At 68.9% G+C, this 56,563-nt stretch carries 52 protein-coding genes (1 of these 52 only partly in view); 24 read left to right on the forward strand and 28 right to left on the reverse strand.

Features of this window, described 5'->3' with window-relative positions; translation table 11 throughout:
- Positions 1–814: the 5' portion of a glucosylglycerate hydrolase gene (gene ggh, locus NAM01S_RS18425; protein ID WP_067786879.1), read on the reverse strand. It extends 524 nt beyond the left edge of the window; the window shows 814 of its 1,338 coding nt (coding positions 1–814); it begins with the start codon at positions 812–814; its stop codon lies off the left edge, out of view.
- Between the two features lie 207 nt (positions 815–1,021).
- On the opposite strand from ggh, the gene NAM01S_RS18430 reads away from it, so the two are divergent.
- Positions 1,022–1,723, forward strand: a complete 702-nt coding sequence (locus NAM01S_RS18430) for an SDR family oxidoreductase (RefSeq protein ID WP_067786998.1) — start codon at positions 1,022–1,024, stop codon at positions 1,721–1,723.
- Between the two features lie 137 nt (positions 1,724–1,860).
- Here the strand turns inward: NAM01S_RS18430 and leuS are convergent, their stop codons facing one another.
- Positions 1,861–4,707 carry a leucine--tRNA ligase gene (leuS, locus tag NAM01S_RS18435; RefSeq protein ID WP_067786881.1) on the reverse strand — a complete coding sequence of 949 codons (2,847 nt, stop codon included), beginning with the start codon at positions 4,705–4,707 and terminating at the stop codon, positions 1,861–1,863.
- Positions 4,708–4,821: 114 nt separating this feature from the next.
- On the opposite strand from leuS, the gene NAM01S_RS18440 reads away from it, so the two are divergent.
- The 3 genes from NAM01S_RS18440 to NAM01S_RS18450 all read left to right on the forward strand — a co-directional run bounded on the left by NAM01S_RS18440 (position 4,822) and on the right by NAM01S_RS18450 (position 5,896).
- Entirely contained in the window at positions 4,822–5,229 is a 408-nt protein-coding gene (locus NAM01S_RS18440) for an SdpI family protein (protein ID WP_067786883.1), read from the forward strand.
- A 70-nt stretch (positions 5,230–5,299) separates the two neighbouring features.
- Entirely contained in the window at positions 5,300–5,509 is a 210-nt protein-coding gene (locus NAM01S_RS18445; protein ID WP_067786884.1) for a hypothetical protein, read from the forward strand.
- A 48-nt stretch (positions 5,510–5,557) separates the two neighbouring features.
- Positions 5,558–5,896 carry a hypothetical protein gene (locus NAM01S_RS18450; RefSeq protein WP_176579726.1) on the forward strand — a complete coding sequence of 113 codons (339 nt, stop codon included), beginning with the start codon at positions 5,558–5,560 and terminating at the stop codon, positions 5,894–5,896.
- Positions 5,897–5,913: 17 nt separating this feature from the next.
- Here the strand turns inward: NAM01S_RS18450 and NAM01S_RS18455 are convergent, their stop codons facing one another.
- The 5 genes from NAM01S_RS18455 to NAM01S_RS18475 form a co-directional block, all read right to left on the reverse strand.
- Complete coding sequence (locus tag NAM01S_RS18455) at positions 5,914–6,300, reverse strand: cupin domain-containing protein (RefSeq protein WP_067786886.1); 387 nt, start codon at positions 6,298–6,300, stop codon at positions 5,914–5,916.
- Between the two features lie 446 nt (positions 6,301–6,746).
- Positions 6,747–7,784, reverse strand: coding sequence for an aminotransferase class I/II-fold pyridoxal phosphate-dependent enzyme (locus NAM01S_RS18460; protein ID WP_067786888.1), 1,038 nt, complete (start codon positions 7,782–7,784; stop codon positions 6,747–6,749).
- A complete protein-coding gene (locus tag NAM01S_RS18465) occupies positions 7,781–8,824 on the reverse strand; it encodes a 3-oxoacyl-ACP synthase III family protein (RefSeq protein WP_174554826.1) in 1,044 nt (347 codons plus the stop codon). Before NAM01S_RS18465 ends, NAM01S_RS18460 begins: the two co-directional genes overlap by 4 nt.
- An 8-nt stretch (positions 8,825–8,832) precedes the next feature.
- Complete coding sequence (locus NAM01S_RS18470; RefSeq protein ID WP_067786890.1) at positions 8,833–9,492, reverse strand: DUF8713 domain-containing protein; 660 nt, start codon at positions 9,490–9,492, stop codon at positions 8,833–8,835.
- Entirely contained in the window at positions 9,489–11,156 is a 1,668-nt protein-coding gene (locus NAM01S_RS18475) for a thiamine pyrophosphate-binding protein (RefSeq protein ID WP_067786891.1), read from the reverse strand. The genes NAM01S_RS18470 and NAM01S_RS18475 overlap by 4 nt, the downstream gene beginning before the upstream one ends.
- 152 nt (positions 11,157–11,308) lie before the next feature.
- Here NAM01S_RS18475 and NAM01S_RS18480 point away from each other — a divergent pair, with 152 nt between their 5' ends.
- The 3 genes from NAM01S_RS18480 (at position 11,309) to NAM01S_RS18490 (ending at position 13,702) form a co-directional block, all read left to right on the forward strand.
- Positions 11,309–11,824: an EXLDI protein gene (locus NAM01S_RS18480; protein ID WP_067786893.1), complete on the forward strand. Its 516-nt coding sequence runs from the start codon at positions 11,309–11,311 to the stop codon at positions 11,822–11,824.
- A 133-nt stretch (positions 11,825–11,957) separates the two neighbouring features.
- Positions 11,958–12,935 carry an ATP-binding cassette domain-containing protein gene (locus NAM01S_RS18485; RefSeq protein ID WP_067786894.1) on the forward strand — a complete coding sequence of 326 codons (978 nt, stop codon included), beginning with the start codon at positions 11,958–11,960 and terminating at the stop codon, positions 12,933–12,935.
- Positions 12,932–13,702: an ABC transporter permease gene (locus NAM01S_RS18490; RefSeq protein ID WP_067786896.1), complete on the forward strand. Its 771-nt coding sequence runs from the start codon at positions 12,932–12,934 to the stop codon at positions 13,700–13,702. Before NAM01S_RS18485 ends, NAM01S_RS18490 begins: the two co-directional genes overlap by 4 nt.
- 104 nt (positions 13,703–13,806) lie before the next feature.
- Here NAM01S_RS18490 and NAM01S_RS18495 read toward each other — a convergent pair whose 3' ends face one another.
- The 3 genes from NAM01S_RS18495 to NAM01S_RS18505 all read right to left on the reverse strand — a co-directional run bounded on the left by NAM01S_RS18495 (position 13,807) and on the right by NAM01S_RS18505 (position 15,803).
- Positions 13,807–14,511 (reverse strand): zf-HC2 domain-containing protein, encoded by a 705-nt coding sequence (locus tag NAM01S_RS18495; RefSeq protein ID WP_067786898.1) that lies wholly within the window; start codon positions 14,509–14,511, stop codon positions 13,807–13,809.
- A complete protein-coding gene (locus tag NAM01S_RS18500; RefSeq protein ID WP_084483049.1) occupies positions 14,508–15,092 on the reverse strand; it encodes a sigma-70 family RNA polymerase sigma factor in 585 nt (194 codons plus the stop codon). The genes NAM01S_RS18495 and NAM01S_RS18500 overlap by 4 nt, the downstream gene beginning before the upstream one ends.
- Positions 15,093–15,158: 66 nt before the next feature.
- On the reverse strand, positions 15,159–15,803 hold the full coding sequence (locus NAM01S_RS18505) for a YqgE/AlgH family protein (RefSeq protein WP_097246463.1): 645 nt from the start codon (positions 15,801–15,803) through the stop codon (positions 15,159–15,161).
- Between the two features lie 174 nt (positions 15,804–15,977).
- Here NAM01S_RS18505 and NAM01S_RS18510 point away from each other — a divergent pair, with 174 nt between their 5' ends.
- Entirely contained in the window at positions 15,978–16,739 is a 762-nt protein-coding gene (locus NAM01S_RS18510) for a lysophospholipid acyltransferase family protein (RefSeq protein WP_067786901.1), read from the forward strand.
- 70 nt (positions 16,740–16,809) lie between these two features.
- Here NAM01S_RS18510 and NAM01S_RS18515 read toward each other — a convergent pair whose 3' ends face one another.
- The gene (locus NAM01S_RS18515) at positions 16,810–17,121 is read right to left on the reverse strand and encodes a GNAT family N-acetyltransferase (protein ID WP_067786903.1); all 312 of its coding nucleotides are present in this window, start codon (positions 17,119–17,121) and stop codon (positions 16,810–16,812) included.
- Positions 17,122–17,281: 160 nt separating this feature from the next.
- Between NAM01S_RS18515 and NAM01S_RS18520 the strand changes: the two genes are divergently transcribed.
- Positions 17,282–18,868: an alpha/beta hydrolase gene (locus NAM01S_RS18520; RefSeq protein ID WP_067786906.1), complete on the forward strand. Its 1,587-nt coding sequence runs from the start codon at positions 17,282–17,284 to the stop codon at positions 18,866–18,868.
- Between the two features lie 105 nt (positions 18,869–18,973).
- Here NAM01S_RS18520 and NAM01S_RS18525 read toward each other — a convergent pair whose 3' ends face one another.
- Positions 18,974–20,113, reverse strand: a complete 1,140-nt coding sequence (locus tag NAM01S_RS18525; protein WP_253799099.1) for a glycerate kinase — start codon at positions 20,111–20,113, stop codon at positions 18,974–18,976.
- 24 nt (positions 20,114–20,137) lie between these two features.
- On the reverse strand, positions 20,138–20,491 hold the full coding sequence (locus NAM01S_RS18530) for a winged helix-turn-helix transcriptional regulator (RefSeq protein ID WP_067786908.1): 354 nt from the start codon (positions 20,489–20,491) through the stop codon (positions 20,138–20,140).
- A 138-nt stretch (positions 20,492–20,629) separates the two neighbouring features.
- On the opposite strand from NAM01S_RS18530, the gene NAM01S_RS18535 reads away from it, so the two are divergent.
- On the forward strand, positions 20,630–21,511 hold the full coding sequence (locus tag NAM01S_RS18535; protein ID WP_067786910.1) for an NAD(P)-dependent oxidoreductase: 882 nt from the start codon (positions 20,630–20,632) through the stop codon (positions 21,509–21,511).
- Positions 21,512–21,615: 104 nt separating this feature from the next.
- On the opposite strand, the gene NAM01S_RS18540 is transcribed toward NAM01S_RS18535, so the two are convergent.
- Genes NAM01S_RS18540 through NAM01S_RS18550 form a run of 3 tightly spaced genes read right to left on the reverse strand, consistent with a single transcriptional unit; the run spans position 21,616 to position 23,625 of the window.
- Complete coding sequence (locus NAM01S_RS18540) at positions 21,616–21,858, reverse strand: helix-turn-helix transcriptional regulator (RefSeq protein ID WP_218018417.1); 243 nt, start codon at positions 21,856–21,858, stop codon at positions 21,616–21,618.
- Entirely contained in the window at positions 21,848–22,699 is an 852-nt protein-coding gene (locus NAM01S_RS18545; RefSeq protein ID WP_067786914.1) for an ABC transporter permease, read from the reverse strand. Before NAM01S_RS18545 ends, NAM01S_RS18540 begins: the two co-directional genes overlap by 11 nt.
- Positions 22,696–23,625, reverse strand: coding sequence for an ABC transporter ATP-binding protein (locus tag NAM01S_RS18550; RefSeq protein WP_067786915.1), 930 nt, complete (start codon positions 23,623–23,625; stop codon positions 22,696–22,698). The genes NAM01S_RS18545 and NAM01S_RS18550 overlap by 4 nt, the downstream gene beginning before the upstream one ends.
- Before the next feature lie 720 nt (positions 23,626–24,345).
- On the opposite strand from NAM01S_RS18550, the gene NAM01S_RS18555 reads away from it, so the two are divergent.
- Positions 24,346–24,792: a nitroreductase/quinone reductase family protein gene (locus NAM01S_RS18555; protein ID WP_067786917.1), complete on the forward strand. Its 447-nt coding sequence runs from the start codon at positions 24,346–24,348 to the stop codon at positions 24,790–24,792.
- A 279-nt stretch (positions 24,793–25,071) separates the two neighbouring features.
- Here the strand turns inward: NAM01S_RS18555 and aroQ are convergent, their stop codons facing one another.
- Positions 25,072–25,509, reverse strand: a complete 438-nt coding sequence (gene aroQ / locus NAM01S_RS18560; protein ID WP_067786919.1) for a type II 3-dehydroquinate dehydratase — start codon at positions 25,507–25,509, stop codon at positions 25,072–25,074.
- Between the two features lie 14 nt (positions 25,510–25,523).
- Positions 25,524–26,120: an ATP-binding transcription factor AbmR gene (gene abmR / locus NAM01S_RS18565; RefSeq protein WP_067786920.1), complete on the reverse strand. Its 597-nt coding sequence runs from the start codon at positions 26,118–26,120 to the stop codon at positions 25,524–25,526.
- Between the two features lie 453 nt (positions 26,121–26,573).
- Between abmR and NAM01S_RS18570 the strand changes: the two genes are divergently transcribed.
- A complete protein-coding gene (locus NAM01S_RS18570; protein WP_253799102.1) occupies positions 26,574–28,184 on the forward strand; it encodes an NTF2-like N-terminal transpeptidase domain-containing protein in 1,611 nt (536 codons plus the stop codon).
- A 62-nt stretch (positions 28,185–28,246) separates the two neighbouring features.
- Here NAM01S_RS18570 and NAM01S_RS18575 read toward each other — a convergent pair whose 3' ends face one another.
- The 3 genes from NAM01S_RS18575 to NAM01S_RS18585 form a co-directional block, all read right to left on the reverse strand.
- Positions 28,247–28,606 carry a DUF3054 domain-containing protein gene (locus NAM01S_RS18575; RefSeq protein WP_067786923.1) on the reverse strand — a complete coding sequence of 120 codons (360 nt, stop codon included), beginning with the start codon at positions 28,604–28,606 and terminating at the stop codon, positions 28,247–28,249.
- 117 nt (positions 28,607–28,723) lie between these two features.
- Entirely contained in the window at positions 28,724–29,818 is a 1,095-nt protein-coding gene (locus NAM01S_RS18580; protein ID WP_067786925.1) for a lysylphosphatidylglycerol synthase transmembrane domain-containing protein, read from the reverse strand.
- 5 nt (positions 29,819–29,823) lie between these two features.
- Positions 29,824–31,344 (reverse strand): adenylate/guanylate cyclase domain-containing protein, encoded by a 1,521-nt coding sequence (locus NAM01S_RS18585; protein WP_174554829.1) that lies wholly within the window; start codon positions 31,342–31,344, stop codon positions 29,824–29,826.
- 169 nt (positions 31,345–31,513) lie between these two features.
- Between NAM01S_RS18585 and NAM01S_RS18590 the strand changes: the two genes are divergently transcribed.
- The 4 genes from NAM01S_RS18590 to NAM01S_RS18605 all read left to right on the forward strand — a co-directional run bounded on the left by NAM01S_RS18590 (position 31,514) and on the right by NAM01S_RS18605 (position 35,322).
- Positions 31,514–32,704 (forward strand): AI-2E family transporter, encoded by a 1,191-nt coding sequence (locus NAM01S_RS18590; protein ID WP_372511712.1) that lies wholly within the window; start codon positions 31,514–31,516, stop codon positions 32,702–32,704.
- The gene (gene macS, locus NAM01S_RS18595; RefSeq protein ID WP_067786927.1) at positions 32,682–33,860 is read left to right on the forward strand and encodes a MacS family sensor histidine kinase; all 1,179 of its coding nucleotides are present in this window, start codon (positions 32,682–32,684) and stop codon (positions 33,858–33,860) included. Before NAM01S_RS18590 ends, macS begins: the two co-directional genes overlap by 23 nt.
- Positions 33,861–33,928: 68 nt before the next feature.
- On the forward strand, positions 33,929–34,561 hold the full coding sequence (locus NAM01S_RS18600; protein ID WP_067787012.1) for a response regulator: 633 nt from the start codon (positions 33,929–33,931) through the stop codon (positions 34,559–34,561).
- Positions 34,562–34,644: 83 nt separating this feature from the next.
- Positions 34,645–35,322, forward strand: a complete 678-nt coding sequence (locus NAM01S_RS18605) for a DUF1707 domain-containing protein (RefSeq protein ID WP_067786929.1) — start codon at positions 34,645–34,647, stop codon at positions 35,320–35,322.
- Positions 35,323–35,639: 317 nt separating this feature from the next.
- On the opposite strand, the gene NAM01S_RS36985 is transcribed toward NAM01S_RS18605, so the two are convergent.
- Complete coding sequence (locus NAM01S_RS36985) at positions 35,640–36,830, reverse strand: helix-turn-helix domain-containing protein (RefSeq protein ID WP_067786931.1); 1,191 nt, start codon at positions 36,828–36,830, stop codon at positions 35,640–35,642.
- A 325-nt stretch (positions 36,831–37,155) separates the two neighbouring features.
- Here NAM01S_RS36985 and NAM01S_RS18615 point away from each other — a divergent pair, with 325 nt between their 5' ends.
- Both NAM01S_RS18615 and NAM01S_RS18620 read left to right on the forward strand, forming a co-directional pair.
- On the forward strand, positions 37,156–37,617 hold the full coding sequence (locus NAM01S_RS18615; protein WP_067786933.1) for a hypothetical protein: 462 nt from the start codon (positions 37,156–37,158) through the stop codon (positions 37,615–37,617).
- A gap of 730 nt (positions 37,618–38,347) precedes the next feature.
- A complete protein-coding gene (locus NAM01S_RS18620) occupies positions 38,348–40,126 on the forward strand; it encodes a DUF2339 domain-containing protein (RefSeq protein ID WP_169810871.1) in 1,779 nt (592 codons plus the stop codon).
- 141 nt (positions 40,127–40,267) lie between these two features.
- Here the strand turns inward: NAM01S_RS18620 and NAM01S_RS18625 are convergent, their stop codons facing one another.
- From NAM01S_RS18625 to NAM01S_RS18645, 5 genes are all read right to left on the reverse strand, one after another.
- The gene (locus NAM01S_RS18625) at positions 40,268–41,386 is read right to left on the reverse strand and encodes a serine hydrolase domain-containing protein (protein ID WP_253799107.1); all 1,119 of its coding nucleotides are present in this window, start codon (positions 41,384–41,386) and stop codon (positions 40,268–40,270) included.
- A 149-nt stretch (positions 41,387–41,535) separates the two neighbouring features.
- The gene (locus NAM01S_RS18630) at positions 41,536–45,045 is read right to left on the reverse strand and encodes an MMPL family transporter (RefSeq protein WP_067786935.1); all 3,510 of its coding nucleotides are present in this window, start codon (positions 45,043–45,045) and stop codon (positions 41,536–41,538) included.
- On the reverse strand, positions 45,045–45,773 hold the full coding sequence (locus tag NAM01S_RS18635) for an NYN domain-containing protein (protein WP_067786938.1): 729 nt from the start codon (positions 45,771–45,773) through the stop codon (positions 45,045–45,047). Before NAM01S_RS18635 ends, NAM01S_RS18630 begins: the two co-directional genes overlap by 1 nt.
- A gap of 174 nt (positions 45,774–45,947) precedes the next feature.
- The gene (trmB, locus tag NAM01S_RS18640; RefSeq protein ID WP_067786941.1) at positions 45,948–46,757 is read right to left on the reverse strand and encodes a tRNA (guanosine(46)-N7)-methyltransferase TrmB; all 810 of its coding nucleotides are present in this window, start codon (positions 46,755–46,757) and stop codon (positions 45,948–45,950) included.
- Positions 46,758–46,816: 59 nt separating this feature from the next.
- Positions 46,817–48,199: a lipase family protein gene (locus NAM01S_RS18645; protein WP_084483055.1), complete on the reverse strand. Its 1,383-nt coding sequence runs from the start codon at positions 48,197–48,199 to the stop codon at positions 46,817–46,819.
- Between the two features lie 147 nt (positions 48,200–48,346).
- Between NAM01S_RS18645 and NAM01S_RS18650 the strand changes: the two genes are divergently transcribed.
- The 4 genes from NAM01S_RS18650 to NAM01S_RS18665 all read left to right on the forward strand — a co-directional run bounded on the left by NAM01S_RS18650 (position 48,347) and on the right by NAM01S_RS18665 (position 53,944).
- Complete coding sequence (locus tag NAM01S_RS18650) at positions 48,347–49,129, forward strand: SDR family oxidoreductase (protein ID WP_067786942.1); 783 nt, start codon at positions 48,347–48,349, stop codon at positions 49,127–49,129.
- A 66-nt stretch (positions 49,130–49,195) separates the two neighbouring features.
- On the forward strand, positions 49,196–50,335 hold the full coding sequence (locus NAM01S_RS18655; protein WP_067786944.1) for a hypothetical protein: 1,140 nt from the start codon (positions 49,196–49,198) through the stop codon (positions 50,333–50,335).
- Positions 50,322–51,866 (forward strand): coiled-coil domain-containing protein, encoded by a 1,545-nt coding sequence (locus NAM01S_RS18660; RefSeq protein ID WP_067786946.1) that lies wholly within the window; start codon positions 50,322–50,324, stop codon positions 51,864–51,866. Before NAM01S_RS18655 ends, NAM01S_RS18660 begins: the two co-directional genes overlap by 14 nt.
- Positions 51,867–52,111: 245 nt before the next feature.
- The gene (locus NAM01S_RS18665; protein ID WP_067786948.1) at positions 52,112–53,944 is read left to right on the forward strand and encodes a phosphoenolpyruvate carboxykinase (GTP); all 1,833 of its coding nucleotides are present in this window, start codon (positions 52,112–52,114) and stop codon (positions 53,942–53,944) included.
- Between the two features lie 66 nt (positions 53,945–54,010).
- On the opposite strand, the gene NAM01S_RS18670 is transcribed toward NAM01S_RS18665, so the two are convergent.
- Positions 54,011–54,745: an HD domain-containing protein gene (locus NAM01S_RS18670; protein ID WP_067786950.1), complete on the reverse strand. Its 735-nt coding sequence runs from the start codon at positions 54,743–54,745 to the stop codon at positions 54,011–54,013.
- Between the two features lie 390 nt (positions 54,746–55,135).
- Here NAM01S_RS18670 and NAM01S_RS18675 point away from each other — a divergent pair, with 390 nt between their 5' ends.
- Positions 55,136–56,089, forward strand: coding sequence for a GlxA family transcriptional regulator (locus NAM01S_RS18675; RefSeq protein WP_084483056.1), 954 nt, complete (start codon positions 55,136–55,138; stop codon positions 56,087–56,089).
- A 185-nt stretch (positions 56,090–56,274) separates the two neighbouring features.
- Complete coding sequence (locus NAM01S_RS18680; protein WP_067786952.1) at positions 56,275–56,478, forward strand: hypothetical protein; 204 nt, start codon at positions 56,275–56,277, stop codon at positions 56,476–56,478.
- Positions 56,479–56,563 lie beyond the last annotated feature (85 nt).

The following is a 56,563-nucleotide window of genomic DNA, read 5'->3' on the forward strand; positions in this document are numbered from 1 at the left end:
ACTCCTCGCCGATGTTGGCGAGCACCTCGCAGGCCAGGGCGAAGACCGCGGTGACGAACACGTCCTGCACGGCAAAGCTCATGGTGGAGGCGAGTTGGTAGTCGTCGTATCCGGCCCGCCGCATCTGCTCGACCAGCCAGAGGTACCTGTCGTACTCGCGGTCGGTGGGGCGCTGCGTCGGATCGTCGATGATCAGCACGTCCTCGCGGCGGTACGGAGGCAGATCGCCTGGGATCACGTGCTCGTAGGCGCGGTCCCAGCGCGGCGAGTTGTCCATGCCGGATTCCCAGCCGTGGTAGAGCGTGATCCGGCCGTTCTCCTTCGGATCCCGCGCGTGCGCGAGCCAGCGATGCCAGCGCACCAGGTCCGGCCAGCGGCGATTCAGGAACTCCTCGGCGACGGCCCTGGTGCTGCGCCCGTGGCGGCGGGAGTGATCGAGAATGCGCTGCACGGCGATGGCGTGCACCGGCGGCTGGGTGATGCCCGAGGTGTCCGGACCGTCGGGCGCGTTGGCGGCCAGCTTGCGGCACTCCCAGCGGGCCGGGCCGGGGAAGTAGCCGTCCACGCCGTTGGCGAACACGATGTGCGGGATCATCCCGTTCTTCCACTGCGCCGAGAGCAGCGTGTCCAACTCGACGACGGCGCGCTCCACGCTGAGCGGTGCGAGACCGACGGCCACGAACGCCGCGTCCCAGCTCCACATGTGCGGATACAGCCGAGGCGCTGCGCTGGTCATGGTGCCCAGGTCGTTGCCCCGCAGCAGGTAGGCGGCGCGCGCCGCGAGCTGAGTTGGGGTGAAACCCGGATGTGCCATCCCCCTATTCTGCGATCCGACGCGCAAATATGCCCGATCAGCGGCGGTGGGTTGCGTCGCAGCGCGGCGCACCAGGTGTTCGGCGGATCTCACTCTCGCATGCCCCGTCCGTGGAGATTGGTTACCGACGTATGCGTGCATCGCTACGAGTCGGCGCAGTGCTACGGATTCGAGGTCGCTTCCGGCGTGCCGACTACGGTGGGGCGCATGAACACCGCCGTCACCAGCACACCGAAGCCGACCGCGTTGATCACCGGAGCCAGCCGCGGGCTCGGCGCGGCCATCGCCCGCGAACTCGCGCCGGGACACGAGCTGCTGCTCGGCGCGCGCTCGAAAGACGCGCTGCGCGACATCCGCGCCGAGCTGCCGGAGGCGACGCCGTGGCCGGTGGAGCTCACCGATTACGCGGGAGTCGCCGCGGCGGTCGGCGCGGTCGAGCGGCTGGACGTGCTCGTGCACAACGCCGGGATCGCCGATCTCGGCACCATCGCGGAGTCGTCGGTGGACCAGTGGCGAAACACGTTGGAGGCCAACCTCATCGCCGTCGCCGAACTGACCAGGCTGCTGCTGCCCGCGTTGCGCGCGTCGAACGGCCATGTGGTGCTGATCAATTCGGGCGCCGGGCTGCGGGCCAACGCGGGCTGGGCCTCCTACGCGGCGAGCAAGTTCGGGTTGCGCGCCTTCGCCGACGCGCTGCGGCTCGAGGAACCCGCGCTGCGCGTGACCTCGATCTTCCCCGGCCGTATCGATACCGACATGCAGCGGGAGATCACCACCAACGAGGGTCGCGAGTACCGGCCGGAGGAGTTCCTGACCCCCGAGACGGTCGCGGCGGCGGTGCGGCACGCCATCGAGACGCCGCGCGACGCGCACCCGACGGAGATCGTGCTGCGGCCCCTCGCCCGCTGACGACCGAGGGTGACCGTCAGCAGTCCATCCCGACCGGATGTCACCTTCGGTCGGGTACCGAGCGCTCGACTGAAGGTGACATCCGGCCTATTCGAGGGGCTGGAGGTCACCTTCGGTCGAGAGGTTCGGTCGGGAGGTCAGGCGACGATGTTGATCAGGCGGCCCGGCACGACGATCAGCTTGCGTGGTGCGGCGCCGTTCAGGAGTGCGGCGATCTTCTCGTCGGCCAGCGCGGCCGCCTCGATGGCGGCGTTGTCGGCGTCGGCGGGGACCTGAATCCGGCTGCGCACCTTGCCGTTCACCTGGATCGGGTACTCCACCGTGTCCTCGACGAGCAGCGCGGGATCCGCGACCGGGAACGGTCCGTGCGCCAGGGAAACGCTGTGGCCCAACCGTTCCCACAGTTCCTCGGCGATGTGCGGGGCGAGCGGGGCCAGCATCAGCACCAGCGGTTCCACCACCGAGCGCGGTGCGCCGTTCGGGTAGTTCTTGGTCAGGTGGTTGGTCAGCTCGATGAGCTTCGCGCCCGCCGTATTGTCACGCAGTGCGGCGAAATCCTCGTCGACGCCCGCGATCGTCTTGTGCGTCAGGCGCAGGGTCTCCTCCGACGGCGCGTCCTCGGTGACGCGCAGCGCGCCCGTCTCCTCGTCGACCACCAGACGCCAGACCCGCTGCAGGAACCGGTGCGCGCCGACGACGTCCTTGGTCGCCCACGGCCGCGAGGTGTCCAGCGGACCCATCGACATCTCGTAGAAGCGGAAGGTGTCTGCGCCGTACAGATCGCACATCTCGTCCGGAGAGATGGCGTTCTTCAACGACTTTCCGATCTTGCCGTACTCCTGGAACACCTCGATCTCGACGCCGGTCGCGTCCGTCCAGAAGAACTTGCCCGCCCGCTCGACGATCTCGGCCGCGGGCACGTACGCGCCGCGCTCGTCGGTGTAGGCGTGCGCCTGGATGTAGCCCTGGTTGAACAGCCGCCGGTACGGCTCGCTGCTGCTCACGTCGCCCAGGTCGAAGAGCACCTTCTGCCAGAAGCGCGCGTACAGCAGGTGCAGCACGGCGTGCTCCACGCCGCCGACGTACAGATCGACGCCGCCCGGATCGTTCGGGCCGTGCTCCGCGGTGCGCGGACCCAGCCAGTACTGCTCGTTCTCCTTGGCGCAGAACGCCTCCGGGTTGGTCGGGTCGGCGTAGCGCAGCTGGTACCAGGAGCTGCCCGCCCAGTTCGGCATGACGTTGGTGTCGCGCCGGTACTTCTTCGGCCCGTCGCCGAGATCCAGCTCGACGTGCACCCAGTCGGTGGCCTTGGCCAGCGGCGGGGAGGGCTCGGAGTTCGCGTCGTCCGGGTCGAAGGTGACCGGCGCGAAGTCGTCCAGCTCGGGAAGCCGCACGGGCAGCATGGATTCCGGCAGCGCGTGCGGTGCGCCATGCTCGTCGTAGACGATCGGGAACGGCTCGCCCCAGTAGCGCTGGCGGGCGAACAGCCAGTCGCGCAGCTTGTACTGGATGGTTCCGGTGCCGTGCCCGTCGGCCTCCAGCCTGCCGATGACGGTCGCCTTGGCCTCCTCGACCGAAAGACCGTTCAGGTAATCGGAATTCACCAGTTCGCCCTCGCCCGAATGGGCGCCGTTGGCGACGTCGCCGCCGGAGATGACCTCCACGATCGGCAGTCCGAACGCGGTGGCGAATTCGTGGTCGCGGTGATCGTGGCCGGGCACCGCCATGATCGCGCCGGTGCCGTAGCCGATCAGCACGTAGTCGGCGACGAAGATCGGAATCCGTTGTCCGTTCACCGGATTCGTGGCGTACGCGCCGAGGAAGACGCCGGTCTTCTCCTTGTTCTCCTGGCGCTCCAGATCCGACTTGGCCGCGATGGCCTTGCGGTAGGCGGCGACGGCGTCGGCGGGCGAGGCCGAACCCTCGTAGGTCCAGCGGGAATCGGTGCCTTCCGGCCACTGCGCCGCGGCCAGCCGGTCGACCAGCTCGTGTTCGGGGGCCAGCACCATGTAGGTCGCGCCGAACAGGGTGTCGGGACGGGTGGTGAACACCTCGATCTGGCCCGCGTCCGAATCGAACTTCACCTGCGCGCCGCGCGAACGCCCGATCCAGTTGCGCTGCATGGCCTTCACGTTCTCCGGCCAGTCCAGCAGATCCAGGTCGTCGACCAGGCGGTCCGAGTAGGCGGTGATGCGCATCATCCACTGCCACAGGCGCTTACGGAAGACCGGGAAGTTGCCGCGCTCGCTGCGGCCCTCTGCGGTGACCTCCTCGTTGGACAGCACGGTGCCCAGACCGGGGCACCAGTTGACCATCGAATCGGTCTGGTACACCAGGCGATACGAGTCGATCACCGCGGCGCGCTCGTCGGCGGACATGGTGTTCCAGTCCTTGCCCTCGGGCGCGGGACGCGCGCCGGAGGCGAACTGCTCCTCCAGATCGGCGATCGGCCGGGCGCGACCGGTCTCCAGGTCGTACCAGGCGTTGTAGATGCGCAGGAAGATCCACTGCGTCCAGCGGTAGTACTCCGGGTCGGTGGTCGCGAACGAGCGACGACGGTCGTGGCCGAGACCCAGCCGGTCCAGCTGGCGCTGCATGGTGGCGATGTTGGACTCGGTGGTGTCGCGCGGGTGCGCTCCGGTCTGCACCGCGTACTGCTCGGCGGGCAGGCCGAAGGCGTCGTAGCCCAGCGCGTGCAGCACGTTGCGTCCGTGCATGCGGTGGTAGCGGGCGAACACGTCGGTCGCGATGTAGCCCAGCGGGTGGCCGACGTGCAGGCCCGCGCCAGACGGGTACGGGAACATGTCCTGGACGAACAGCTTGTCCGCGGGAGTGTCCCCGGCGAGCGGGCCGGTCGGGTTCGGCGCGTGGAAGGTGCCACGCTCCACCCAGTTCTGCTGCCACCGGCGCTCGATGCGGCCCGCGAGGTCAGCGTTGTACCGGTGCTGGGGTACATCGCTCTCGGTTGCACGACTGTCCTGCACGGTCCTGCCTTCTTGTTCTCGCCGATCCTGGACAAACTTCGTATTACAGGGTAGAACGTCCGGTCCGAGGGACCGAAAATCGGGCCGCGCGCGTCCGTGCGCTAGCCTGCATAGGTGTTCGTAGTCGCTCTCGTCCTGTTCGTGTTGGCCGCCGTAGCCATCGCGACCGGCGTGCTCGGACTGATCGGCAAACTCCCGCCCAACCGCTTCGTCGGTGTGCACACCGAAGCCGCCCTCACCTCCGAAGAGACCTTCCGCATCGCGAACCGCGTCGCCGCCCCGACCTCGGTCGCCGCCGGTGCGCTGCTGTTCGCCGGTGGTCTGGTCGCCTTCGCCGCGGGCGGTGTCGTTGCTCTCGTCGTGGGTGGCGCCGCCGCCGTCATCGCCCTGTTCACCCTGGGTGCGGGCGCGAACGCCGCGGGCGAGGCGATCGCCGCTCTCGTGCCCGCGAAAGACATCGGCGGCTGCGGCCAGTCCTGCGGCGCGTGCTCCCTGCGCGACGCCTGCGAGCCCGCGAACTGATCCACTTCCCGAGCCCCTCCCCGCGCGTACCCTGAGTTCATCAGTGGGCGATTCGCCTTCGGAGGGGCTCATGATTTTCGTCATGGCGTTGGTCGTCGCCATGTTCGCCGCCGCCATCCTCGACGTCTACGGCGTCGTGGTGTCCGTGCCCGTCTTCGCGTCGGCGGTGGGTGTCGTCTGGTACGGCATAACACAGCGCCAAAGCGGCGGGGCGGTGCCGCCGCGGCACCCTGGCATCGCCCCTGGAAAACAGCGGGTTCTTGTCGGTGGTCGTCGGTAGGCTTGGGGAAAGCTCGCCGCTCGGCGGCTCTATCCGGGGGAGGTTCGGATGTACTTCGGGTTCGCGTTGGTGGCCTTCGTCGCGGGGTTGGCCGTGAGCGCGCCATTCGGACTCGGCGTGGGCGCGGTGTTCTTCGCGTTGACCGCCGTGCTGCTCGTCGTCGGGCTCGTCCGGCTCGGCCGCGCACCCTTACCCACCTCGCCGCGACACCGCGGCAAGGGCAGGGGAGCCGCCGGTTGGGGCGCGGCCGCGAGCGCGGGCGGCTTCACCTTCTTCGGCGATGGCGGCGGCAGTGACGGCCGGAGCGGCGGCTGCGGTGGCGGCGGCGGCAGCTGTAGCGGCGGCGGAGGAGGCGGCTGCGGCGGCGGAGGTTGCGGCGGCGGCTGACATCCCGCCCACGCGGGTCAGTCGGTACCCGGGGGTGGTGGAATGCTGCGGGAGAGCGGGCTGCCCTTCGGGTTGAGGTAGAGGACGAAAAGGGTGACCGCGGCGGGGCCGAGGTTGCGGGCGACGTGCGGGTATCGCGGGCCGCTCGGTTCGCGGAACACCCGGCCGCGGTGGTAGGTGACGGGGGCGCCGTCGGGGCCGGGGTGGTCGAGTGTTCCGCGTGCGACCAGGACGAAGAGGGTGCCGTCGTGGTAGTGCCAGCCGCTGGTGCCGCCGGGATCGATCACGGTCTGGCGCAGCAGGATGTCGCGCCCGGCGATGGTGAAGCGCGCGAGTACTCGGCTCGCGGTCCCCGACGCGGGCGCGGCATTGGCCACCAGAGCGGGCAGACGTGGGATTCGCACCCACCCATCGAACCATCCGGCAGGGAGGCTTTCGCGTCCTTGGTTCGCTGCCGCGGAACGCCGCCGAGCAGGACTTGGGTGAGTTCCCGCTCGCCGGACGGGTCGGGTGCGCTGGCCGCGCTCGCTACCGTCCCGATCTCCGGCTGCTACCACGGCGCCACGGCTGGGATTCGTGCCGTCTCGGGCGTCGATGACCACCGCGCGCCCAGCGCCGGGCGGCCGAGCTCAGACCGCCGGGCGGCTTTCTCGATTCTTCGCGCGTACCGAGGCATCCTCTCTCGGACGAGCGGGTACCGGTCTTGCACTGCGACAGCGACGTCATTCGATGCTGACGCGCTGCCCGCCTCCACTGGCGTAAGCGGTTGGCGGGAAGCTCGCAGCGCCCCGACTTGCGTGGCGCTGTCCCGTTGTGGGCTTCCGGGCCGTCCCGAGTAACGGCCGTTCGGTCAGCGCAAACCCGCGACGGCCGCCAGTACTGCTCGTCCCGCCTCTCGGTCGCCGACGGCGATGCGTGCGCTCCCGTCCGGGTAGAACTTCGCCGCGATACCCGCCCGACGCAGGGCCGTCGCGATCCCCGGCCCCGGGAGGTAGAGGAAGTTGGCGTGGCTACGGGGGATGGGGTGGCCGCAGGCGAGTAGGGCATTGCGCAAACCCTCGCGTTCGGCGGTGATCAGCCGGATTCGGGTCTGGAGTTCGGGTTCGGCGGCGTAGGAGGCGGACACGGCGGCGACGGCGGAGGTGGAGATGCCGAAGGGGAGTTGCAGGCGTCGCACTCGTTCGACGAGTTCGCTCCGACCGAACGCGTATCCGATGCGTAACCCCGCGAGCCCGTAGGCCTTCGAGAAGGTCCGCAGCACAAGGAGATTCGGATACTTCCGGAGCAGCGCGAGGGTGTCGAGCCGTTCGGCGGGCCCGAGGAACTCGGCGTACGCCTCGTCGAGCACGACGGTCACCCGGTTCGGCACGGCGCCGAGGAAGGATTTCAGCTCGCCGGCGGGCACGACGGTTCCGGTGGGATTGTGTGGACGGCACACCACGACCAACGCCGTCCGCTTGTCGATCGCCCGCCGCATCGCGGGAAGATCCTGATCGCCCGAGGCGTCCAACGGCACCGGAACCAGATTCACCCCGACCATCCCCGCGATGATCGGATATCCATCGAAGGTCGGTGTGCCCGCGACGATCTCCGCGCCGTCTCCGGTGACGGCCTGGATGATCTGCATGGCGACTCCGGTCGCCCCTGACCCGACGACCACCTGGTCGCCCCGCACGCCGACATGTCGCGCGATGATCTCGGGCAACTGCCGAGGCAGGAACTCGGGATACCGATTCGCCTGCGCAAGCGCCTGATTCACCGCGCGAAGCACGGAGGGCAGTGGCGGAAAGGGATTCTCGCTCAGCGACAGATCGAACCGAACCGGCCGCGAACCCTGCCGACGGTGGTGTCGCGAGGACCGGGTGTCCTCGGCGGACCCGATGTTCATCCCGCCGCGCCCCAGCGCACCGCGGCGGCGGCGGCGAAATCGCCCGCGTGCGCGAACGCGGACATCAGTACCACCGATCCGTTGCGCAGCCGACCGGCCTGATTCTCCACATCCAAGGTGACCGGAATCCCCGCGGCGAACAAGTTCCCGCACCGGTCGAAGGTGTCGGGATGTCGTTCCGCGGGCAGCTCGAGCGCGTCGTGCCAGTTGCGCAGGAACAGCCGGTTCGGCTGGTTGGTGACGAACGTGTCGATGTCGCGCCCCTTCACGCCGATCCGATCGCACACCGCGAGCGCCACTTCCGGCACCAGCCGGTTGCCGCGCGCGAACACCTTGGTGACCTTGGATTCGGTGAAGCTCACACAGGCCTGGCCGGAACCGGGTTCCCAGTACTTGCGCTCGCCGTTGGTCGTGAAATCCATGTCCCCGGCGAATTCCGGGTAGGTGCGGCATTCGATGTCGAGGATCGGCGCGCTGTCGTCCTTCACCAGCAGTCCGACGCCGCAACCGTCGCCGGGCACCGGCGCCTGCGCGAGTTTGCGAATCTCGGTCTGGGTGAACACCGGTCCCGCGCAGTTCTGTGCCACCGCGATGAGCGCGGTGCGAGCGTCGGTGGTCTGCAAGATCATTCGGGCCAACGCCATCATGTGCACGAAGGCCGCGCAGCCGCCGTTGTGGATGTCGTAGACGACGCGCGGCCGCATACCGAGCCGCTTGGCGACCTCGGGCCCGCTGCCGAGCACCGGATTGTCCGGCAGCTGCGTGTGCGTGATCAGCACATCGACACTCGAAAGCGACTGTGCCCCTCGACGTTCCCGCATCGGCTCGACCGCGCGCTCGATCATGTCGACGGCCGTCTCGTCTCGCGCCACGTGGTGACGCCCACGCGGGGCGCGGAACATCACGTTCTTCGCCATCCGGTCCGAGCGCGCGAAATGGGTGAAGTACTCGGTGTCGACGGGCGCGCCGGGCAGGTAGGACGACACGTCGACCAGGCTGACGGTGGGCAGCGGCGAGGCGTCCGGATCGGTCACGTACATGCGCGTCCTCACTTCATCCAGTCGGGCTTGATCGGCAAGCCGTGCGCGGCACGGTATTCGCAGATCGCCTTGAGGTTGTCCAGCTCGAGCTGGTGACCGGCGGAGAACATCTCCCAGAAGTCGCCGACCCACACCGGACGCCCGGCGGGCGCGGTCTCCGGATAGGGGTTCTCGTCGTAGAACGGGTGACGGCAATTCGTCCACAGCACAACCGAACCCGGCTTGTTCAGCACGACTTGCGCGTCGACGACCCGCATCAGGTAGACCATCCACAGGTGCCGCCCCTGGTCCCACGCGCAGTGGTAGTCGACGGTCATCGCGTCCGGATTGGCCACCGTCCGGGTGTAGATCTTCGTTGCGTCGCCGAGCCGGTCGTGGGCCAGCCACAGGCCAGGTTCCTCGGTTTCGGTGAATCCGCGCAGGCTGTAGGTCCATTCCTCCAGCGACCTGGTGTCGGCAAGGTACTCGTACACCTCGCGGGGCGGCGCGGCGACATAGCCCTGAACCGGGCAGAAGTCACCGAAGATCTGGTCGTGCGGATACACCGACCGCAGCATGTCCATGATGATCGGGGTGGTCGCGTCCTTGTCGGAGTTCTCGATCCGCAGCACGCCGGGTACGACGTCTTCCGGGATGTCGCTGAGCGCGGGCAGGGCGCTGGTCGTCACGGGGTCCTCCTGGAGTTCTCGAGTGTGGTGAGAAACGGTGTGAACGGGGGGATCTCGTCCGGATCGCAGTCGACCGCGAGGAACGACGGACCCGGTGTGTCCAGGCCGCGTCCGAGCGCGTCGGCGAGCTCGGTGGGTGTGCGCACGGTGTACGCGGGCAGGTCGGGAAACATGGCGGCGATACCGTCGCCGAGGAACGCGGGCCGGAACCTGTTGAAGCTGTACCGATCTCGGTAGTAGAGCTGTTCGCGCGTGACGCACATGGCGTGCGCGTTGTTGTTCAGCACGACGAAGGTGATCGGCAGCCGGTGTTCGACGGCGGTGTGCACCTCCATGCCGTGCATGTAGAACGCACCGTCGCCCGCGATCACCACGGTGCGACCTGGCCCGCGCCGGGCGAACGCGGCGCCGATACCCGCGCCGAAGGCGTAGCCCATTCCGCCCATGCCGAGGGCGACGACGAACCGTCCGCCGCGCGGCACTCGCAGGTGGTGCACCACCGCGGCGCCGGTGTTGCCCGCGTCGGCGAAGACGTCGGTGCCGTCGGGAAGCGCCGCGCCGATGATCTCGACGAGTTCTCGGTAGCGCAGTCCCGGCCCGTCGGCGGCGGGTACCTGGAGCGATGTCAGGGCGGCCGCGGGCGCCGCGTGCGTTTCGATTGCGGTGCTCGCGAATTCGTCGGCGAGCTCGCCGAGCGTGATCGACAGATCGGTGCTCGTCGCGTGGATCGTCGGCGGGTACGGCGGGGCGATGCCGATGCTGGCGACGGAGAGTTCGGCGAGCAGGTCGTCGAGCCCGGCGCGAGCGGTGACGGGCAGGCGGGTGCCGATCACCAGGCAGAGCGCGGCCGATCGGAGGTCCGCGGTGAGTTCGGGATGTCCCATGCTGCCCGCGACGCCGCAGAAGCCGGGGTCGAAGTTGTCGTAGACGTCCTTGGCGTCCGGCGCGACGCCGACAGCGGCGTCCAGAGCCGTTGCGAGACGCGCCAATTCGTCTCGCGCGCCGTCGCGGGCGACCTGATCGCCCGCGATGATCACGATCTTTCCCGTGCTGCGCGCCGCGGAAAGCGCGGCGCGCACCGCGGTGAGCCCGCTCGCATCGCGACGGTGCGAGCGTGGCGGCAACCGGAACGGCGGGACCGTGTCGACCCCGGCCTGCTGCACATCCTTGGGCAGCAGCAGGACCGCGGGCCCACCGCGCCGGGCGGCGGCGACTGCCCTGACCACGCTGTCGGGCAGTTGGGCCGCCGTTTCCACACGGGCGCAGTACCGGCTGACGGAGCCGAACAGGCGGACCGCATCGATCGAGCCCGCGCGCCCGCTGGAGTCCTGGAACGCCCCTCGCCCCTCCAGCGCCGTCGGCGGCTGGCCGACGAGCGCCAGCACGGGCACCCGGGACGCATACGATTCGGCAAGTCCGGCAACGAGATTCATCGCCCCGCCGCCGGATGTCGCGGCGACGACGCCGAGGCCTGCGGTGACCCTGGCGTAGCCGTCGGCCATGGTGGCCGCGGAGAATTCGTGCTTGGCCACCACACCGGTGACCTCGGAATCGAACAGTGCGTCGTAGAGGTCTTCGATATTGGCGCCGTCGACGCCGAAGATATGCCGCACACCGAGTGTCGAAACCGCCCGAACCAGATAATCCACGACCCTGTCAGGCATGGACGCTCCTTCCCCGGATACCGCCGACAGCGCGTGCGCCCGGCCCGATCGCATACCTCGTACACGAGGAATACGAGATGCCCCGCCCGGCGGTTCAACCGCGAACGGCCGAGCCGCTTGCGTGTACGTATACATCTACGTATAGTGAGTTCATGCCCAACAAGACCATCTACGTAGCCGACGACGATCTACCGCTGTTCCAGCGTGCTCAGGAGCTGGTAGGCGGCAATCTGTCCGGCGCGGTGACCACGGCGCTGCGCCGTTTCATCGAGCTGGAGGAGGGGCGCCAAGAAGGGTACGAGGAAGTGGTCCTCCGGGTCGGCCACAACGGTGTCCGGCAGGTGCGTTTCGCCGGGTCCCTGCTCGGCGAATGGCGCGACCTCAACGACGAGCGCACCGAGCACGTGCGGGTCTTCCGGTCTCGCAAGGGCAAGTTCGTGCTGCACGCGCAGTACTCGAACTGGTCCGAATTCCCCTCCGACACCAACATTTTCAAGGACTGGAGGCATTGGCGGCGGTTCACCGGCCTCGGTGATCAGGACTGGGGTGATTTCGTCATGGAGATCGCCGACTCGCTCGACGAGCTGAAGGACAAGATGCCTGCCAAGCTCTACGAGCGCGTTGCCTACATCGCCGACCGCCCGCAGATCGAGGACCTCGACATCTGATCCCGCGAAAAGCGCTCCGCGACAACTGAACGGCGCGTTCCAAAGAGCAACACCGCACCGCTATTGGGCGGCGGTGCGGGTGAAGTATGCACTTATTCGAATCAAGTAATGAATTATTCACGGAAGGATCACCATGATCAACGGTCATCGTGCGCCGGCGATCTCGGCGTTCGGACTCTGCAAATCGTACGGCGAGCACGTGGTGCTCGACGGCATCGATCTCACCGTGCCGGAAGGGACCATCTTCTCGCTGCTCGGGCCGAACGGCGCGGGCAAGACAACGACCGTGCAGATCCTCACCACGCTGATCGGCGCCGACTCCGGCGAAATCCGGGTCGGCGGTCACGATCTCGCCGCCGAGCGCGACGACGTGCGGTCGGTGATCGGCGTGACCGGACAGTTCTCCGCGGTGGACGAACTACTGACCGGCCGGGAGAACCTGCTGCTCATGGCGGATCTGCACCATCTGCCGCGGCGGGACGGCAAGCGCCTCGCCGACGACCTGCTGGCCCGCTTCGACCTGGTCGAGGCCGCCGACAAGACGGCCGCGACCTACTCCGGCGGCATGGTGCGGCGACTCGACCTGGCGATGACGCTGGTCGGCGACCCGCGCGTCATCTTCCTGGACGAACCGACCACCGGTCTCGACCCGCGCAGCAGGCGCTCGATGTGGGAGATCATTCGCGCGCTGGTCGACGACTACAGCGTGACCGTCTTCCTCACCACCCAGTACCTGGAGGAGGCCGATCAGCTCGCCGACCGGATCGCCGTGCTCGACGGCGGTCGCATCGTCGCCGAGGGCACCGCCGCCGAACTGAAGAAGCTGGTGCCCGGCGGACACATCCGTCTCGAATTCGCCACCGCCGCTGAGCTTTCCGCTGCGTCGGACGTGCTCGGCGAGACCACGCGCGTGCTGGACGGCCTCGGCGACGAGGAGCTGACCCTCGCCGTGCCGAGCGACGGCGGCGTGAAATCGCTGCGCTCCGTGCTGGATCTGCTCGACGACGCGCGCATCGAGGTCGAAGGCCTCTCCGTACACACCCCCAACCTGGACGACGTCTTCCTCGCCCTCACCGGGCACCCGACTGCCGAGAAGGAGATCGTGCGATGAGCACAACCTCGTTCGCGCTCACCGATTCGGTGACCATGCTGCGCCGAAACCTGCTGCACGCCAAGCGCTATCCCAGCATGACCTTCAGCGTTGTTGTCATGCCGGTGATCCTCATGCTGGTGTTCAACTTCGTCTTCGGCGGCGCGCTGGAGAAGTCCTCGGGCGGCAACTACATCGATTACCTGACCCCGGGCATGATGCTGATGCTCCCGGCGTATCTGACGGTCGCGGTGTCCGTCTCCGTCGCATCCGACAAAACCAAGGGCATCGTGAATCGCCTTCGCACCATGGCGATCTTCCAGCCCTCGATGCTGGCGGGGCATGTCATCGGCGCGCTGATCCAGGCGCTCATCGGCGTCGTGATCATGGTCGCGGTTGCGCTGCTCATCGGTTTCCGGCCCAACGCCAACCCGGTGGAATGGGTGGCCGTGTTCGGCCTGTTCGCGCTGGTGATGTTCGCGTTCTCCTGGCTCGGGGTGGCGCTCGGCCTGATCGCGCCCAATCCGGAGAGCGCGAGCAACCTGCCGTTCCCACTGGTGATGATGCCGTTCCTGGGCAGCGGTCTGGTCGCCACCGACACCATGCCGGTCGGCATGCGCCAGTTCGCCGAGTACCAGCCGTTCACCCCGCTGACCGAGACGCTGCGCGGCCTGCTGATGGGCACCGAGATCGGCAACAACGGCATCATCGCGCTCGCCTGGTGCGTCGGCCTCGGCCTGGTCGGCTACCTCTGGTCGACGTCGCTGTTCCGCAAACAGTCCGCCTGAGGCGGTTCTCGCTGCGGCACAACCGAATACCACTCACCGCGCCTCGCAGGGTCACCACTCCGCGAGGCGTGGTGTGCGTTCACAGCACGTGCCCTTCGACGTGCTCACACCGTCCCGGTGAGAATCACCTTGTTGGTCGCGGACGACTTGATCTCCACCCGCTGCACCTGTTCGGGCGCCATGTCGATGGTGCGGTCCACGGTCAGCACGGTGCCGGGTCCCGCGGGCCACTCGTCGAGCTCGAGTTGCTTGCCGTCGGTGCCGGTCACCAGCAGCGTGTACTTGTAGGTGTAGCGCAGGTCGCTGGGCCCGTAGGTGCAGCTCATCACGATGCGGGCGCGCTCGCCGTCGGCCATCAGCTTGAAATCGGCCGAGATCGGGGTCGGCTCCAGCGGGGTCATCGACCGCTCGGCGATCACCTGCTCGGCCACCGGCGGCTCCGTCACGGTCGTGGTGTCGAGCACCGGGATGGCGATCGCGACGGCCGCGGCGGCGGCAGCGACCGCTCCGCCGAGCGCCGCCCACCGGCCGCGTCGCCTGCGCCGCTGTTCCGCGGCGGCCAGTTTCGGCAGCAGGTCGGGCACCGAAGGTGGCGCATCGGGTGCGGCACCGTCGCCGATCATGTCGAGCGCGGTGTCGGTCGGCACCAGCGCGAGCATGCCGGGCAGTCCGGCGAGCTCGGCGACGGAGGCGCGGCAGTCGGCGCAGCGCGCCAGATGCTCCTCGTATTCGCGGCGCTCGCTGCCGGTGAGGGAGCCGAGCACGTAGGGCGCGTCCCACGTCGTGTAGTCGTCGGCGATGTCCATCATCGGTTCGTCACCCCCATTTCGTGCAACGCAAGCCGCAGCGCCCGCATACCGTAATGCATGCGCGATTTCACCGTGCCGGGGGGAATCTCCAGTTCGGCCGCGATCTGGTGGGTCGAAAGGCCGCGATAGTAGGCCCGCACGATCACCTCGCGGTGATCGGTACTCAGCCGAGCAAGCGCGTCGGCGACCAGCCAGCCGTCCAGCGTCCGATCGGCCTGATCGGGTGCGGGTTGTTCGGGCGGGTTGTCGGTGCGGAACTCCCGGCGATTGCGTGCGCTGCGGTGCTCGTCGACGACCAGGTTGCGGGCGACCGTGAACAGCCACGCGCGCGCCGACATCGTCTGCTGATCGAGCACGTTCGGGCGCTGCCACGCCCGTAGCAGCGTTTCCTGCACGATGTCCTCGGCGCGTCCTGCGTCGTGCACCAGGCCGAGGGTGTAGCGCCAGAGCGCGGGCGCGTGCTCCTGATACAGCACGCGCATCAGCTCGGCCTGGTCGTCCGGCCCGCCCGCGGCGCCGCGCTGCGCGGCGGACGCGTCGGTGGGCCGGGGCTGATCCGGCGTGCCCGGTGGGATACCCATGCGCTCACCGGGTCAGTTCGTGCGTTTCACGGTGCGGACTCCTTCTCGTTCGAGGAGTACACGTGCTCAGTTGCGTTCCAGTTCAATCGGGTGCGTGGCCAGCAGCGAGAGCGGGAGCGGCTGGCGGCGCAGAACGTGCGCCCAGAGATCGGAGCGGCCGGTGCTGATCGGGTCGGAGGAGAGCGCCGAAAGGACGATCCAGTCCTCGTTCTCCAGTTCGCCCTCGAGCTGTCCGAAGGTCCAGCCGGAATAGCCCGCGAAGATGCGCAGGCCCTCGACGAGCGGTCCGATGCGATCTGGGTCGGCGTCGAGATCGACGAGCACCACGCGGCCGTCGATGCGGCGCAGACCGGGTACCCCGGCGGTGGTGGCGCCCGCCTTCAGGGTGCCGAGGCACAGGGCGGCGTCGCGTTTCACCGGTCCGCCGCTGAACAGCGTGCGCGGTGTGGTCGCCAGGTCCGCCCAGCGCGGCAGCACGTCGTGCACCGCGGTGTCGGTGGGGCGGTTGAGCACGACCCCGAGACTTCCGGAGTCGTTGTGCTCGATGATGTATACGACGGTTCTTCGGAAGGTCGGCTCGACCAGGTCCGTCGCCGCCAGCAGCAGGGTGCCCGCGCGCACCGCCTGCTCGCCGCGCCGGAAATCGCGCCGGCGACGGTCACCGTGCCCGCCGTGAGTTTTCCGATCATCCGGGTCGTCTCCGCGTGCCACCCGGACATCATCGCAGTTTGTGCGCCCGAGTGCTCGTTTCCAGGCCCCTGGATTTCGGCCGAAGTTCATTCGGCGACGTTCGGCGATGCGACTGTCTGAGTCGGTTTGCCCGCGTGCGCTATCTCTCTCCCGCCCGATGTGTCGCATACCCGGCGACGTCGTAGAGTCGGCGGTATGGAACCGCCCGAGGTCGTCCTCGAGAACTGTGACAGCGTCTACGACTACTACCGCGATCACCGGCAGAACCGGCTGAAAGCGATGGCCGCGTACGCCCTTCTGGGACGCCGTTACCATCCGAGGATCAGCTACGCCGAGCGCGCGAAGGACGCGGTGCGGGCGCTGACCAAGAGCGGAAAGCCGATCATCTTCGCGATCAACCACCTGTCGCAGAACGATCCGTACACCGTCGCGGCGGCGGCCTGGCGCAGTCCGCTGCGCTCGGTCATCGGCAAGGTGCGGGTGCTGGCCAAGGACGAGCTGTTCATCGATCCCGACCAGCGGCGCAAGGTGGACATGATGGGCGGCATCCCGGTGTTCCGCGGCAAAGACCACGGCATCAGGGCGGTGAACGCCGCGGGTCAGCGGATGATGGACATCTGCGCCGAACGGCTGGCGCGCGGCGACCACATCGCCGTCTTCCCCGAAGGCACGTGCAACGACGTCGACCCCACCCAGGTGCAGGCCGTCGGCAGCGGCATCGGGCACATCGCGTTCCGCGCCATGAAGCTCGGCGTGCATCCGACGCTGGTCAGCCTCGGCCTCAGCTACGGTCCCCGTCCCGATCCGAAGATCGAGCCGACCAGGGAAGAGGCCAAGTCGGCCAGCTTCTACTTCCAGCCGCCGATCACCGACCTGCCCAACAAGCCCGCGGAGATCGCGCGGCTGGTGCGCGCGGATCTGCAACTGGCGCTCGATGGGGCGGTCGCGAACTACTGAGGGCGCCCGTGTGGGGCCTGAATCGCGCATCGGCGCGGGTTCGCGTGTCGTTGGACCGGAGTCGCTTCGCCTACTGCGGCAAGCCCAAGCGCTGTCTGGCCCAGTGCGGTACCGCAGCGATGTACTCGGGATGCGTCTGCACGAAGTGCTGCACCCGCGGGCACATCGGCAGTACGCCGAAGCCCTCGCGGCGGGTGCCCGCCAGCGCGGTGCCGACCAGTTGCGTGGCGTAGCCCTGGCGTTCGTAGCTGGGGTAGATCTCGGTGTGCACGAACGCGCGCTCGGACGCGGTGTCCTGATACTCGGCGTACCCGGCGATCGCACCGTCGACGTAGATCTCGAATCGTTCCATGGCGGTGTTGTTGCGGACCTCGGTCGACATGGTTCGACGCTACTCCGGTGCGCCCCATAGCGAGACATCGCAGCGGATCCCGGTGTGAAATAGCCTGTTCGACTTGTCTACCCGGTCGCGGCCTGAGCAGAATGCTCTTGGTCGCGTCGCGCGCTCCCCGAGAGCCGTGGCCCGGCGGAGGTGCGAAAACATGATGAGGACGCGTATTTCACGGGTGGCCGCCGCCCTCGCCGCGGCGGGCATGCTCGGCGGTTCGGTGCTGACGGGTCTCGCCGACGCCGCTCCCACACCGGCTTTCGGCTCCTGCCCGGACGGCTCGGTGCCCGAAGGCGCCGGTGTGCAGTGCGCGGTGATCAGCGTGCCGATGAACCACGCCGACCCCGACGGCGCGCGTATCGATCTCACCGTCAGCCGGATCGCCGCCACCGGTGAACGACACGGCGTCGTCTTCACCAACCCGGGCGGTCCCGGCGCGGACAGTCTCGCCTACTGGGCGCAGCGGATCGAGGTGATGCCCGCCGAGCTGAACGCCCACTACGACCGCATCGCGGTGCAGCCGCGCGGCCTGCGCTGGGCTACTCCGCTGCGCTGCGTGTCGGAAGCGGAAAACGCCGAGGGGCAACAGGTTTCGATCGGCGGTGGCAGCCGCGACGAGATCAAGAAGGCCTGCGACGCGGCACAGCCCGGCTATCTGGACACGATCACCACCGAGAACACCGCCCGCGACATGGAGGCGGTGCGCGCCGCGCTCGGCATCGAGCGGATCAGCTACCTCGGCACCTCGTACGGGACCTATCTCGGCGCCGTCTACGCCTCGCTGTTCCCGGACCGCGTGGAGCGGATGGTGCTTGACTCGAATGTGCACCCCGACTGGGTGTGGACCGAGGAGTTCGCCCAGCAGCAAGCCGCGGGCAAGCAGCGCCTCGACGACCTGTTCGCCTGGATCGCCGAGCACAACGGCGAATACCGGCTCGGTGACACGGCTTTGCGCGTCTACCAGAACTGGGTGCGGCTGGTCTCCGCGCAGGGCGGCGGCTGGTACGCCAACCTGACACCGCCGCCCGCGAGTGTGGCCGATCTGCCCGGCGAGCTGCCCGAACCGTTGGCCGAACTCGCCCGTGACGGTTACAACGGCACGATGGAGCAGGGCGGCAAACTGCAAAACCTGGTGCGCACCTTGATATCCGGCGGCGGCTCCGCCCAGGTTCCGCTGGTCGGTGCGACCGCGGTGGCCACCTACACCCGCTCCTTCTGGCCGACCTTCGCGCGGGCGATGTCCGACGCCAACGCCGATCCGGCGAACGTGCAGCGACTGCTCGCCATCGAGGGCGCCACCGCCACCGACCCGACCGGCCGCTTCGTCTTCTCCGCCATCACCTGCAACGAGAACGCGGTGCCCGGCCGCCCGGAACTGATCGGCGCCGCCATCGGCACCATCGCCTCCGGCGGCAACGCCATGGACGCCCGCGCCGACCTGGTCCGCGCCGGCCTGAGCTGCGGATCGTGGCGCCCGATCGCCGACCCCGTCCCGCTCACCGGCGTCGGCCTGCGCACCAAACCCCTTGTGCTGCAAAGCCGCCACGACGCACTCACGCCGTACGAGGGCGGACCGGCGATGGCGCGAGCGCTCCAGGGTTCGCTGATCACGGTCGAGGGCGGCGACCACGGCACCTTCGGCCGCGGAAACCCCGCGGTCGACGACGCGGTGCTCACCTACTTGCGCACCGGCCAGGTCACCGTCACCCACGCCGACCAGGCCCCGTTGCCGACCCGATGACGCGCCGAGCAGCGCCCCTTCGCAACCCCTCCACACGCTTCGCAGAGGTTGTGAGCCTTGTGAAGCGTGTGGACCCTCTGTGAGGACCGCGGTTGATCGCCGATCTCAGAGTTCGTGTTCGGCGATGCGTGCGCCGATTCGTTCGAGCAGTTCGGCGGCGTCCGCTATGGAACGTGCCGGGTCGGGTTGGAGGTCGCTCAGCGGGTAGCAGGTGGTGAAGCCCGCGGCCCGGAGGGCTTCCGGGGATAGTTCGACGCGACCGGCTACCGCGACGACCGGCACGCCAGCGGCGCGCGCCGCGCGGCAGACGCCGATGGGCGCCTTGCCGTGCAGGCTTTGGGCGTCGAGGGAGCCTTCGCCCGTCACGACGAGGGACGCGTCGCGGACCAGGGCCGGGAAGTCGAGGAGTTCGAGTAGTACCTCGATACCGCTGCGCACCTCGGCGCCGAGTACGGCGAGAGCGCCGAAGCCGGTGCCGCCCGCCGCGCCCGCCCCCGGAAGTTCGGCGAACTCAGGGCCGACGAGGTTCGCCCAATTGGTCAGCGCCGCTTCGAGAATCGACTGCTGCTCCGCGTCGGCGCCCTTCTGCGGGCCATATACCGCGACCGCGCCTTTCGGGCCGAGGAGCGGATTGTCCACGTCGCAGGCGAGTGTGAATCGAGCCGCGGCGGCTTTCGGGTGCAGGGCGGCGCGATCGACCTGCGTGGCGCGCACCAAACCACCTCCGCCCAAAGGCAATTCGAGGCCGTCGTGATCGAGCACCCGGACGCCGAGGGCGCGCAGCAGACCCGCACCGCCATCGGTGGACGCGCTGCCGCCCAAGCCGAGCACGATGTGCGTCGCACCGCGGTCGAGCGCGTCCGCGATGACGACGCCGAGCCCCTCCGTCCCCGCGCCGAGCGGATCGAATCGCCCGCCGGGAAGTTTCACCAGTCCGACGACCTCGGCCAGCTCTACGACCGCCGTATCCCCACGCCTCGCGTAGGCGGCGGCCGTGGGGACTCCCGTCGGCCCCGGCGCGATCGTCTCGACCCGCTCCCACCCCGCGGTGACGAACGCGTCCACGGTTCCGTCACCACCGTCGGCGACCGGAACCCGTCGTATCTCCGCATCCGGCCGCACCGAGGCGATCCCAGCGGCCAACGCGGCCGCTACCTCGGACGCGGTCAGCGAACCCTTGAACTTGTCAGGCGCGAGCAGCACGTGGCCGTTTCGTCCGCTGCCGGTACCGATATCGGTCCGCACCGGTAAGCCGGGCTGATTCACCCCTCACCCGACCGACGCCAGGTTCCCCAGCAGTTCCACCCGGTGCTTGTCGCCCCACTCCTCGAGCGGCCGCAGCGCCACCGCGAGCTCGTGGCCGATCGGGGTCAGCGAGTACTCGACGCGCGGTGGAATCTCCGGGAACACCTCGCGATGCACGACGCCGCTGGCCTCCATCTGCCGCAGATTCTCGGCCAGGACCTTCTCGCTCACACCCTGGAGCAGCCGCCGGATCTCGCCGAAGCGCTGCGGTCCCGCGCCGAGCACCCACATCAGGTGCAGCTTCCACTTCCCGCCGACGACGTCGATGGCGACCGACATGCCGCACGCATCGTGATCTACGCCACTGTTGCCGTTCATCGCCGACCTCCTGACCATATTTCGGACCTCGAGGTAAGTATCCCCACCCCGACGTACGGTCTTGTCGACTCTACCTGCACAGACGACCATCGGTACCGGCGCCGCGAACCAGCAGAACCAGAACCGAAGGGGCACACAATGTCCGAGCAGTCCACCCGTTCCGTATCCGTCGTCGGTCTCGGCCCGATGGGCCAGTCGATGGTGCGGGCGTTCCTCGACGCGGGCGTCGAGGTGACCGTCTGGAACCGCAGCACCGCGAAGGTCGACGCGATGGTCGAACTCGGCGCCAAGCGGGCCGCGACGGTCGCCGAGGCGCTCGACGCCAACGAGGTGACCGTGCTCAGCCTGACCCACTACGCCGCCATGTACGACGTGCTCGGCCAGGCCGAGGACCGGCTGGCCGGCAAGGTGATCGCCAACCTGTCGTCCGATTCGCCGGAGAAGGCACGCGCGGGCGCGGCGTGGGTGCGTGAGCGCGGCGCGCAGTTCATCTCCGGCGGCGTGATGTCGGCCGGTGACAACATCACCCACCCGGCGTCCTACATCTTCTACAGCGGTCCGCGCGAGGTGTTCGACGCGCACGCCGAGCTGCTGCGCCCGCTGAGCCCGCAGGAGTACCTCGGCGCGGACGACGGTCTGGCGCAGATCTTCTACCAGGCGCTGCTCACCGTCTTCCATCCGTGGCTGCTCGCCTTCGACCAGGCCACCGCCATGATCACGAAGTCCGGCCACGACGTCGCCCAGTTCGTGCCGTTCGCGGTGCGCTCCAGCGAGGCGTACCCGTACTTCATGGAGCAGTTCTCCGTCGCCAATCAGGCCGGCGGCTGGGCCGACCTGGCCAGCCTGAAGATGATGGACGCGGGCGCGCAGCACATCATCGACGCCAGCGAGGAGGTCGGCGTCGACGCCACCTTCTCGCACACCGCCCAGGCCTTCTGGCGCAAGGCGATCGCCGCCAGCGAGGAGCGCGGCAAGGCGGTCTCCACCTACGAACTCATGCTGGGCGACCGCCAGGGCTGAACCACTCGGTGACCCTCCCAAAGCAGTTCACACACACCCTGTATACGCCTCACATAGGCACCGCCTTTGTGGGGCGTATACGCGGTCTGTGGGAACGCCTGGGTTCAAGCGGTTTCGGATTGGGAGCCGAGGCGGGGGAAGGGGGTGGTGGAGAAGACGACCTCCACCGCTACCTCGAAGTACTGGGCGATTCGAAGCGCGAGGTGGAGGCTTGGGCTGTATTCGCCGCGTTCGAGGTAGCCGATCGTCTGGTAGTGCACGCCGAGCGCCTCCGCCAGCTCGCGCCGGGAGATGCGGCGCTCGGCGCGCAGCATCGCGATCCGGTTGTAGATGACCTCAGTAGGCACGCTGCATGGCCTTCTCGCGGCGGGCGGCGACGCTGGAACCCGATTCCCTGCGCGCCATCCTGCGCAACAGGATCGGCGCGACGAGGAAACCGGTGGCGGCCCAGATGCCAAGCACCGCAATGGTTTCCAAGTGACGCCAGGAACCGCCGAGCTCGACCGCCGCGGCCTCGTCCGGCAGCATCGCCGCGCGCATGCCGAGGCCGAGCCAGTACACCGGGAAGCACTGGGCGATGCCCTGCACCCAGCCGGGCATCGAGGTGATCGGGTAGAAAATGCCCGACACCGCAACGAGTCCCATGATGGGCATGGAGGCGAATCCGACGCCGCGCGGGCTGACGAACAGCGAACCGATGCACGCGCCGATGGGTAGCGTCGCCAACATGCCGAGCAGCACGATGCCGATCAGCGACAACCACGCGCCGACGGTTTTCAGCTCGGTGCCGCCCACCAGGAACAACCCCGGAATCAGCACGATCACGAACGGCACGAGCACCCAGCCCGACACCGTGACCACCTTGCCGACCAGGTAGCCCACCATGCCGTTCGGAGTCGCCTTGGCGCGCAACAGGGTTCCGTCCTCGCGCTCCATGCTGAGCAGCTGGCCGATGCCGAAGATCCCGTTGAAGGCGACCAGCATGCCCAGGATGCTCGGCAGCGCGAGCGAGCCGAGCTCGAAGCCGCTGGCCTCGAACTTCGCGTCGCGCATGAAGAACAGCACGACGACCATGATGACCGGCCAGAACAGCATCCCGAACAGATCTTGGCCGTTGGTCACCGATTGCCGCAGCTCGATCCCGCCGCGGGACAAGCCAGCTCGGACCGCGTTCGTCGTCGGGTTCATCGCTTCACCTCCTCCAGGGCGTGGACCTCGTTCGACATCTCGCCGGATTCGAACTGTCGCACCAGTGTCATATACGTGTCCTCGAGCGACGCGCGCCGCACCTCCAGCTCGCCGATGTCCTCGCCGTACTGTTTGAACAGCTCGTAGACGAACTTGGTCGACTCGGTGGTGGTGTGCACGAAGCGCTGGTCGTCACGGGTCCAGCGCACCTCGGCCTCGCCCGCGATGCGGCGGGAGAGCTCGTCGGCAGAGCCGTCCGCGATGATCCGCCCGCCCGCCAGGATCAGGATGCGGTCGGCCAGCTTCTCGGCCTCGTCCAAGTCGTGGGTGGTGAGCAGAATGGTGGTCTGCTGATCGTCGGCCAAACGGTGTACCAGGTCGTGGAATTCGCGACGGGCCTGCGGATCGAAGCCTGCGGTCGGCTCGTCGAGGAAGAGCAGTTCCGGGCGGCCGACGATGCCGATAGCCACGTCGAGCCTGCGGCGCTGACCGCCGGACAGCGACATGATCTTCGCGCCCGCCTGTTCGGTCAGGCCGACGGCCGCGATGAGCTCGTCGGTGTCCCACGGTCGGCGGATTCGTTCGGTTCCGTACGGCGCGTAGTACCCGCCGAGATGGGAAAGTAGTTCGCGCACACGCCATTTGCCGTGATCGCGCCAGGATTGCAGGACGACGCCGACGCGTGCCCGCCAGGCCTCGTCGCCGTGCGCGGGATCGGCGCCGAGCACCTGCACCCGGCCCGCCGAACGGATGCGGAAGCCTTCGAGGATTTCGATCGTGGTGGTCTTGCCCGCGCCGTTGGGACCGAGTAGTGCGAGGACTTCGCCGTGGCGTGCCTGAAACCCGACATCGTGCAGGACGTCCTTCGCGCCGTAGCGCATTCGCAGACCCTCGACGTCGATCACGACGCCATCGCCCACAGTCATGGCATTCCCTCCCGTTGTGTGGACCGGATGACTCGTAGCATACCTACTACATTTCGCCGGAACAATGCTCAATCCGCTCGACAGCCCGCGACGGGCAGATGCTCCTCGATACCGCCTTCACCGCGCGCTTCTCGGCGGGTCCTTCCGAAAGCGATTGGTGCACAATTGCCGTCGCTCACGACAGGTTCGAGCCGCATGATCGGCCCGCCATCCGTTCCGGTTTCGGGCTCGCCGAAGGCGGGCGAGGACCCAGCCGATCGGGTCTCGAGTCGGAGGCCGCGCGGCGTGGGGCGTTGCCTTATGGGCGTTGGTTATTCAGGGTTGGCTATGCCTGACACCTGCCCCACCTGCTCGTGGTCCTCGCCGATGCTCGTGTCCTCGCATCGTTCCGTTCGCTATTTGCGCTGCGTGTGCGGTAGATGGCTGGTTTCGCACGGTGGGAGAGTCGAGTTGGTTGCCGGGGGTGGCGGGGCCGCGAAAACTCGGGCGGCTGAACATCTGGAGTTGATTCCACTACCCGAAGGGTGATTCGCGTTCGGTGGTGCGGTGCCGTCGGCTTCGACGGTCCGCCTCGAGTATTCGACGGCATCGCGTTGGCCGCTGGTGGAAGCGCCTGGTAGAGCTGTCGCCCAGAGAACAGAGAGCAGTGCTCTTGACTCCGAGGCCAGCGGCGTGGATCATTGTTCTCAACAGAGAGCACCGCTCGCAACAGGAGTCACCATGAACGCCAGCACCCGCTACATCGCCCCCACCGGCCTCGATCCCCTCATGAACCGCGTCTTCAACTGGCTGCCCAAGCTGGGGATCAGCGTCGCCGGGTCGCGATTGCTTGCCGTCCGGGGCCGCAAGAGCGGGGAGTGGCGGACCACGATGGTGAACCTGCTGGTCGACGAGACCGGCACGCGCTACTTGGTCGCGCCGCGCGGGCACACGCAGTGGGTGCGGAATCTGCGGGTCGCGGGCGAGGGCGAGTTGCGACTCGGGCGCAAGACCGAGGCGTTCTCGGCCACCGAGGTCGCCGACGCGGACAAGGTTCCGGTGCTGCGGGTGTACCTGGAGAAGTGGGGCTGGGAAGTCAACCGATTCTTCGAGGGCGTCACGAAGGACGCCACCGACGCCGAACTCGCCGCCATCGCACCGGGTTTCCCGGTCTTCCGGCTCGCCTGAATCCGCACTCGGCTGAAAGTCCGCCGAAATCCGTTGTGCTCGATCGAGAAATCCGCAGCGCAGGTGAGTTCCGCGGACAAATGCACGCAGGCGCAGCTACTGCCGCGGCCAGAATGGTCGGCGCGGTAGCCGACCGAATGCCACCGCCATCCCGCCAGACCGACTGGACGTGACCTTCATTCACCCGACCTGCTTGCCCGATGAGCCGACCGAGGGTGCGGTGGGCTGGTCAATGGTGACCTTCGGTTGCTTGTCCGACCTTTGTGGACGGGCACTACCTCAGCGAGTCGCCAGGAATTCGATCGCCGCGGCGTATCCCTGAATTCCCATTCCCGCGATCACCGCCGTCGCGATGGGCGAGATGAAGGAATGGTGCCGAAACTCCTCCCGTGCGTGCACATTGCTGATGTGCACCTCCACGATCGGCACCTCAGGAATGACAAGCGCGTCGCGCAACGCCACCGAGGTGTGGGTCAACCCGCCGGGATTGATCACGATCCCCGACTCGGCTCCCCGCGCCTGGTGAATCCGATCGATCAGCGCCCCTTCGTGATTGGACTGGAACGCGACGATCTCCCTGTCGAACCTGGCCGCCGTCCGCTCGCACAGTTCGACCACGTCGTCGAGCGTGGCCGAACCGTACACCTCCGGCTGGCGGGTGCCGAGCATGTTCAGGTTCGGCCCGTTGAGTACCAGGATCGGTGCGGTATCGGCCATGCCGTCACCCTAATTCACAGACCCTTCGGACCTTCCGATCGCAGGTCGTCCACTTTGCGCATGGCGGTGCGCAGCTCCTCGAGCCACGCCTCGGCGTGCTTGCCCGCCAGCTTCACCGTCCAGGCCAGCGCGTCCGAGCGGGAACGGGCGACGCCGGAGTCGACAAGGGTGTCGAGGACCTTGCGTTCCGGCTGGCGCAGCCGCGTCATGACCGGAACGGCGAGCTGGGTGAACATGATTCGCTCGCCATCCACCGAGACGCCCCACGCCACATTGCGGGCGTAGCGGTGCTGTGCCTCGCCCGCGATCTGCATCCGCGCGGGGCGGGTGGATTCGCGGAAGCGAGCGATGGCGCCCTCTTTCGTCGCGGTCGGGATCTTCTCGGTGGGCGCTTCGGTGTCCTCGCCGTCGGCGCGTTCGGGCTTGGGCAGCGGCAGCTCACCGATGACCACGATCTCGTCGCGGTCGACTTCGATGACCGGTTTGCCGACGAACCAGTCGCTTGGCAATCGCCCGGCGAACCAGTCGGGCACGTCGGCGGGGTCGGGGAGATCGGCCTGCTGCCAACCGCCTGGGCGTCCGAAACCTCGTCCGCGATGTTCGTTTCTCATGGCGAGTCACCTGGCTTACTCTGGTGCAGTGCTTTCAATGATTACAAGATTACGCCGCAAGAGTGCACGGCGGTTCCGCTCTGCGTGAACAGGATCGAGAGGGGGTACTCCAGGGAGGTCGCACTGTGTCGGGCGGCCCGACTCGAGACGGATTCACCGACGTAGGTGGTTCTTGCCCGCGTTCGCGTTCCGGCCGGTACGGTAGCGGCGCCGGTTATCGCCTTGTGACTGGATACCGTTATCGATCGGTCCCTCGAAGACTCGTCTTCGGGCACAATTGACAATGCTGAGCGTGGGTAACGGCCCGGTCACCGGGACGTCGCAAACAGGTTCATTTCAGGTACGGTGGTCTTGTTGCTGGAGTGACAAGAGTGAAGAGTGGGCGATATGGATGTGTGGGGATCCCGCCGCTTTCGCGTTCGGGGCGCAATGGCACTCGCGGGGGTGGCGGCTATGGCAGTCACCTTGGGTTCCTGCGGGTTTCGCGAGGAACCCAATGAGCCCGCGGCCGTTGTCGAGCGCTTCACCGAACTCCTCGATCAGCAGGACTACAAGAAGGCATCGGAACTCACCTCCTACCCGAACGCCGCTTCCGCAACGCTGAAGCAAATGTTCGAGGGTCTCGCTCCCGGCAAGGTCGACTACCAGAAGACCCAATTCATCGGTCTGGACGCGCAATCGGCGATCTTCAGCATGGACGTCGACTGGAGCTTCGGCGAGAACAAGAACTGGAGCTACAGCATCCAGGGCACCGTGCGCAAGCTGGCGATCGGCTGGCGGATCTCCTGGGAGCCGTCGGTCGTGATGCCGCAGCTGCAAGGGAACCGCACCGTGAAGCTGGTGCGCACCACGCCGAAGCCGCCGCCGCGGGTCCTCGACATGGTCGGCGCGCCGCTGATGCACGAGCAGGTCATCAACGTCATCAAGCTCGACCCGACGCGGATGCCAGACCCGGTCGCCTCCACCGACGCGCTGGCCAAGGCCATCGAGCCGGTCGCGCCGCTGATCACCGGTCCATCGCTGATGCAGCAGCTGGCGTCCTCGCAGGGCAAGCCGATCGTCGCGGTCAACCTGCGCGAGGGCGATTTCGCGATCCTCGAACCCCGCATGGCGCCGATTCCGGGCGTGGTGATGGAGAAGCACCCGCGGCTGATCTCCTCGGACCGCCGGGTCTGGTCGCCACAGCTGGACGCGCTGCGCAAGGTCTGGGAGACCAGCCAGGAGGAGCACTCCGGCTGGGGCGTGCAGATCTTCGAGCCGGACGGGCGATTCATCAGCCAGGTCGCCGGTTACCAGGGTCCGCCGGGGCCGGACATCGTCGCCACCATGGACCAGCGGTTGCAGCGTGCCGCCGAGGACGCGGTGGTCAGCGTCGGTACGCCCGCCTCCATCGTGGCGATCCAACCGTCCAGCGGCGCGGTGGTCGCGGTCGCGCAGAACAGCCAGGCCAGCGCGCACGGTCCGGTCGCGTTCACCGGTCTGTATCCGGTGGGCGGCAATATCGAACTGTTCCGTGCCGTCGCCGCGGCGACCAATGGCAAGGCGCCGCAGGACGTGTCGGTGCAGGAAGCGGCGGAGGCCGCGAGCAGGCTCGGCATCGGTATCGATTTCCAGGTGCCCGGGCTGGACGAGGTCACCGGACGGCTCGCCATCGCCGGACGCAGCGCCGAGCAGGTCCGCCAGGGCGGCGGGTCGGACGCGGTGCTGGCCAGTCCGTTCGGGATGGCGATCGCGGCGGCGTCGATCGCGCGCGGCGAGGTGCCCGCGCCGAAGATCGAGGTCGCGCGCACCGGCGGCACCGACGCGCAGCTGACGCCGTTGGGCGGCGAGCTGACCGAACGGCTGCGCACCATGCTGCGCGAGGCCACCGGGTCTCCGCACCTGACACCGTTGCGGCCGCACCCGGTGATCGCTTACGCGGCGACCGCGGGCGAGGACGGCTGGTTGATCGCCAACATGGGCGATCTCGCGTTCGCGATCCACATCAACGATGTGGACAGCGGGAACGCCACCGCGCGGATGGCGGCCAGGATGTTGCAGTCGTTGGCGACGCCGGAGCCGTGATCGGCGGGCGCTGATCGTCAGGGTGCCGAGCGGGGTCGATCGGCAGGGTTCGGACGATCGGATCAGTTCAGTGCCCGGATCGCCGCGCGCCAACCGAGCAGGAACAACGCGAGCACGGTCCCCGCGACCAGCACGAAGCTGAACGCGGTCCCCTGCCCGCTGATCACCCGCAGCACCATGCCGCCGATGAGCGTGGACAACCAGATCAGGACTCCGGTCGGCCACAGGACCGTCCCGTCGAAACGCCCCGCGCGACCGGCGACGACCAGCGCGAGGACCCATCCGATGGCCAATCCGATCGCGAACGGCCACAGCGTCTTCAGCAGCCCCGCGATCACCGCCTCGTCGTGACTGCGCCGTCCGATGACGCAGAACAGGATCACCAACAACGCGTCCACCGCCAACGGAGCCAGTCTCTTCACCCGCGCAAGCGTAGTGCGGCATCGTTTCGATCTCGATCTTGACACCGCCCCGAGACCTGCCCTGACCAGTCACGTCGTGCGGCCGGAGCGAATGCGGAGGTCCAGTCACGCCGCGTTTCACAGCGTGCGGCGCGTTTCGAATTCCTTTTCGTAGTCGGCCTCGTCGGCCGACGGGGTGCGGAAGAGGAAGGCGAAGACGATCCAGCCGACGATCGCGACCAGGATGAAGCTGACCATCCGGTAGACGAACGCCGCGGCGACCGCTTGGGCGGCGGGCAGGCCCGCGCCCGCGGTGAGGCCGTAGATCAGTGTCGCGTCGACGTAGACGATGCCGCCGGGAGCGAAAGGGATGGAGCCGACGGCCTTGCCCGCGGTGAACGCGATGAGCAGTCCGGCGAGTTTCGGCTCGGCGCCGACGGCGTAGCAGGCCGCGCCGAGGCAGGCGACGTCGCCGAATCGGTGCACCACCGCCCAGCCCGCCACCCAGACCCCGTCGCGCTTGCCGAGGTCCACCGACTCGAGCTGGGCGAGGATCTCGGCGACCTTCGCCATCCCCTGGTCGGCGGGCCGTTTACGGATCCGGTTGACCAGCGCGAGCAGCCGCCGCAGCACCTTCTCCAGCGAGCCGGGATTGCGCGAGACGTAGTTGCCTGCCCAGATCAGCGCGGCCACCGCGGCGAGCGAAAGGATGAGCTTGAGCGGCCCGACCTGGTTGCCGACCAGCAGCGCACCCGCGACGGCGAGCAGCGCGAGCCCGGCGGTGGCGATCACCCCGGAGATCACCAGCTGCCAGGATGCGACGATCGGACTCGCGCCCCAACGCCGGGTCTGCCGATAGGTGAACGCGGTGGAGAAGACCTGTCCCGCGGGCAATGTCACTGACATCGCGGTCGCGCCGTAGACGACTGCCACGGATTTGCGCTGACTCACATCGACGCCGCCCGCGTGCAGCAGTTGTTTCTGCACCCGGCCGAATCCGCTCATGGAAAGCGCTTGCAACCAGATACAGGCAGCGACCCAGCCCCAATGAATTTCGGTGAGTTTTTGCCACGATTCGTGTAATCGCGGCCACAGGTAGACGCCTTCGCCTATCAACAAAGCCAGCAGCGCGGCGCCCAGCAACCATTTGACCCACCAGAATTTGCGCCGGCCTTGCTCGACGGTGGACGTTCGCGGTGCAGGCTCGCCCGCTGGATCCCCGTTGGCCGTCACGCGCGTCAGCCTAGCGAAGGAATTGTCTCGGCGTCGGCATCGGTGCGCGGGTCGGCGCCCTCTTTCGGCCAGGCCAATCGCGTTTTCCGGCGCCGACCGCGCAGCTGCACTTCCTCGCCCGCGATCCAGAACTCCTGCTCGCTTTCCTCCGCGAAATACAACGCGCTGCCGGAGGCGAGCACCCGGCCGGGTTGATCTTTGGCCAATTCGGTCAATCGGGACGCCTCGTTGACCGGGTCGCCGATCACCGTGTATTCGAAACGATTGGCGGCGCCGATATTTCCGGCGACCGCGAGACCGGCTGACACGCCGATGCCGATGTCGAGGCCGGGCACCTCGCGCAGCGCCTCGCGCAGTTCGCGACCGGCGGCGAGCGCCGCGGTGGGCGCGTCCGGCCGGTCCAGCGGCGCACCGAAGATGGCGAGCGCCGCGTCGCCGACGAACTTGTTGACGAACCCGTGGTGCCGGTCGATCACGTCGACCACGATCCGGAAGAACTCGTTGAGCAGGCTCACCACTTCGGTCGGCGGCCGTTCGGCGGCGGTCGCGGTGGAGCCGACCATGTCCACGAACAGCACCGCGACGAACCGGGTCTCGCCGCCGAGCTCGGTGCCGTAGTCGAGGGCGCGCTGCGCGACCTCCTCGCCGACGTGTTGGCCGAACAGCTCTTGCAGCTGGCGCCGCTTGGCCGCCTCCTCCATCATCCGGTTGAAGCCGACCTGGAGCAGGCCGATCTCGCTGCCGTCGAACACCTCGACCTGCACGTCGCGGGCGCCTTCCTGCACCCGGTCGATGGCCTGGCTGAGCTGGCGCACCGGGTCGGAGATGCTCGAGCCGGTGAGCATGGACAGCGCGAGCGCCTGCGAGATCACCACGCCGCACAGCAGCAGGATCGAGATCGCCAGCGACTGCGCCGAGAACTTCACGTCCGAGGAGATCTGGGTGACGCAGAGCAGCACGATGGCGATGGTTGGCGCGAAGGTGCCCATGCCCCAGGTCATCGCCATCCTGGTGCCGACGCCCGGCGTCAGGGTGTGATCGAAGGTGCCCTCGGTCAACGCCTGCGCGGCCACCGGTCGCAGGATGCGCTCGCCGAGCATGTAGGTGAAGCCGAACACGATGGTCGCCGCCATGCACTCGGTGACGATCACCGCGCCTGCCAGCTCGGGCGTGTCGGAGATGATGAGTCCGGCGAGCACCGCGCCGCCGATCAACCACAGCGCCAGGTGCAGGATCGCCTGGCGCAACGGCGCGTGCAGCGCGGCCATCTGTTCCTGGCGGCTCGGCGGCCCGCCGCGCATCTGCCAGCGCATGACCGGGCGCAGCATCAATGCGGAGGCGGCGAGGCTGAGCAGGCCGCCTGCGATGAAGACGAGAGCGGGGATGAGCAGACCGGTGCGTCGGGTGCCGGCCGCCTCGCCTTCCGGAACGGGGAGTCCGTACTGGATGAACGCCCACACCAGCACCGCGCCGAAGGCGTTCGCCAACAGCATCGATGTCAGGTAAAGCGGCCAGCGCGTACGCATGGTCTGTTTGACCGCTTCCAAGGGCGCTGACACGCCCCCCAATCTAGCGTTTCGATCATTCGTCCACGTGCGGCTGTCCGGTGGGCGGAGTTGGTCGGCGACCTCCGTTACCCTGAGCGAGGTGACCGAGCTCGAGGAACGCCCGCGCCGGGACTCCGCCGCGGACGCGGTGCACCCGATAGTCCGGCAGACCGCCGAGTGGGCATGGCGACTGCTGGTCATCCTGGCCGCCGTGATCGCCGTGGCGATGATCGTGCAGCGACTGGCGACCGTCGTCATTCCGATGGCGATCGCGCTGCTCGCCGCCGCGCTGCTCGCGCCGCTGGTGGACTGGATGCAGCGGCTCGGCGTGCCGAGGTGGGTGGGTGTCTTCGTCTCGCTGGTCGGCTCGCTCGGGCTGGTCGCGGGCATCATGACCTTCGTCGTCGAGCAGTTCGTCGCCGGTGTGCCGCAGCTGTCCGACGAATTCACCGACAGCATCCACCGGGTCCAGGACTGGTTGATCAACGGTCCGCCGCACCTGAGCGACGATCAGATCCGCAACGCGGGCGACGCCATCGTCAAGGCCATCCAGTCCAACCAGGACAGTCTCACCTCCGGCGCGCTCACCACGGCTACGGTGATCGGGCACATCCTCACGGGCACCTTCCTCACGCTGTTCATCCTGATCTTCTTCCTCTACGGGGGCGATCAGGTCTGGGAGTTCGTCACCCGGGTCGTGCCGACCCAGCACCGGGAGCGGGTCCGGCTGGCCGGTCAGCTCGGCTTCGGATCGCTGGTCGGCTTCGTGCGCGCGACGGTGGTGGTCGCGGCCGTCGACGCCATCGGCATCGGCGCGGGACTTGCGATACTCGGGGTGCCCCTGGCGCTTCCGCTTGCCTCGCTAGTGTTCATCAGCGCGTTCATCCCGATCATCGGCGCGTTCCTCGCCGGTTCCATCGCGGTGTTCATCGCGCTGGTCACCAAGGGCCTGGTGACGGCGCTGATCGTGCTCGGCATCATCATCGCGGTCATGCAGCTGGAAAGCCACGTGCTGCAACCCCTGCTGCTCGGGCGCGCGGTCAGCATCCATCCGCTTGCGGTGGTGCTCGCGATCGCGGCGGGCGTCGTGCTCGGCGGAATCGCGGGCGGCCTGCTCGCCGTCCCCGCCGTGGCGGTGATGAACACGGCCATCCGATCGTTGCTCGCGGAGCGTCCCGAGGAGGCGTTCGGCGAACTCCAGACCGCCGAGCCGCATTTGTATTCGGCGGAGCCGGACCACCCGGATCCCGGACGGGTCGCCGTCGCGGCGACGTTGGCGGAGCGGTCCAAGCGGTCGAATTCGCACGGCGGAACCGATGAGCCGGACCCCGCCGTCTGAGCTCAGTCCCGCCGACGCGGCGACCGCGCCGCTGTGGCGGGCCGTGCAGGCGTTTCGGCTCGTCACGCTGCTGTACGCGGTCGGTCAGCAGATCGCGTCGGTGCCCTACTACCAGAACCAGCGCCTGAGCTGGGTGTTCATCGCGCTGATGGTGGTGTGGTCGGGGCTTTCGGCGCTGATGCTCTCACAGTGGCAGGTGGCCGACGTGGCCAAGGTGCGGGTCTGGGTGGTGATCGGCGACCACATCGTGGTGATCGGTTTGATCGCCGCGACCCGGCTCGTCGCGGACTACGACTGGTACCACGGGCACCAGACCCTGCCGACCACCATGTGGGCGGCCAACGCGGTGATCTCGGCGGCGATCCTGCGCGGTCCGATCGCGGGCATCGCGTCCGGGTTGATGATCGCCGCGGTCATCATCACCGTGCGCGACCAGTGGGGCCAGGACGTCTGGGCCGACGCGACCGCGCCGGTGCTCGTCTCGGTCGGCCTCGCGCTCGGGCTTGCCGCCAACACCGCCAGGCGCGCGCAGGAGCAGTTGCAGCGCGCGGTGCGCCTGACCGCCGCCGCCGAGGAACGCGAGCGGCTCGCCCGCGAAGTGCACGACGGCGTCCTCCAAGTGCTCAGCTACATCAAGCGGCGCGGCAGCGAAATCGGCGGTCCCACCGAGGAATTGGCGCTGCGCGCCGGAGAGCAGGAGGTGGCGCTGCGTGTACTGATCTCCGAGCAGGGCGTGCGCGAGGACGCGGGCGGCGCCGAAGTGGACCTGCGTCCGCTGCTGACCGTGCACGCGACACCGAAGATCTTCGTGTCCACGCCGGGCGAGCCGGTTCGGGTGGGGCGTTGGGCCGCGGGCGAACTCGCCGCCGCCGTCGCCACGGCCTTGGCCAATGTCGAGCTGCACGCCGGACCGGACGCGAAAGCATATGTGCTGCTGGAGGATACCGGCGACGAGCTGATCGTCAGCGTGCGCGACGACGGCGTCGGCATCGCGCAGGGCAGGCTGGCCGAGGCGGAGGCCGAAGGGCGGATGGGGGTTTCGCGGTCGATCGTCGGCCGCATCGCCGCGCTCGGCGGCACCGCCGAACTGCTCACCGAGGGCAGCGTGGGCGAAGGCGTCGAATGGGAGTTCCGCGTGCCGCGCGATGCGCGCTGACCTGGCAGGATGAAGTTGGCGAAAGGAGCGGTGCGGTGACCGACGGTGCGGCCGAGACCATTTCGGTGATGGTGGTGGACGACCACCCGATGTGGCGCGACGGGGTGTCCCGCGACCTCGCCGAGGCCGGATTCGAGGTCGTCGCGACCGCGGACGGCGTCGGCTCGGCCACCAGGCGCGCCGCGGCGGTGCGACCCGCCGTCGTGCTGATGGACATGCAGCTGCCCGACGGGAACGGCGCGACGGCCACCGCCGAGGTGTTGCGCGTCTCGCCGCAGAGCCGGGTGCTTGTGCTCTCCGCGTCGGCCGAGCGCGACGACGTGCTCGACGCGATCAAGGCGGGGGCCTCCGGCTACCTGGTCAAGAGCGCGTCGGCGGCCGAACTGATCGAGGCGGTGCGCGCGACGGCGGCCGGTCAGCCGGTGTTCACCCCCGGCCTGGCCGGGCTGGTGCTCGGCGAATACCGCCGCATGGCGACCGCGCCCGCCGAGCCCGACGAACCGCACCGTCCCGCGCTCACCGAGCGGGAGACCGAGGTGCTGCGGATGGTGGCGAAAGGGTTGTCCGCCAAGCAGATCGCGTCGCGGCTCGGGTTGAGTCATCGCACGGTGGAGAATCACGTGCAGGCGACCTTGCGGAAGTTGCAGCTGGCCAACCGCGTCGAGCTCACCAGATACGCGATCGAACAGGGGCTCGAGTAGGCGCGGCATCCGACCAACGGAGGAGTGGTGATCGGGGAACGCCCTGATGCCGCGACCCGCCGAATCTCGGTAATCTCGAAGCCATGGGCGGACCCGAATCGGTATCCAATGGCGTCGGCTCCGTCGGTGATCGGGATCTGCGCGTCTCCGACGCCGAACGCGAGCACGTCGGTCAGCTGCTGCAGCGGGCGGTCGGGCTCGGGATGCTCTCGCTCGGCGAGTTCACCGAACGGATGGACACCGCCCTCGCCGCCAAGACCCGCGGCGAACTGAACGCCGTGCTCATCGATCTGCCCGGCGTGCGCATGATCGGTCAGCCCGCCGCACCGCCCACCACGTTCGTGAACTCGACGCCCTCGTTCGCGAAGCGGCCGCCCATGCCGCCGACCCCCGCGGGCAACGTGATCCGCGGCCGCATGTCGGGTGTGACTCGGCGCGGGCCGTGGCAGGTCGCGCCCTCGCTGCACCTGAACAACTGGTTCTCCGGCGTGACGCTCGATTTCACCGAGGCGGTGATGTCGACCCAGGTGGTGGAGATCGACGTCGACGATTTCTGCAGTTCGCTGACCCTGGTGGTGCCCGCCGAGGCGACCGTCGACCTGAACGGCCTCGACCTCATCGGCGCGAGCGTGAACAACAAGGTCCGCACCGGGCCGCCGATCGGGCCACTGCACCTGGTCGTGCACGGGAGTATCCGCTTCGGCTCGGTCACCGCGAAGCACCCGTTCATCGCGCATTGGCGCAAGCTGCTCGGTCACTGATCCGGGCGCCGGGCTCGTCGGGCGGTCGTCGCCGTCCTACGCCCAGCCGTAGTTCGTTGCCGAAAGCCGCTGGGACACCTGGCGAATGGGCGCGGCGAGTTTCCCGGCTCGGTCGCCCACTTGGCTTCGAAGCCGCCCGATGGGCTGGGGATACGTCGCGGAGACGGCCGTGCGGCGAATTCAGGGGAACAGCGCGCCGCTGCGGGTAGCGGGCCACGCGGCGAGGTTTGGACAGCGGCATGCAGCCGCCCGGAGGAAGCGGCCCGGCAGCGATTCGCGGGAACACCGACCGGATGCCGCGCGGGCGGCGGAGACGGTCAGGTGTTCACTCCGATGCGGCGGGCGAAGGCGCGCAACGGAACTCGGCGGTCGTGGTCGAGGAGTTCGGAGACGATGTGGCGGGGGAGGGACTGGTATTTGATCCAGTCGCCACCGCCGACGCGTTCGGCGTTGAGCAGGGCGTCCAGTGCGCGCTGGTGCTGGCCGGTGCGGGTCAGGGCGACCGCGGTGTCGGCCAGGTGGCGGGCGCGCGAGGCTTGCGGCAGACCGCTGTTCGGCGGCATCTCCTCGGCCGCGGCCAGCGCCTCGGAGTAGCGTTCGGACGAAACGTTCACGTCCACCGTCTGCATCACGACTTGCGAAGGGCCGAAATAGGTTTCGTAGTCTTGGCGGTCGGTGCCGATGCGCAGCGCGACCTCGCTCGCCGCCTCGATCAGCGAGAGCGCCTCCGGTACGTCCTGGGCCCGGCCCGACGCCGTCGCGCCCTGCAACACGAGCGAACCGTACGCGGACAAGTGCGCGTGCGGCACCTCGCCAGCGGGCTCCAGCTCCGTCGCGGCGCGCAGCGCGACCCGGCGCGACTCGTCGTAGCGGCCCTGCACCAGCAGCTGCCAGGCCACCGAGCCGCGGATGGTCGCGAGCAGCAGCGGATCGTTGCCGCGCTCGGCGGCGGTGAGCGCTTGGCGGATGGCGAGGAACGCGGGGTCGGTCTGCCCGAGATGCACCAGCGTGCAGCCGGTGACCCAGCACATGCGGGCCAGCAATTCGTTGGCAGGGGCGACGGCGCCGTTGCGCGCGGCGTGCACGGTCGCCCGCAGCTGGGTGAGGTTGGCGGGCAGGATCGTGGTGAGCAGTTCGTAGCGGCCCGCCCAGTACGCGCCCCAGGCGTAGTCGACCGCGCGGCGGCCGTCGTCGAGGCTCACGGCCTCTTCCTCGGGCACCTCGCCGAGCAGGTCGTCAACGGGGGTCAACGCGCGCCGGATGGCGACGATGCCCGCGTCCGGGTTGCCGGAAGGTACCCCGTGGCGCTTGCCGATCAGATCGGAGATGTCCACGTCCAGCGCGCGGGCCAGTTTCTGCAGGCTCGCGATGGACGCTGTCTGGCGTCCGCCCTGCTCGAGCTTGCGCACGAGATCCACGCTGACACCGGCTTGGTCGGCAAGCTGGCGCTGCGTGAGCGCTTTGCCGCGAAAACGCCGGATCCGCACCCCGATCGACGAATCGTCCATGTACCCGAGTCCTTTGTTACATCTGGGTTTCAGGGTACGACGCTAACCCGTCGAGTTCATCCGAAGTGGGACATTACGTACGACTCGTTTGCCTCTGGTTGGAATACCGTTGCCTTTCTGCAACTTTGAGAACGCAAAGGGCGGCGGCAATGACAACGATGCCGAAAACCACTGTGCGAGCCCGGCGCGCCGATCGCGCGACCGCATCGCAAGTCTTCCTCGTTCGACCCGAACAGCTGCGCCCGAGCGGCCGCGACCTGCACGGCCCGCTACGTCGTCGGCCGATCACCTGCCACAGCACCGTAATCGCCTGAGGGGAAGCGTCATGTTCGAACGTTGTCACAGCCCGCACGAAGCAGCGCACCTGCTTCGACATCGGTACGGATTGCCCGTCCAACTGCTCGCCGGACGCCCCGTGGTGACCACCGGCACCCTGCTCGGCGGCATCGTCATGCCGCCGGAACTCGGCAGGAAGGTCCTCGCCATGCTGGACCGGACCCAGCTCGCGCCCGTGGTCGCCGACCCCGGCGATCGCAGCTGGACTTTTCTGGTGACCCCGCCGAGCCCCGCCACCCCGGTCGACGTGCACGTCCGGCGCTGCCTCGCCGGACATCAGGTCACGGTGATCCCCGGCGGCCGCCACCTGCTGCTGCCGAGCACCGACTCCCGCCTCGGCTGGCACTGGGCGAGCGAGCCCGCGCCCGGCGTGCTGCGCATGCCGCCGCGCGCGAACGTCATCAGCGCCGTCCACCAGGTGACGGGCATGCGCACCGCGCCAACCCCATGACCGCCCGGCGCGACCGGCCCCCACCCGCGAGCCGGTTGGGGGTCGGTCGGGGCGAAATCGGGTAGATATCGGCCCGTCACCGGGGGTTTCTACTCATGTTCGGTACGTATGAGGGGCCGAGCATGGGGATATGACTACATCTATCGATCCGGCGCTGATCTCGCGGTTGTCGGGTGAGTTCACCGCGCTGGGTACGCGGATGGGTGCGCTCGGACGTGATCTGGCGCTGCTGAGCGAGCAGGTCGCGCCGGGAGTTGCCGTGGCCGGTCCGGCGAGTGCGCCGGGCGGCACGGATCCGATTCCGGTGCCACTGCGTGAACCTGCGTCGGCGGCTGCTCGGCGCACGGCGGCCTCGTCCGAGACGGACCTCGGTTCCGGAGCGTCGGCGTCCGCTGAGGGGGGCGATGCGAGCTCTGCTGCCGCTGGGAGTACGGCTGCTGGCGAGGGTGGGCAGACTGCGGGTTCGGCTTCGGGCGCGGGAGGAGGCACGGGCGCTCCTCCCGCCGGAAGCGCGCCCGTTCCGCCTCCGACAGTCGGTTCTCGGGCGCCTTGGCCGGGTCACGGGTCGGCGTATATGGCTGCGGCGCAGCAGGGTTCGGGCGTTGTGCCGCCCTCGGGTGTGGCGCCTCCTTCGGGTGAGGTGCCCCAATCGGGTGCTGTGCCGCCGTCGAGTGTCGCGCCGACTTCCGGCGTCGGGCCCCAGCCGGGTGCTGTGCCGCGAGCCGGTGTGATGCCGCCGTCGAGTGTCGCGCCGACCTCCGGCGTGCCCCGGCCGGGTGCTGTGCCGCCGCCAGGTGTGCTGCCGCCGTCGGGTTTTGTGCCGCCGCAGGCATGGGGCCGGGCTCCGCGGGGCGCGATGCCGATGGGCGGTGGGATGGTGCCGCCCGGTATGCGACCGCCCGCGCCGCCGGTGCGGCGCGAACCGCATGTTCCGTGGTGGCAGCGGGACGGCGTGATCAGCCGGGTGCTGGCCGTGGCCGGTGTGGCGGTGACGTTGATCGGCGTGGTCATGCTTTTGGTTCTCGCGGCGCAGGCCGGATTCTTCGGCCCGGTACCGAGAGTTGTTGCGGGAGCAGTGTTCTCGGCCGCGCTTGTCGGTGCGGGGATGCGGGTCTTCGGTAAGGCCGGCGGGCGGGTCGGCGGAATCGCGTTGGCGGCCACCGGTATCGCGGGCGCATACCTGGATGTGATCGCCGTGACCGCGGTCTATCACTGGCTGAACCCGGTGGTCGGTTTGGCGGCGGCGTTCGCGGTCGCGGCGGGCGGCGTCGGGCTGGCGATGCAGTGGAAATCGCAGCCGCTGGCGGTGCTTGTGGTGCTGGGTGCGGCGCTGCTCGCGCCGTTCGTGACCGTCGAGCTGATGCTGCTCGGGTTCCTGATCGCGCTGCAATTGGCCTGCGCGCCCGTGCAATTCGGCAGGGACTGGCCGTTCCTGCACGTCGTCCGGACCGCGCCCGCGGTGATCGCCACCCTGGTCGGCATCGCTGTGGCGCTCCTGGATACCGATTACACCCGCGAGCTGTGGCTCTTGGTCGCCGCGATCGCGACGGCGCTGATCGGCACGGTCGGAACCGTGCTCGTGGTGCGCCGACGTGCCGATGACGTCACCGCGACCGTCGCCTTCGCCATCTCGACCACCCCGTTGCTCGCGGCGCCCGCGCTGTTCGACCGTCGCGGCGCCGTCCTGATCGCGGGGCTTTTCGCGCTGGTGCTGCTCGCGACCGCCGCGTCGGCGCTGCTGCCGAAAACCCGTGAGCTGGCGAAGCTTCCGGGCCACACCGCCGTCGCCGCGGCTGTCGCGGGCTCCTTCGCGTTGCTCGAAGCATGCGTCGGCGTGACGAGCACGCAAACCCTCCCCATCGCGACGCTCCTGGTGGCACTTGGCTTCCTCGGCGTGGCTGGCCAGCTGCGTTCCGGCGTCGCCGCGGGGCTCGGCATCGCCTTCGCGCTCATCGGCGGTCTCGCCTTCTTCGCGAACGCGACGCCGGAAAGGCTTGCGTCGCAACACCTCGCCGAGGAGCACCTGTCGATCTCCACCACACTCGCGGCGATCATCGGCCTCGCCGTCGTCGCGGTGGCGGTATGGACCATCCGCCGACTGGCGGGCACGCCGAAGGGCGGCGCCGAGGACTCGATCCTCTGGATCGCGGCGAGCGGCGCGGCCCTCTACCTGGTGACCGCCGCGATCGTCGCGATCGGCGCCGCGACCGGCGCGCAGGACGGTTTCGTCATCGGCCACAGCATCGCCACCATCGGGTGGATGGCGGCCGCCACCGTCGCCCTGCTCTACGGCCTGCGCAACCTCGCCCGCTCCGCCGCCATCGCCAAGGTCGCCCTCGGCTCCGGCCTGCTGGTCACCACCGCCGCCCTGGCCAAACTCTTCCTCTTCGACCTGGCCACCCTCGACGGCCTGATCCGAGTCGCCGCCTTCCTGGTAGTCGGAATCCTCCTGCTACTCACCGGAACCCGCTACGCCCGATCCTTCGCCGAAGCGAAAGACGCCGACTGACCACGTGCGGCCAGGCGCATTGTCACAAAACTCGCAGACCCGCCACACGGCGCAGCCCGCGCACCTCCTGCGAAGCGTGTGCACGGTCTGCGAGGCCGGTTCGATCCGAGACTGCCGTTGGCTGGCTGGTGGCTGCGTGTCTCAACCACACAGGGTCAGATGAGTGAGGGCTTGGAGTGCGTCGTCGATGGGATGGGGCTGCGGCTTGCCCGCCGGGTCGAGTCGGTTCCAGCGCTGTAGGTTCACCGCGATGGACGCTTGCCGTTTGCCGTCGGCGCTGGTCATGGACATCGCGCCGCCGCCCCAGACCGAACCTTCATGCCCCCAGTAGATGCCGTGGCCTGGCACGGTCATCTTCTGCAGGCCCAAACCGTAGTCGCCTGTCCTTCCATCGAAGGCGATGACCGGAGCGGTGCGTTGCATCTGCGCCAGCGATGCTCGGCTGATGATTTCGTCGCCGAGCAGCAGACTGTAGAAGCGGTTCAGGTCCGCGACGGTCGAAATCAGCGAAGCCGCGGGCCCCGTCCACGACATGTCATAGACGCTGTAGTCGCGCGGTGGGTCGATCATGCCGAACCATGCCTCGTAGTGCAGTGAGTGCGGTCCGTCGATATGCGGTCCGGCCGGGAGCTCGGTGTCCCGCAGTCCGGCGCGCTCGATGATGTTGCGGGTGATGTATTTCTCCGCCGAGGAACCGGTCACCGACTCCAGAAGTTGGCACAGGAGTAGGTAATTGGTGTTCGAGTAGATCCCGGGTGTGCCACCCGGGGTGCCGGTGGCAGGCGCCGAGACCCCCATCTCGATCAGCTCGGTCGCGTGAAACCTGGTGAGCCGGTGGTCATCCAGACTCTCCGGTGTGGTTTCAGCCAGGGCGGGGAAGGCCGCGAGTGAAGGGTAGGCATACGGGAAGTACTCGGCGAGACCGCTGGTGTGGTTGATCAACATCCGGACCGTGATCGCCGCACCGCGTTCGCCGGGAACCAGCCGCGGCAGGTAGTGGCCGATCGGGGTGTCGAGCGCTATTTCGCCGTTGTCGACCAGCTGCGGCACAGCGGCGGCGGTGAACGTCTTGGTGATGCTGCCGACGCGGTGTCGCATATCGGCGGTGACGGGCCGGCCGGTATCGACATCGGCTACTCCGGCGGCGCCGCGCCAGATTTGGTTGCCGTCGCGCACCTCGGCGAAAACTCCGGGTATGCCCGCGCGATGGACGTTCTGCAGTGCGGTCTGTAGCTTCTCGGGATCGAATGTGGTGGTCACGGCACAACTATCGATCGCGCGGTCCCGTCCGGTCTTGGAAAAATCTTCCCCAGGCGCGGTTTCGGTGGCGGGCGATGGATCGGCGCGGACAACGCCATCGCTCATCGCGGGTCTGGCCGCGGACGATATCGACCGGAACCCGGAGCGGTTCAGTCCTCGTCGTGGCGGCGGAGGAGTTCGTTCACGCTGACGGAGCGGCCGTCGCCGCTGTGGTGGCGGCCTTCGTCCGAGTCCGCGATGCGGCGGCGGGAGGAGCGGAGTTCGGCCATCCAGTTTTCGATGCTGGTGCGGTTGTCGTCCGGGGTTTCCGGCGCGCCGTTGTCGGGTGCCGCGTGGTGGGCGGACTGGTCGTAACCCGTTGTGCCGGACGAGGTGTGGTTCGACTGTGTCGAGGAGTGGTGGCCGCCGCCGATCGTCGGGTCGTAGGCGCTCGCACCATGCTGGCCCGCGTCCGCGCCGGACGAGTGGCTGCGCGCCGGGGCGCCCTCCGACGCGATCGGTCGCGTCGCGTCGTCGATCGACCCGGACCGGTCCGCCGCGAACGGCACGGCGCGCGGTCGTGGAGGTTCCGTCGGCGTCGACCTGCCGGGGTTCGGATCCGGCAGCCCCGAAAGGGAACTGGCGCGCGGACGGGTCGGATCGTGCGGGCCGGGAGCCCCGGAACTCGGAGCGGCCGACCCCGACTGAGCCCCCGGAGTCTCGGTGCCCGGCGTGGCAGGCGAACCCGACTGTGCCCCGGGGGCTGCGGAACCAGGTGTGGCGGAGTCTGTCGAGTACGCACCGAAAGTCCGAGGCCGCGGCGGTACCGACTGCGCTCCAGGAGACGTCGCGCCCGGCATGGCGGTCGAACCCGACTGCGACCCAGGAGTCCCGGAGCGCGGAGCGGCGGCCGAACCCGACGGGGCTCCAGAAGTCCCCGCGCCCGTCGAACCCGACTGTGCCCCAGCCGTCGTCGAACCCGGTGTGGCGGACTCGGCCGAGTATGCACCGAAAGTCCGAGGCCGCGGCGGTACCGACTGCGCTCCAGGAGTCGATGCACCCGGCATGGCGGTCGAACTCGATGGTGCGCCGGGCGTCGCGGAACGCGGAGCGGCGGCCGAACGCGACTGCGCCCCAGGTGTTTCGGCGCCGGGCGTGGCAGGCGACTCCGACTGTGCCCCAGCCGTTGTCGAACCCGGCGTGGCGGACTCGGCTGAGTGCGCACCGGAAGCCCCACGACGCGGTGTCGCGGACTGCACTCCAGGAGTCGAGGCACCGGGCGCGAACCCGTGCGCTCCGGCTGACGTGGAACGCGGCGCCCGAGGCGCGACCGAACCCTTCGCGACCGGAACCGAATCAATGCTCTGCGTAGGCGCCTCCGCCTCGATCTCCTCGATCGTCCGCACCCGCCGCGGCGTACGCGGCTGCTTGCCCTCCGCCACCGCGGGCATCTGCATCGTCACGGGGTCGGTGATCGGGGTGGTCTTCACCAGATCGACGACCTCGCCGCCGCCGGGCCGCTCGTCGTCCAGAATCGGCTCCCCGAGGCCGATCTTCTCCTGGATGCGCTTCATCCAGGCCGGGGCCCACCAGCAGTCGTCGCCGAGCAGCTTCATGGTGGCGGGCACCAGCAGCATGCGCAGGATGGTCGCGTCGATGAACAGCGCCGCGATCAGGCCGTAGGCGATGTACTGCATCATCACCAGGTCGGAGAACGCGAACGCGCCGACGACGACGAGCAGGATCAGCGCCGCGGCGGTGATGATGCGTCCGGTGTGCGCGGTGCCCGCGCGGACCGCCTCGGTGGTGGACGCGCCCTGGGTGCGCGCCTCGACCATCCGTGAGATCAGGAAGACCTCGTAGTCGGTGGACAGACCGTAGATCACCGCGATGATCAGCACCAGCACCGGCGACATGATCGGCTGTGGCGTGAAGTTCAGCAGGCTCGCGCCGTGCCCGTCGACGAAGATCCAGGTCAGAATGCCCAGCGTTGAGCCGAGGCCGAGCGCGCTCATGAGCGCGGCCTTGATCGGCAGCACCAGCGAGCCGAAGGTCAGGAACATCAGCAGCGTGGTCACGAAGATGACCAGCGCGATCATCAACGGCATGCGGTCGAGCAGCGCGTCGATGCTGTCCTTCTGGATCGAGGGCTGCCCGCCGACGTAGAGCTGCACGTTGTCGGGCACGTCCATCGAGCGCAGGTACTCGATGGTCGGATCGTAGTTCTCCGAATCCTCCAGCGTCGCGCTCGTCCGATAGACGTTGGGATCGCTGGTCGACCGGCTCGGCACCTCGAATTTGCCGGTGAGGCCGGGCGCTTCGCCCGCCTCCTTCCACACCTTGCCGACCGCGGCGCTGTCGTCGGAGACCATCACCAGCTGCACCGGATCGGTCTTCTTCAGCGGGAAGACCTCGTAGAAGTTCTCCAGCGCGACGCGGGTCTTGTTGTCCGGCGGCAGGTATCGCTCGTTGATGCCGCCGAAGGCCAGGTTCTTCACCGGAATGATGAGCAGCAGCAGGCCGATGCAGATCGGCACGGCGATCTTGAGCGGGTGCTTCATCACCCACTGCGTGGTCTTGCCCCAGAAGCCGTTCTCGACTTCCTCGGCGGTCTTGGTCTTGCGGAAGCGCTTGAGGCCGAGCATGTCCACGCGCGGACCGAGCACGCCGAGCATCGCGGGCAGGATGGTAATCGCGGTGAGCGCGGCCAGCGAGACCGTCGCGATGGTGCCGTAGGCCACCGACTTCAGGAAGCCCTGCGGGAAGAGCAGCATGCCGCCGAGGCTGGCGATGATCATGGTCGCGGAGAACACGACCGTGCGGCCCGCGGTCATCACCGAGCGCCGGACGGCCGCGCGGGTGTCGTAGCCCTCGGCGAGTTCCTCGCGGAAGCGGCTGACGATGAACAGGCCGTAGTCGATGGCGAGACCGAGGCCGATCATCGAGACGACGCCGCCGACGAACGAGTTCACCTCGGTGAACTTCGTCAGGAACATGATGATGCCGTTGGCGCCGATGACCGTCAGACCGCCGACGACCAGCGGAAGACCCGCCGCGACGAGACCGCCGAAGATGAAGAACAGCAGCACAGCGACCGCCGGGATGGCGAGGATCTCCATCCGTTTCTGGTCGGCGGCCATGGTGTCGTTGAGGGTGCCCGCCACCGCTTGCAGACCGGTGACCTGGACGTCGACGCCTTCGATGTAGAAGACGTCCTTCACTTTCCGGAAGTTGCGCACCATGTCGGTGTCGTTGTCACCGACGATCGCGATGGAGGCGAAGGTGTACTTCTTGTCCTTCGAACCGAAGGTGAGCGGGACGCCGGGACCGGTATCGGTCTGCCAGTAGGCGCCGTTGACCTTGGCGATCTCCTCGGGATGCTCCTTCGGCAGCCGGTTGAGGCTGTCGACGATCTTTTCCCGGAACTGCGGGTCGTCGATCGTCTTGCCCTCGGGTGCGGTGTAGAGCACGATCACGTCGCTGGTGTGATCGCGCCCGAATGCCGAGTCGGAGATCCGGGCGGCCGCCGCGGATTCCGAAGTCGGGTCGTCCCATCCGCTGGAGCTGAGATGGTCCTCCAGGCCGAAGCCGTAGCCTCCCAATGCCAGGAGGGCCGCGCAGACGATGCCGATGACGGCCCAGCGCAGCCGGTAGACCAGATCGCCCCAGCGTGTGAACACTAAGCGACTCCTTGGGCGGGGCGAGAGGTGAGCAGCGCCGACAGCGGCCGGAACGGCTGCAGCCAAGCGCCCTCGTCGGGCAGTGAATCGAGGCTCACCCTTGGCAGCGGTTCACGGAACACGCCAGGGATGTCCTCCAAGTCTATGAATTCGAGCGTATCGGATGTTACGGCCCAACTCGCGTGCTCGCGGAACCCCAACACCTGAACGGGAATTCCGCGCGCGGCCAACCGCTCGAGCGGTTCGCGGAAAGCCTGGCCGTCCGCGGAGGCGACCATGATTCCGGCCAGTCCGGCGCCGCGGCTGCGCATTTCGATGTGCGCGAGCATGTCCGCGTCGACATCGGAGTCCTCGTCGACCTTCGGCTTGGCGAACACGGCGTAGCCGACGTTGCGCAGCGCCTCCACCCACGGGCGCACCACGTCGGCGGTGCCCGGCGCGATGTTGGTGAAGACGGTGGCCTCGGGCTCGACCCTGGTCGAGCTGCCGACCGATAGCTCGGCGGTCCGCGCTAGGAGCCAGCGGCCGAGCGCGTCGAACCGGGGGCGGTACGCGGCGGTCGGGCGACCACCGAGGATCGCGCCGAGCCCCATGTCGAGATTGGGCGCGTCCCAGACGAGCAGGACCCGGCGCACATCCGGCGCGGCGCCGCCGAGACCTTCCGATCCGGCGCCGCCCACCTCCGCGGACACGTCGACCACCTCGTGGGCCATCTCGCTGACGCTCATGCCTCCGCCTCGCTGACGCTCGGCTCCGGCATGCGCGTCGCACGCTGGCACATGATTCGCTCACTGCGTTCGCTCATGCCTCCGCCTCGCTGACGCTCGGCTTCGGCATGACACTCGGCTGTGCCGGGATCGCCGTGACGATCGAGCTAATGGGTCGCTCGCTGCGCTCGCTCATCATTCGATCTTGCCCCATATGAACTCGGTGATGGCGCTTCCCGCTCGATGTGCCTTGCCTTCGAACTTGGTGACGGGGCGGTCGAAGCCGATCGGAGCGGTCGCCCTGTTGTCCGCGCTGACGCCGCCCGTGGCCTCGTTGAGGCCGATGAGCAGCGGTTCCGCGGCGCCGACTTCGGCGATGTGTTCCGCGTAACCCGCGTGGTCGGTCGCGACATGCAACACACCGCCCGGTCGGAGCCGGTTCGCGATCAGCGCGAGGGTCGCGGGCTGCAGCAGGCGGCGCTTGTGATGTCTGGCCTTCGGCCACGGGTCGGGGAAGAACACGCGGACGCCGGTCAGCGACTGCTCAGCAATCATGTGCTCGAGCACGTCGACGGCGTCGCCGCGCAGCAGTCGGATGTTGTCGATGCCCTCGCGTTCGATGCGCTGCACCAGCTGGGCGAGACCCGGCTGGTACACCTCGATCCCGATCAGGTTCAGGTGCGGCTCGGCCTGCGCCATCTCGGCGGTGGCAGTCCCTGTGCCACAGCCGATCTCGATGACGAGCGGGGCCTCGCGCCCGAACCAGGCGGCGGCGTCCAGCGGGGCGTCGGAGACCTCGCGGCCGATCTGCGGCCACATGCGATCCCAGGCGCCCTGCTGGTTCGGGGTCAGCGCGCCCCGGCGCGAGCGGAAGCTCGTCACCCGCGGGTACAGGCGGGAGCCGGTCGGCGATCGTCTGCCTGCTTCGAGCGGGGCCGACGCTGTGGACGGCCTGCCCGGAACCGACTCGACAGTGTGGTTGGCGGCGTCGTTCACGGCGTCCATTGTCCAGCATCCGGCGAACAGCACGGCAATCGAACCCCGGCCGCGCGGTCATCGCGAGGTCAGGCGGCGACTTCGGCGACGATCCTCGGCGCGATCGGGGTCTCCTGCCGCAGCGGCCGCCCGAGCACCACCTTCACCGTGGTGCTCGCCATTTCCAGCAGTCCACGCAGGCCGGTGGGTGAGGCGAGCACCGACCAGACGGTGGTGTCGGAATCACCTGTCGCCGGTTCGCCCGCCAGCCGGTCGGCGAGCCAGGCAAGGCTGATCGGGGTGGCCAGCGGCAGCAGCGAGAAGTGCTCGCTGAGCCGGTCGCGCACGTAAGTGACCTCCGCGCCGCCCTTGCGGTATCTGGCGACCTGGCCGTCCACGCCGTCCATGTGGATGACCTGGTCGTGTACGGGTTGCAGCACCAGCAGCGGGCAGGTGGGGGTGGAGTTGCCGAGGCGCAGGTCGTCGAACATGTCGCGGAACGCGGGCGCGGCGAGGATCTCCGCGAGCGGGCGCTCGAGGAAGTCGTCCATCTTCTTGCCCGCGAGTGCGAGGATCGCGCCGAGCGGCGTCGAGGTCTCGGCGGTGGCGACGAAACGGCGCCCTTCGTCGGTGAGTTCCCTTTCGATCACCGCGCCGAGGGCCGGGTAGAGCCGGTGCAGAGCCGCGATGACGATGGCGGGCAGACCCGCGAAGTGGCCGCCGTTGAGCCGAGTGAACACCTGCTCGGGATCGCCGACGGGTGCGCCGAGCACCGCGCCCGCGATGTTCAGCTCCGGCGCGTAGGTCGGCGCCATCTCGACCACCCAGGAGCTGGCCATGCCGCCACCGGAGTAGCCCCAGACGCCGATCGGGGTGTCGGCGTGCAGACCGAGCGGTGCGAAGTGCAGCGCGGCGCGGACGCCGTCGAGCACGCGATAGCCGGGTTCGCGCGGCGCGCCGAAGTTGCCGTGCGGTCCCTCGTGGTCGGCGATCGAGACCGCCCAGCCGCGGCGCAGCGCGTTGGCGACCAGCGGCCACTCCAGCTGGGTGACCGCGCCGATCGCCCGGGAGCCGCGCCGCAACGCGTAGGACGGCGAACACTTCTCGGTGACCGCGTCCATGGCGGTCTGGAAGGCGAGCAGCGGACGGTCTTCGGACGGGTCGGCGCCGTCGGGCAGCAGCACGGTGGTCACCGCCACCTCGGGCGCGCCGTGCAGGTCGCTGCTGCGGTAGAGCAACTGCCAGGCCGAAACCTGTTGCGGCACAAGGCCGAAGAGTGCGAGATCGATGGCGCGGCTGCGCAGGACGGTGCCTGGCGGCCGGGAAGCGAATCCGCGCGGCGCCCGGTAGAAAGGATCCGCGCTGGGCAACAGCGGCCTGTCCCCGGCCTGCAGCGCCTGCGCGCCGCGGGTCGGCCGGTGGCCTGCGGCCTCCGGTTCGCTGTCGACAACACCGATGGCGTCGACGGTCATCGCAACCTCCTCGACGGGTCGTCGCGCCCGCTCGAAAAGCGAAGCTGCACACCGACAATGGTGCCGACCACCACTGCAGAGTAAGTGACGCCCTGCTTCTGTGTGAACCCTGGTAACAGGGGTCGACGGCGGCACTAGACTGCCGTCATGAGTTCACCGACCGTGTTCATCACCGGTGCGGCGGCCGGTATCGGCCGGGCCACGGCACTGCTTTTCGCTGGGCACGGGTACCACGTCGGGGCATACGACATCGACGAGGTCGGCCTCTCCCGGCTCGCCGCGGACATCAACGCCGCAGGTGGCAGGGTGCGCACGGGGGTGCTGGATGTGACGAACAACACGCACTGGACCGAGCGGCTCGCCGAGTTCCACGAGGCGACGGGCAGGCTGGACATCCTGATCAACAACGCGGGCATCCTGCGCTCCGGCCGTTTCGAGGACATCGACCTCGGCACCCACCAGACGATCATGGACGTCAACTTGGGCGGCGTGCTCGCGGGCATGCACCACGCCTTCCCGTACCTGCGCGACACCAGGGGCGCCCAGGTGGTGAATCTCTGCTCGGCCTCGGCGATCTACGGTCAGCCCGAACTCGCCAGCTACGGCGCGACCAAGTCGGCGGTCAAGAGCCTCACGGAGGCATTGGATCTGGAGTGGTCGCGGCACGACATCCGGGTGATCGCGGTGTGGCCGCTGTTCGTGGCGACGGCGATGGTGGACGGCATGAGCACCGGGACGACCAAGTCGCTCGGCGTGCGGCTGACCGCCGACGACGTGGCCGACGGCATCTGGGAGGCGACGAGCAAACGTCCGCGGCTGCCAAGGGTGCACTACGAGATCGGCACCCAGGCGAAGGTGCTCGCCGCCGCGGCGAAGTACGCCCCGAGCTGGGCGGTTCGCGCTGCCAACAAATACTTCGCGGGCGCCTGAGCGGTCGGCACTGCCGAACAGCGCTCGTTCTGACAGAATTGCGCCTCGACAAGGGGGTGTGTAGCCATGCCGACGGCCACCGAATTCAACGGGCAGATGCGTGAACGGGGAGTGCCAACGCGCGAACAGGACCAGCTGGATCGGCTTCTCGTCGATTTGCAGTCGGTGGGTGGCCGGGCCGCCGCGATCGGTCAGCACGCCAACACCGCCGTCAACGCCTGGCGCAGGCCGCCGCGCATCCAGGTGACCGGGCGCGCGCACGCGGGCCGGTCCACCGTGCTGCAAGCGCTCGCGCTGATGTCGGCCGCCGAGACCGGTCCGGTGGACGAGCCGGGTGCCCCCGACCCCGTGCTGGACGCTGACATCGTTGTCTACGTGCTCGCGGGCGCGCCGCTGCCCGCCGACCGCAGGGTGCTCGCCGAGCTGCCGCCCGAGCGCACCGTGGTGGTGTTGAACAAGGCCGACGCGATCGGCTCGCGCTGGGGCGACGCGGTGGCCGCCGCCGAGCAGTACACCAGGGAGCTGGGCATTCTCACGCTGCCGGTGGTCGCCGCGCTCGCGGTCCGCACCAGGGCGGGCGCCGTCACCGACGCCGACATGGCCACGTTGCGCAGGCTCGCCGCCGACGCGGACCCCGCGCTGACCCTCTCGCCCGACCTGTTCGTCTCGCCGACCGCGGGCCCCGACGTCGCCGAACGCGAGCAGCTGCTGCACCGCTGGGAGCTCTACGGCATCACCTGCGCGCTGAGCGCCCTGCGCCACGATCCCGAGCTGAGCCCGCACGCCATCCTGCAACTGCTGCACGCCGCCAGCGGCATCGACGCGCTGCACCGGCTGCTGCACCGCCGCTACGAACAGGTCTCCGCGTTGCGCGGCGGCGAGCTGCTCGACGAGCTGGCGCGGCTGGCCGCCCGCGCGGTGCCCGGCGAGGCGGGACCGGCAAGGGACATCCTCGAGGACTACCTCTACGGCGACGACGCGATGTGGCTCGCCCTGTGCGCGGGATTGGCGAATCCCTCGGTCGCGCATCTGGCCGCGGGCTACCCGTCACCCGCGCCCGCCGACGCCGACGACGCGCTGCACAGGGCCGCCCGCTGGCGCGCCGTGGTCGCCGGCGACATGCCGCCGGTGGCGCGGCGCGCGGCGCTGCGGGTGCACAACGGATACATCCGACTATGGGAGCGAATGAGCAGTGCCGGACTCTGATCGACCGGATCCGGCGTCGCGGGAGCCCGCCGCGCCGGAACCGCTGTCGTCGGACGTGGAGGCGGTGGTCGCGCGCTGGAACCCGCAGGGCATGGCGCTGCTGAAGGCGGTGCGTGGCGCGGGAGCGGCCTCGACGGTCGCCCTGATCGGACCCGACGACGCCAACACCACCCTCTTGCGCACCGAGCTCGCGCGTTTCGAACCCCGCATCGACCTCACCGATCCGATGACCGACGCGAACGCGGCCGTCGAATCCACCGCGCCCGCCGGTGGCGCGCCATCGGGTGTGGCGCTGATCCTGCTCGACGCGGGCACCAGCATCGGCACCGACACCCTCGACGTGGTCCGGCGCCTGCGGTCCGACGGCACCCGGATCCTGCTCGTCATGAACGGCGTGCACGCCTACCAGGACTGGCGCGTCGTGCGTTCGCACAACCTCGAGCTGCTCGGCGCGCAGGGCTTCGACGATCTCGACATCCTCCCGGTCTCCGCGCGCCTCGCGGTCGCCGGACGCACCGGCGGCGACGCCGGACTGCTCGACCGCTCCGGGCTGACCGCACTGCACGCCGAATTGACCGCCGCCGCGGCGGGCGCGGAGGCGTCCGGCGGCGATCGGCTGACCGCCGTGCTCGCCCGTGTCCTCACCGACACCAGGAAGCGGGTCGTCGAGCAGGTCGCCGCGCTGCGCTCGGGCGCGGAACCGGCGCGCTGGCGCGAGGAGCGCGCCACGCTGCTGGCCGGGCGCGACGGCGGCCGCGCCTCGGCCATGTCGACGTTGCGCGGCCAACTGCACCTGGCGCGGGTCGACCTGATGACGGAGGTCGGCGGACACGTCAGGGCGCTGCACACCGCCGCGCGCACCGAGCTGGACCGGCTGCGCCCCGCCGAACTCGGCGACTACCCCGACCGGCTGCAACAGTCCGTGACCGAGCTGACCGGCGCCGTGGACGCGAGCATCGAGCACCGGCTCGCCGAACTCGCGCAGCGGCTGGACGGCTCGGGCCGCGCCGACCTCGCGCCGCCGCACCGCAGGCGCGACCCGGCGCCGCGAGTCGGCCCAGACCCGGAGCCGAGGCACCGGGGTGTCGAAGATCACCTCATGATCGCGCTCGGCGCGTCGGCGGGCGTCGGCCTCGGCAGGCTGCTCGTCGCGCCGCTGTCGCTGGTCCCGGCGCTGGACGTCGCGAGCATCCCCGTCACCTTGCTGCTCGGTGCGCTCGTCGCCTGGTGGGTGGTGCGTGCGCGGCGGCAGGTCGCCGACCGCGCGCACGTCCGGCAGTGGGTAGCCGACGCGCTCGTCAACGTAAAAGCCCAGCTAGAGCAGCGGGTGGCGACCGCGCTGGTGGAAGCCGAGACGGAATTGGCGGACCGCGTGGTGCGCGCGAGCGCCGCCCGCATCGTCGAGACCGACCGCCGGGTGGCCGAACTCGAGGCGCGGATCCGGCGCGCCGCGGCCGAGCAACCGGGCCAACTGGCGGCGTGCGAACGCGATATCGCGATCCTCGATCGGCACATCGTGCCTGTTGAATAGGCAACCGAATGGGTAGTTAGTTAGGAACCCGATTCCGTACCGGTCGTCACATCGCGTTAACCTCTAAGCAGGAACCTGGGCGTCCGCTTCGTCCAAGTACGCCGTCCAGCCGGGGCGCGCTTTCGACTGGTCGTAGCGGGTTGCCTTCCCGCCAACGGTGGCGCTCGGTGTGTTCGCGCTGGTCATGGGCCTTGGTGGCCAGGCGGCGAAGCATCGGATCCGCCGCTCATCTCAGGAGAGTTTTCATGACCTCAGCGACCATTCCTGGTCTTCGTGGATCCGACGGCCAGGCGCCGACCGAGCACAGCGAACTACTCGCCTGGGTACAAGAAGTCGCCGAACTCACTCAGCCGGACCGCGTGGTCTGGGCGGACGGTTCCGACGAGGAGTGGGAACGCCTGACCAACCAGCTCGTGGCCGCGGGCACCTTCAAGAAGCTCGACGAGAAGAAGAAGCCGAACTCGTTCCTCGCCCTCTCCGACCCGACGGACGTGGCAAGGGTCGAATCCCGCACCTACATCTGTTCCAAGACCGAGGCCGACGCGGGCCCGACGAACAACTGGGTCGACCCCACCGAGATGCGCGCCACCATGACCGAGCTGTACCGCGGCTCGATGAAGGGCCGCACCATGTACGTGGTGCCGTTCTGCATGGGCCCGCTCGGCGCCGAGGACCCCAAGCTGGGCGTGGAACTCACCGACTCCGAGTACGTCGTCGTCTCGATGCGCGTGATGACCCGCATGGGCACCGCCGCCCTGGAGAAGCTGGGCGCGGACAAGCCGTTCGTGAAGGCGCTGCACTCCGTCGGCGCGCCGCTGGCCGAGGGCCAGGAAGACGTGCCGTGGCCGTGCAACGACACCAAGTACATCACCCACTTCCCCGAGGACCGCGAGATCTGGTCCTACGGCTCCGGCTACGGCGGCAACGCGCTGCTCGGCAAGAAGTGCTACTCGCTGCGCATCGCCTCGGCCATGGCGCACGACGAGGGCTGGCTGGCCGAGCACATGCTGATCCTCAAGCTGATCTCCCCGGAGAACAAGGCCTACTACATCGCAGCGGCGTTCCCCAGCGCCTGCGGTAAGACCAACCTCGCGATGATCCAGCCGACCGTTCCCGGCTGGCGCGCGGAGACCCTCGGCGACGACATCGCCTGGATGCGTTTCGGCAAGGACGGCCGCCTGTACGCGGTCAACCCGGAGTTCGGCTTCTTCGGCGTCGCGCCGGGCACCAACCGCCAGTCGAACCCGAACGCGATGGCGACCATCGAGGCGGGCAACACCGTCTACACCAACGTCGCGCTGACCGACCACAACGATGTCTGGTGGGAGGGTCTCGAGGGCGAGCCCGATCACCTGATCGACTGGAAGGGCAACGACTGGTACCACCGCGAGACGGAGACGCTGGCCGCCCACCCGAACTCGCGCTACTGCACCCCGATGTCGCAGTGCCCGATCCTGGCCCCCGAGTGGGACGACCCGCAGGGTGTGCCGATCTCGGCGATCCTGTTCGGTGGCCGCCGCAAGACCACCGTCCCGCTGGTCACCGAGTCCTTCGACTGGCAGCACGGCGTGTTCATGGGCGCGACGCTCTCGTCGGAGCAGACCGCCGCGGCCGAGGGCAAGGTCGGCACCGTGCGCCGCGACCCGATGGCCATGCTGCCGTTCATGGGCTACCACGTGGGCGACTACCTCGGCCACTGGATCAACGTCGGCAAGAACGCCGACGCGGCCAAGCTGCCGAAGATCTTCTACGTCAACTGGTTCCGTCGCGGCGCCGACGGCCGCTTCCTGTGGCCCGGCTTCGGTGAGAACTCCCGCGTGCTGGAGTGGATCATCGGCCGCATCGAGGGTTCCGCGCAGGCCGAGGAGACCGCCATCGGCCACGTGCCGACCGCGGCGCAGATGGACCTGGAGGGCCTGGATGTGAATCCGGCCGATGTCGACGAGGCGCTCGCGGTGAACGCCGAGGAGTGGCGCAAGGAGATCCCGCTGATCGAGGAGTGGTTCGAGTTCGTCGGCGACAAGCTGCCTTCGGGCGTGCGCGACGAGTTCGAGGCGCTCAAGCAGCGCCTGGGCTGATTCTCTTTCACGATCGCCCGCACCGTCTTTCGGTGCGGGCGATCGTGTTTTCGGTGGTCGACCGCGTTACTCGGGGAACGGGGCCAGCCGGATCAGTGGCGCGAATTGTGCTGTGGACAGCAGCCATCGGGCGCGGCCGTCGGGGACGACGGCCGCCTCGGCGCGCAGGGCGGCGATCATGTGCCGCTTGAAGTCGTGGCGGGGGTGGCGGTGTAGCAGTTCGGCCACCCAGTCGGGGGCCAAGTCGGCCATGCGCAAGCCGAGTACGTCGACGCCCGCGCCCGCGGAGACGAAGCCGAGGTCGTCCGGCCGGTCTGCGATGCCGATGGTCAGGTGGGCGGCGATGGCGGCGCCGATGGTGTGCGCCTGTTCGGGTGTCGCGCCCGCCGCTTCGGCGAAGGCGACCGCGCGTTCCGCGCCGGTGACCGCGAAACACCTTCCCGGCGTTGGGTGTTCGAGGTTCAGGTCGTGCAGCAGGCACGACACGTAGGCCAGCTCGTCGTCGTAGCGGACGCCGTCGAGTTCGGCGAGCGCGCGTCCGAAGAAGTAGCTGCGGTAGGAGTGTTCGAGGACGTGCGGCGTAAGGCGTTCGCGCGCTTCGGTTTCCGCGGCGCGCGCCAGCCGGGAGTCGGGGAGACGCAGATCGGTGAAATCGACCCGGCCCGTGCCGCGGCGGCCAAAGGCAAGCCGGACCTGCCCGGCCACGATGCCCGGCAGCGCCGTGACCAGCTTGCCGGTCAGCTGTCTGCGCTGGCGGCCGGTCAGTGCGCCGCCGGTCGTCGTGGCCCACTCCCAATCCAAACCCGCGGGCGCTCTGTTTCCAGTTCCGGGCGCTCGGTTGTGCTCTGCTGGCGCCGGTTTGGCTTTTGCTGGTGCCGGGTCGAGTTTCGTCGACGCTCCGTTGCCCGCGGGTGCCTTGCTGCCTTTCGCGCGAGCGCTGCTGTCTTCTGCCTGCGCTCCGTTGGTCTTTGCGGGCGCTCGGTCGTCCTCTGCTAGCGCTCGATCGTCCTTTGCTGGCGCTCGGTTGTCTTCTGCTGGCGCTCGGTTGCCTCTTGCTGGCGCTCTGTTGCCTTTTGCTGGCGCACCCACGCCGACCTCCTTCGTCTCGGTGTTTTCAGTGAATCGGTCGCCGGAAGCTCCGGCCAGTGGCGTGAATGACAGCAATGCTCGGATTCATGCCAAACTGAGTGGGTGAAACAGGTGGTCGCCCTCGCCTTGGACGGCGTCATGACCTACGACCTCGCCTGCGCGGTCCAGGCGTTCCGGCACGGGCCCGACAAGACCGGGGAGGGTAGCGGCTTCGAGATGCGGACCTGCGGTGTGCGGCCCGGGCCTGTGTGGACGCCCAACGGGTTCGACCTGCGCGTCGACCACGGGTTGGAACTGCTCGACGAGGCCGAGATCGTGGTCGTCCCCGGCATCGGGCTGCCAACCCTCCCGCCGCCGCCCGAGGTGGTCGACGCGCTGCGCGCGGCGGCCGAGCGGGGCGCGACCATGGTCAGCATCTGCGTCGGCGCCTTCGTACTGGCGCGGGCCGGTCTGCTGGACGGGCGGCCCGCCACCACGCACTGGGCGTATTGCGGGGAGTTCGCCGAGTTGTTCCCTGCGGTCCGGCTCGACCCCGGGGCGCTGTATGTCGACGACGGCGATGTGCTCACCTCCGCCGGTCTCTCCGCCGGCCTCGACCTGTGCCTGCACCTGGTGCGCCGCGAACTCGGCGCGGGCTTCGCGGCCGAACTCGCGCGCTGGAATGTGACGCCACCGCACCGGGAAGGTGGTCAGGCGCAATACATTCCGGACGCGCTGGGACGTTCCGGCGACGGTGCGTCGGGGCTTGCCGCGACCATGGCCTGGGCGGCGGCGAATCTCGCTGCGGCACCGGATGTTTCGGCGCTGGCTCGACATGCCCTGATGAGCGAGCGGACGTTCATCCGGCGCTTCAAGGCCGAGGTCGGCGCGACGCCGCGGCGCTGGCTGGAGGCGCAGCGCACCGCGCGAGCACGCGAATTGCTGGAGACCACCGATCTGCCGGTGGAAGTCGTTGCGGCACAAGCCGGTTTCGGCAGCGTCACGGCATTGCGCACGCATCTGCGCGCCGCGACCGGCGCGACGCCCGCAGGCTATCGCCGTTCGCTGCGCCGCTGACCGTCGGTCCCACCCGGGTGCGAGAGGTTTGCCGGCGCTGGCCTATCCTGATTTCGATATCGGCTTCACAACCGATCGGCGCGCCGACGCTTGGGCGAGCCGAACGGAGGAACTTCTTCACTATCGCCGTCGCGGCCCCGGTGCCCGGGCGAGCGGCGCACAGACGCGTGAGAGGTGGTTGGAGCATGACCGATCTGGAGTGGGACGCGTCCGAAGCCCCGTTGGTGACCGGCGTCGAGTTGGCGGCGGCGAGCACGCCGCTGCGCCGCGCCGCGGGTCGGTTGGAGAAGGCGCTGCCGCCGGGCTGGCGGGTCGAGGTCGTCGACGCGCGGCAGCGACCGGGTCCCGAGGACACGGCGGCGTTGCGGGTCGTGATGCCCGACAACTGAGCAGCGGGGCGAGCCGCGTAGGCCCGCCCCTCCGCTGTCGATGGCGCCCGCCGTAGCCGCGCATGGTCTGGGTCGAGTGCGGACT

The sequence above is a fragment of the Nocardia amikacinitolerans NBRC 108937 genome, from assembly GCF_001612615.1.
Lineage (GTDB): Bacteria > Actinomycetota > Actinomycetes > Mycobacteriales > Mycobacteriaceae > Nocardia > Nocardia amikacinitolerans.

Bases quoted from the DNA above. Each gene is read 5' to 3' on its own strand.
- NAM01S_RS18430 (WP_067786998.1), top strand. From the start codon at position 1,022: ATGAACACCGCCGTCACCAGCACACCGAAGCCGACCGCGTTGATCACC.
- NAM01S_RS18445 (WP_067786884.1), top strand. From the start codon at position 5,300: ATGATTTTCGTCATGGCGTTGGTCGTCGCCATGTTCGCCGCCGCCATC.
- NAM01S_RS18450 (WP_176579726.1), top strand. From the start codon at position 5,558: ATGTACTTCGGGTTCGCGTTGGTGGCCTTCGTCGCGGGGTTGGCCGTG.
- NAM01S_RS18460 (WP_067786888.1), bottom strand. From the start codon at position 7,784: ATGAACATCGGGTCCGCCGAGGACACCCGGTCCTCGCGACACCACCGT.
- NAM01S_RS18465 (WP_174554826.1), bottom strand. From the start codon at position 8,824: ATGTACGTGACCGATCCGGACGCCTCGCCGCTGCCCACCGTCAGCCTG.
- NAM01S_RS18475 (WP_067786891.1), bottom strand. From the start codon at position 11,156: ATGCCTGACAGGGTCGTGGATTATCTGGTTCGGGCGGTTTCGACACTC.
- NAM01S_RS18480 (WP_067786893.1), top strand. From the start codon at position 11,309: ATGCCCAACAAGACCATCTACGTAGCCGACGACGATCTACCGCTGTTC.
- NAM01S_RS18485 (WP_067786894.1), top strand. From the start codon at position 11,958: ATGATCAACGGTCATCGTGCGCCGGCGATCTCGGCGTTCGGACTCTGC.
- NAM01S_RS18490 (WP_067786896.1), top strand. From the start codon at position 12,932: ATGAGCACAACCTCGTTCGCGCTCACCGATTCGGTGACCATGCTGCGC.
- NAM01S_RS18495 (WP_067786898.1), bottom strand. From the start codon at position 14,511: ATGATGGACATCGCCGACGACTACACGACGTGGGACGCGCCCTACGTG.
- NAM01S_RS18500 (WP_084483049.1), bottom strand. From the start codon at position 15,092: ATGGGTATCCCACCGGGCACGCCGGATCAGCCCCGGCCCACCGACGCG.
- NAM01S_RS18510 (WP_067786901.1), top strand. From the start codon at position 15,978: ATGGAACCGCCCGAGGTCGTCCTCGAGAACTGTGACAGCGTCTACGAC.
- NAM01S_RS18515 (WP_067786903.1), bottom strand. From the start codon at position 17,121: ATGTCGACCGAGGTCCGCAACAACACCGCCATGGAACGATTCGAGATC.
- NAM01S_RS18520 (WP_067786906.1), top strand. From the start codon at position 17,282: ATGATGAGGACGCGTATTTCACGGGTGGCCGCCGCCCTCGCCGCGGCG.
- NAM01S_RS18530 (WP_067786908.1), bottom strand. From the start codon at position 20,491: ATGAACGGCAACAGTGGCGTAGATCACGATGCGTGCGGCATGTCGGTC.
- NAM01S_RS18535 (WP_067786910.1), top strand. From the start codon at position 20,630: ATGTCCGAGCAGTCCACCCGTTCCGTATCCGTCGTCGGTCTCGGCCCG.
- NAM01S_RS18545 (WP_067786914.1), bottom strand. From the start codon at position 22,699: ATGAACCCGACGACGAACGCGGTCCGAGCTGGCTTGTCCCGCGGCGGG.
- NAM01S_RS18550 (WP_067786915.1), bottom strand. From the start codon at position 23,625: ATGACTGTGGGCGATGGCGTCGTGATCGACGTCGAGGGTCTGCGAATG.
- NAM01S_RS18555 (WP_067786917.1), top strand. From the start codon at position 24,346: ATGAACGCCAGCACCCGCTACATCGCCCCCACCGGCCTCGATCCCCTC.
- aroQ (WP_067786919.1), bottom strand. From the start codon at position 25,509: ATGGCCGATACCGCACCGATCCTGGTACTCAACGGGCCGAACCTGAAC.
- abmR (WP_067786920.1), bottom strand. From the start codon at position 26,120: ATGAGAAACGAACATCGCGGACGAGGTTTCGGACGCCCAGGCGGTTGG.
- NAM01S_RS18570 (WP_253799102.1), top strand. From the start codon at position 26,574: ATGGCAGTCACCTTGGGTTCCTGCGGGTTTCGCGAGGAACCCAATGAG.
- NAM01S_RS18585 (WP_174554829.1), bottom strand. From the start codon at position 31,344: ATGCGTACGCGCTGGCCGCTTTACCTGACATCGATGCTGTTGGCGAAC.
- macS (WP_067786927.1), top strand. From the start codon at position 32,682: ATGAGCCGGACCCCGCCGTCTGAGCTCAGTCCCGCCGACGCGGCGACC.
- NAM01S_RS18600 (WP_067787012.1), top strand. From the start codon at position 33,929: ATGGTGGTGGACGACCACCCGATGTGGCGCGACGGGGTGTCCCGCGAC.
- NAM01S_RS18605 (WP_067786929.1), top strand. From the start codon at position 34,645: ATGGGCGGACCCGAATCGGTATCCAATGGCGTCGGCTCCGTCGGTGAT.
- NAM01S_RS36985 (WP_067786931.1), bottom strand. From the start codon at position 36,830: ATGGACGATTCGTCGATCGGGGTGCGGATCCGGCGTTTTCGCGGCAAA.
- NAM01S_RS18615 (WP_067786933.1), top strand. From the start codon at position 37,156: ATGTTCGAACGTTGTCACAGCCCGCACGAAGCAGCGCACCTGCTTCGA.
- NAM01S_RS18620 (WP_169810871.1), top strand. From the start codon at position 38,348: ATGCCGCCGTCGAGTGTCGCGCCGACCTCCGGCGTGCCCCGGCCGGGT.
- NAM01S_RS18635 (WP_067786938.1), bottom strand. From the start codon at position 45,773: ATGAGCGTCAGCGAGATGGCCCACGAGGTGGTCGACGTGTCCGCGGAG.
- trmB (WP_067786941.1), bottom strand. From the start codon at position 46,757: ATGGACGCCGTGAACGACGCCGCCAACCACACTGTCGAGTCGGTTCCG.
- NAM01S_RS18645 (WP_084483055.1), bottom strand. From the start codon at position 48,199: ATGACCGTCGACGCCATCGGTGTTGTCGACAGCGAACCGGAGGCCGCA.
- NAM01S_RS18650 (WP_067786942.1), top strand. From the start codon at position 48,347: ATGAGTTCACCGACCGTGTTCATCACCGGTGCGGCGGCCGGTATCGGC.
- NAM01S_RS18655 (WP_067786944.1), top strand. From the start codon at position 49,196: ATGCCGACGGCCACCGAATTCAACGGGCAGATGCGTGAACGGGGAGTG.
- NAM01S_RS18665 (WP_067786948.1), top strand. From the start codon at position 52,112: ATGACCTCAGCGACCATTCCTGGTCTTCGTGGATCCGACGGCCAGGCG.
- NAM01S_RS18680 (WP_067786952.1), top strand. From the start codon at position 56,275: ATGACCGATCTGGAGTGGGACGCGTCCGAAGCCCCGTTGGTGACCGGC.